The sequence below is a fragment of the Salinimonas profundi genome, from assembly GCF_014750655.1.
GTDB classification, from domain to species: domain Bacteria; phylum Pseudomonadota; class Gammaproteobacteria; order Enterobacterales; family Alteromonadaceae; genus Alteromonas; species Alteromonas profundi_A.
The window spans coordinates 28181-85322 of record NZ_JABBXD010000010.1; the positions used below are offsets into that span (position 1 = coordinate 28181).

57 protein-coding genes and 1 pseudogene (1 of these 58 only partly in view) are annotated in these 57142 nt (G+C 48.9%); 29 read left to right on the forward strand and 29 right to left on the reverse strand.

Features of this window, described 5'->3' with window-relative positions:
* The 3 genes from ftsY to ftsX all read left to right on the forward strand — a co-directional run.
* Positions 1–1087, forward strand: a 1087-nt coding sequence (gene ftsY / locus HHX48_RS14960) for a signal recognition particle-docking protein FtsY (RefSeq protein WP_191026246.1), incomplete at its 5' end; no start/stop codon positions are given.
* Between the two features lie 26 nt (positions 1088–1113).
* Positions 1114–1803 carry a cell division ATP-binding protein FtsE gene (ftsE, locus tag HHX48_RS14965; protein WP_191026247.1) on the forward strand — a complete coding sequence of 230 codons (690 nt, stop codon included), beginning with the start codon at positions 1114–1116 and terminating at the stop codon, positions 1801–1803.
* On the forward strand, positions 1800–2780 hold the full coding sequence (gene ftsX, locus HHX48_RS14970; protein ID WP_191026248.1) for a permease-like cell division protein FtsX: 981 nt from the start codon (positions 1800–1802) through the stop codon (positions 2778–2780). The genes ftsE and ftsX overlap by 4 nt, the downstream gene beginning before the upstream one ends.
* A gap of 22 nt (positions 2781–2802) precedes the next feature.
* Here the strand turns inward: ftsX and HHX48_RS14975 are convergent, their stop codons facing one another.
* Positions 2803–4041 (reverse strand): EAL and HDOD domain-containing protein, encoded by a 1239-nt coding sequence (locus HHX48_RS14975; RefSeq protein WP_191026249.1) that lies wholly within the window; start codon positions 4039–4041, stop codon positions 2803–2805.
* A 107-nt stretch (positions 4042–4148) separates the two neighbouring features.
* Entirely contained in the window at positions 4149–5366 is a 1218-nt protein-coding gene (locus tag HHX48_RS14980; protein WP_191026250.1) for an EAL and HDOD domain-containing protein, read from the reverse strand.
* Between the two features lie 368 nt (positions 5367–5734).
* On the opposite strand from HHX48_RS14980, the gene rpoH reads away from it, so the two are divergent.
* The gene (rpoH, locus tag HHX48_RS14985; RefSeq protein ID WP_191026251.1) at positions 5735–6589 is read left to right on the forward strand and encodes an RNA polymerase sigma factor RpoH; all 855 of its coding nucleotides are present in this window, start codon (positions 5735–5737) and stop codon (positions 6587–6589) included.
* 52 nt (positions 6590–6641) lie between these two features.
* On the opposite strand, the gene purT is transcribed toward rpoH, so the two are convergent.
* The 4 genes from purT to pip form a co-directional block, all read right to left on the reverse strand.
* Positions 6642–7826 carry a formate-dependent phosphoribosylglycinamide formyltransferase gene (gene purT, locus HHX48_RS14990; protein ID WP_191026252.1) on the reverse strand — a complete coding sequence of 395 codons (1185 nt, stop codon included), beginning with the start codon at positions 7824–7826 and terminating at the stop codon, positions 6642–6644.
* Positions 7823–8737: a bifunctional GNAT family N-acetyltransferase/hotdog fold thioesterase gene (locus HHX48_RS14995; RefSeq protein WP_191026253.1), complete on the reverse strand. Its 915-nt coding sequence runs from the start codon at positions 8735–8737 to the stop codon at positions 7823–7825. Before HHX48_RS14995 ends, purT begins: the two co-directional genes overlap by 4 nt.
* A 121-nt stretch (positions 8738–8858) precedes the next feature.
* Complete coding sequence (gene dtd, locus HHX48_RS15000) at positions 8859–9296, reverse strand: D-aminoacyl-tRNA deacylase (protein ID WP_191026254.1); 438 nt, start codon at positions 9294–9296, stop codon at positions 8859–8861.
* On the reverse strand, positions 9293–10267 hold the full coding sequence (pip, locus tag HHX48_RS15005; protein ID WP_191026255.1) for a prolyl aminopeptidase: 975 nt from the start codon (positions 10265–10267) through the stop codon (positions 9293–9295). Before pip ends, dtd begins: the two co-directional genes overlap by 4 nt.
* A gap of 147 nt (positions 10268–10414) precedes the next feature.
* On the opposite strand from pip, the gene HHX48_RS18785 reads away from it, so the two are divergent.
* Both HHX48_RS18785 and HHX48_RS15010 read left to right on the forward strand, forming a co-directional pair.
* Positions 10415–10657 carry a DUF6677 family protein gene (locus HHX48_RS18785; RefSeq protein ID WP_223858436.1) on the forward strand — a complete coding sequence of 81 codons (243 nt, stop codon included), beginning with the start codon at positions 10415–10417 and terminating at the stop codon, positions 10655–10657.
* Entirely contained in the window at positions 10657–11301 is a 645-nt protein-coding gene (locus tag HHX48_RS15010; RefSeq protein ID WP_191026256.1) for a DUF2959 domain-containing protein, read from the forward strand. The genes HHX48_RS18785 and HHX48_RS15010 overlap by 1 nt, the downstream gene beginning before the upstream one ends.
* A gap of 19 nt (positions 11302–11320) precedes the next feature.
* Here HHX48_RS15010 and HHX48_RS15015 read toward each other — a convergent pair whose 3' ends face one another.
* Entirely contained in the window at positions 11321–12157 is an 837-nt protein-coding gene (locus HHX48_RS15015) for a virulence factor BrkB family protein (RefSeq protein WP_397541096.1), read from the reverse strand.
* 134 nt (positions 12158–12291) lie between these two features.
* Entirely contained in the window at positions 12292–13173 is an 882-nt protein-coding gene (metF, locus tag HHX48_RS15020) for a methylenetetrahydrofolate reductase (protein ID WP_191026258.1), read from the reverse strand.
* Positions 13174–13320: 147 nt separating this feature from the next.
* Between metF and metJ the strand changes: the two genes are divergently transcribed.
* Positions 13321–13641, forward strand: a complete 321-nt coding sequence (metJ, locus tag HHX48_RS15025; protein WP_139755106.1) for a met regulon transcriptional regulator MetJ — start codon at positions 13321–13323, stop codon at positions 13639–13641.
* 36 nt (positions 13642–13677) lie between these two features.
* Here the strand turns inward: metJ and HHX48_RS15030 are convergent, their stop codons facing one another.
* A complete protein-coding gene (locus HHX48_RS15030) occupies positions 13678–14919 on the reverse strand; it encodes a malic enzyme-like NAD(P)-binding protein (RefSeq protein WP_191026259.1) in 1242 nt (413 codons plus the stop codon).
* A 366-nt stretch (positions 14920–15285) separates the two neighbouring features.
* On the reverse strand, positions 15286–15498 hold the full coding sequence (gene rpmE, locus HHX48_RS15035; protein WP_139755108.1) for a 50S ribosomal protein L31: 213 nt from the start codon (positions 15496–15498) through the stop codon (positions 15286–15288).
* A 207-nt stretch (positions 15499–15705) separates the two neighbouring features.
* On the opposite strand from rpmE, the gene priA reads away from it, so the two are divergent.
* The 4 genes from priA to hslU all read left to right on the forward strand — a co-directional run bounded on the left by priA (position 15706) and on the right by hslU (position 20725).
* Positions 15706–17874: a primosomal protein N' gene (gene priA, locus HHX48_RS15040; RefSeq protein WP_191026260.1), complete on the forward strand. Its 2169-nt coding sequence runs from the start codon at positions 15706–15708 to the stop codon at positions 17872–17874.
* A 117-nt stretch (positions 17875–17991) separates the two neighbouring features.
* Positions 17992–18570, forward strand: a complete 579-nt coding sequence (locus HHX48_RS15045) for an SPOR domain-containing protein (RefSeq protein ID WP_191026261.1) — start codon at positions 17992–17994, stop codon at positions 18568–18570.
* Between the two features lie 241 nt (positions 18571–18811).
* Positions 18812–19336, forward strand: coding sequence for an ATP-dependent protease subunit HslV (hslV, locus tag HHX48_RS15050; RefSeq protein WP_191026262.1), 525 nt, complete (start codon positions 18812–18814; stop codon positions 19334–19336).
* A 60-nt stretch (positions 19337–19396) separates the two neighbouring features.
* A complete protein-coding gene (hslU, locus tag HHX48_RS15055) occupies positions 19397–20725 on the forward strand; it encodes an HslU--HslV peptidase ATPase subunit (protein ID WP_191026263.1) in 1329 nt (442 codons plus the stop codon).
* A 68-nt stretch (positions 20726–20793) separates the two neighbouring features.
* Here the strand turns inward: hslU and HHX48_RS15060 are convergent, their stop codons facing one another.
* The 8 genes from HHX48_RS15060 to HHX48_RS15095 form a co-directional block, all read right to left on the reverse strand.
* Entirely contained in the window at positions 20794–21696 is a 903-nt protein-coding gene (locus tag HHX48_RS15060) for an ATP-grasp domain-containing protein (protein WP_191026264.1), read from the reverse strand.
* A 50-nt stretch (positions 21697–21746) separates the two neighbouring features.
* Positions 21747–21929, reverse strand: a complete 183-nt coding sequence (locus tag HHX48_RS15065; protein WP_191026265.1) for a hypothetical protein — start codon at positions 21927–21929, stop codon at positions 21747–21749.
* Between the two features lie 83 nt (positions 21930–22012).
* A complete protein-coding gene (locus HHX48_RS15070) occupies positions 22013–22276 on the reverse strand; it encodes a helix-turn-helix domain-containing protein (protein ID WP_191026266.1) in 264 nt (87 codons plus the stop codon).
* Positions 22269–24425, reverse strand: a complete 2157-nt coding sequence (locus tag HHX48_RS15075; protein WP_191026267.1) for a peptidase domain-containing ABC transporter — start codon at positions 24423–24425, stop codon at positions 22269–22271. The genes HHX48_RS15070 and HHX48_RS15075 overlap by 8 nt, the downstream gene beginning before the upstream one ends.
* The gene (locus HHX48_RS15080; RefSeq protein WP_191026268.1) at positions 24425–25678 is read right to left on the reverse strand and encodes an HlyD family secretion protein; all 1254 of its coding nucleotides are present in this window, start codon (positions 25676–25678) and stop codon (positions 24425–24427) included. The genes HHX48_RS15075 and HHX48_RS15080 overlap by 1 nt, the downstream gene beginning before the upstream one ends.
* 474 nt (positions 25679–26152) lie before the next feature.
* Positions 26153–29461 (reverse strand): amidohydrolase family protein, encoded by a 3309-nt coding sequence (locus HHX48_RS15085; protein WP_191026269.1) that lies wholly within the window; start codon positions 29459–29461, stop codon positions 26153–26155.
* Positions 29462–29619: 158 nt separating this feature from the next.
* Positions 29620–30969 (reverse strand): glutathione-disulfide reductase, encoded by a 1350-nt coding sequence (gene gorA / locus HHX48_RS15090; protein WP_191026270.1) that lies wholly within the window; start codon positions 30967–30969, stop codon positions 29620–29622.
* Between the two features lie 101 nt (positions 30970–31070).
* Complete coding sequence (locus HHX48_RS15095) at positions 31071–31343, reverse strand: hypothetical protein (protein WP_191026271.1); 273 nt, start codon at positions 31341–31343, stop codon at positions 31071–31073.
* A 295-nt stretch (positions 31344–31638) separates the two neighbouring features.
* Between HHX48_RS15095 and prlC the strand changes: the two genes are divergently transcribed.
* The 6 genes from prlC to cspE all read left to right on the forward strand — a co-directional run bounded on the left by prlC (position 31639) and on the right by cspE (position 38076).
* Positions 31639–33672: an oligopeptidase A gene (prlC, locus tag HHX48_RS15100; protein WP_191026272.1), complete on the forward strand. Its 2034-nt coding sequence runs from the start codon at positions 31639–31641 to the stop codon at positions 33670–33672.
* Positions 33672–34364, forward strand: coding sequence for a DNA-3-methyladenine glycosylase I (locus tag HHX48_RS15105; protein WP_191026273.1), 693 nt, complete (start codon positions 33672–33674; stop codon positions 34362–34364). Before prlC ends, HHX48_RS15105 begins: the two co-directional genes overlap by 1 nt.
* 143 nt (positions 34365–34507) lie before the next feature.
* Positions 34508–35302, forward strand: a complete 795-nt coding sequence (gene ubiE / locus HHX48_RS15110; RefSeq protein ID WP_191026274.1) for a bifunctional demethylmenaquinone methyltransferase/2-methoxy-6-polyprenyl-1,4-benzoquinol methylase UbiE — start codon at positions 34508–34510, stop codon at positions 35300–35302.
* Positions 35302–35934: a ubiquinone biosynthesis accessory factor UbiJ gene (locus HHX48_RS15115; protein ID WP_191026275.1), complete on the forward strand. Its 633-nt coding sequence runs from the start codon at positions 35302–35304 to the stop codon at positions 35932–35934. The genes ubiE and HHX48_RS15115 overlap by 1 nt, the downstream gene beginning before the upstream one ends.
* A gap of 11 nt (positions 35935–35945) precedes the next feature.
* Positions 35946–37586, forward strand: a complete 1641-nt coding sequence (gene ubiB, locus HHX48_RS15120; protein WP_191026276.1) for a ubiquinone biosynthesis regulatory protein kinase UbiB — start codon at positions 35946–35948, stop codon at positions 37584–37586.
* Between the two features lie 280 nt (positions 37587–37866).
* Positions 37867–38076 carry a transcription antiterminator/RNA stability regulator CspE gene (cspE, locus tag HHX48_RS15125; protein WP_018984697.1) on the forward strand — a complete coding sequence of 70 codons (210 nt, stop codon included), beginning with the start codon at positions 37867–37869 and terminating at the stop codon, positions 38074–38076.
* 18 nt (positions 38077–38094) lie between these two features.
* Here cspE and HHX48_RS15130 read toward each other — a convergent pair whose 3' ends face one another.
* Positions 38095–38604 carry an AAA family ATPase gene (locus HHX48_RS15130; RefSeq protein ID WP_191026277.1) on the reverse strand — a complete coding sequence of 170 codons (510 nt, stop codon included), beginning with the start codon at positions 38602–38604 and terminating at the stop codon, positions 38095–38097.
* A 106-nt stretch (positions 38605–38710) separates the two neighbouring features.
* Here HHX48_RS15130 and HHX48_RS15135 point away from each other — a divergent pair, with 106 nt between their 5' ends.
* On the forward strand, positions 38711–39391 hold the full coding sequence (locus HHX48_RS15135; RefSeq protein ID WP_191026278.1) for a hypothetical protein: 681 nt from the start codon (positions 38711–38713) through the stop codon (positions 39389–39391).
* Here the strand turns inward: HHX48_RS15135 and HHX48_RS15140 are convergent.
* Complete coding sequence (locus HHX48_RS15140; RefSeq protein ID WP_317983513.1) at positions 39337–40425, reverse strand: PLP-dependent cysteine synthase family protein; 1089 nt, start codon at positions 40423–40425, stop codon at positions 39337–39339. The two genes, HHX48_RS15135 and HHX48_RS15140, sit on opposite strands and share 55 nt — an antisense overlap.
* A gap of 39 nt (positions 40426–40464) precedes the next feature.
* Here HHX48_RS15140 and HHX48_RS15145 point away from each other — a divergent pair, with 39 nt between their 5' ends.
* The gene (locus HHX48_RS15145; protein WP_191026318.1) at positions 40465–40923 is read left to right on the forward strand and encodes an Lrp/AsnC family transcriptional regulator; all 459 of its coding nucleotides are present in this window, start codon (positions 40465–40467) and stop codon (positions 40921–40923) included.
* A gap of 105 nt (positions 40924–41028) precedes the next feature.
* Positions 41029–42210, forward strand: coding sequence for an acyl-CoA dehydrogenase (locus tag HHX48_RS15150; RefSeq protein ID WP_191026279.1), 1182 nt, complete (start codon positions 41029–41031; stop codon positions 42208–42210).
* Positions 42211–42263: 53 nt separating this feature from the next.
* On the opposite strand, the gene HHX48_RS15155 is transcribed toward HHX48_RS15150, so the two are convergent.
* Genes HHX48_RS15155 through HHX48_RS15165 form a run of 3 tightly spaced genes read right to left on the reverse strand, consistent with a single transcriptional unit; the run spans position 42264 to position 45209 of the window.
* Positions 42264–43274: a cytochrome d ubiquinol oxidase subunit II gene (locus HHX48_RS15155; protein ID WP_191026280.1), complete on the reverse strand. Its 1011-nt coding sequence runs from the start codon at positions 43272–43274 to the stop codon at positions 42264–42266.
* Positions 43275–43283: 9 nt separating this feature from the next.
* Positions 43284–44645 (reverse strand): cytochrome ubiquinol oxidase subunit I, encoded by a 1362-nt coding sequence (locus HHX48_RS15160; RefSeq protein WP_191026281.1) that lies wholly within the window; start codon positions 44643–44645, stop codon positions 43284–43286.
* Between the two features lie 15 nt (positions 44646–44660).
* Positions 44661–45209, reverse strand: a complete 549-nt coding sequence (locus HHX48_RS15165; RefSeq protein ID WP_191026282.1) for a GbsR/MarR family transcriptional regulator — start codon at positions 45207–45209, stop codon at positions 44661–44663.
* A gap of 255 nt (positions 45210–45464) precedes the next feature.
* Between HHX48_RS15165 and HHX48_RS18790 the strand changes: the two genes are divergently transcribed.
* The 5 genes and pseudogenes from HHX48_RS18790 to HHX48_RS15175 all read left to right on the forward strand — a co-directional run bounded on the left by HHX48_RS18790 (position 45465) and on the right by HHX48_RS15175 (position 47589).
* A complete protein-coding gene (locus HHX48_RS18790; RefSeq protein WP_223858439.1) occupies positions 45465–45695 on the forward strand; it encodes a hypothetical protein in 231 nt (76 codons plus the stop codon).
* Entirely contained in the window at positions 45677–46033 is a 357-nt protein-coding gene (locus HHX48_RS18795) for a hypothetical protein (RefSeq protein WP_223858441.1), read from the forward strand. The genes HHX48_RS18790 and HHX48_RS18795 overlap by 19 nt, the downstream gene beginning before the upstream one ends.
* Positions 45997–46098: pseudogene (locus HHX48_RS18985) on the forward strand (hypothetical protein); the annotation flags it as partial. The gene HHX48_RS18795 and the pseudogene HHX48_RS18985, both read left to right, overlap by 37 nt.
* A 192-nt stretch (positions 46099–46290) precedes the next feature.
* Positions 46291–47001: an LruC domain-containing protein gene (locus tag HHX48_RS18805; RefSeq protein WP_263406969.1), complete on the forward strand. Its 711-nt coding sequence runs from the start codon at positions 46291–46293 to the stop codon at positions 46999–47001.
* Between the two features lie 12 nt (positions 47002–47013).
* Positions 47014–47589 carry a hypothetical protein gene (locus HHX48_RS15175; protein ID WP_191026283.1) on the forward strand — a complete coding sequence of 192 codons (576 nt, stop codon included), beginning with the start codon at positions 47014–47016 and terminating at the stop codon, positions 47587–47589.
* A 165-nt stretch (positions 47590–47754) separates the two neighbouring features.
* Here HHX48_RS15175 and HHX48_RS15180 read toward each other — a convergent pair whose 3' ends face one another.
* Together HHX48_RS15180 and HHX48_RS15185 are read right to left on the reverse strand one after the other, a co-directional pair.
* The gene (locus tag HHX48_RS15180; protein WP_223858452.1) at positions 47755–48246 is read right to left on the reverse strand and encodes a DUF421 domain-containing protein; all 492 of its coding nucleotides are present in this window, start codon (positions 48244–48246) and stop codon (positions 47755–47757) included.
* A gap of 93 nt (positions 48247–48339) precedes the next feature.
* Entirely contained in the window at positions 48340–49242 is a 903-nt protein-coding gene (locus HHX48_RS15185; protein WP_191026285.1) for an SDR family oxidoreductase, read from the reverse strand.
* Between the two features lie 313 nt (positions 49243–49555).
* Between HHX48_RS15185 and HHX48_RS15190 the strand changes: the two genes are divergently transcribed.
* Positions 49556–49819 (forward strand): DUF7218 family protein, encoded by a 264-nt coding sequence (locus HHX48_RS15190; protein ID WP_191026286.1) that lies wholly within the window; start codon positions 49556–49558, stop codon positions 49817–49819.
* Between the two features lie 10 nt (positions 49820–49829).
* Here the strand turns inward: HHX48_RS15190 and HHX48_RS15195 are convergent, their stop codons facing one another.
* From HHX48_RS15195 to ubiD, 4 genes are all read right to left on the reverse strand, one after another.
* Positions 49830–50855, reverse strand: coding sequence for a substrate-binding periplasmic protein (locus HHX48_RS15195; protein ID WP_191026287.1), 1026 nt, complete (start codon positions 50853–50855; stop codon positions 49830–49832).
* A 90-nt stretch (positions 50856–50945) separates the two neighbouring features.
* Positions 50946–52313 carry a M28 family metallopeptidase gene (locus HHX48_RS15200; RefSeq protein ID WP_191026288.1) on the reverse strand — a complete coding sequence of 456 codons (1368 nt, stop codon included), beginning with the start codon at positions 52311–52313 and terminating at the stop codon, positions 50946–50948.
* 60 nt (positions 52314–52373) lie between these two features.
* On the reverse strand, positions 52374–53069 hold the full coding sequence (fre, locus tag HHX48_RS15205; RefSeq protein ID WP_191026289.1) for an NAD(P)H-flavin reductase: 696 nt from the start codon (positions 53067–53069) through the stop codon (positions 52374–52376).
* A 39-nt stretch (positions 53070–53108) separates the two neighbouring features.
* The gene (gene ubiD, locus HHX48_RS15210; RefSeq protein WP_191026319.1) at positions 53109–54578 is read right to left on the reverse strand and encodes a 4-hydroxy-3-polyprenylbenzoate decarboxylase; all 1470 of its coding nucleotides are present in this window, start codon (positions 54576–54578) and stop codon (positions 53109–53111) included.
* 202 nt (positions 54579–54780) lie between these two features.
* Here ubiD and HHX48_RS15215 point away from each other — a divergent pair, with 202 nt between their 5' ends.
* From HHX48_RS15215 to rnr, 3 genes are all read left to right on the forward strand, one after another.
* The gene (locus tag HHX48_RS15215) at positions 54781–55026 is read left to right on the forward strand and encodes a TIGR02647 family protein (protein ID WP_191026290.1); all 246 of its coding nucleotides are present in this window, start codon (positions 54781–54783) and stop codon (positions 55024–55026) included.
* 76 nt (positions 55027–55102) lie between these two features.
* A complete protein-coding gene (locus HHX48_RS15220; RefSeq protein ID WP_191026291.1) occupies positions 55103–55720 on the forward strand; it encodes a tetratricopeptide repeat protein in 618 nt (205 codons plus the stop codon).
* Positions 55721–55898: 178 nt separating this feature from the next.
* On the forward strand, positions 55899–57142 hold the 5' portion of the coding sequence (rnr, locus tag HHX48_RS15225; protein ID WP_191026292.1) for a ribonuclease R. The gene runs 1072 nt beyond the window's last position; 1244 of the gene's 2316 nt are visible here — the first part of the coding sequence; the start codon lies at positions 55899–55901; the stop codon falls past the right edge of the window.

The following is a 57142-nucleotide window of genomic DNA, read 5'->3' on the forward strand; positions in this document are numbered from 1 at the left end:
GCCAGAGCCAGAGCCAGAGCCAGAGCCAGAGCCAGAGCCAGAGCCAGAGCCAGAGCCAGAGCCAGAGCCAGAGCCAGAGCCAGTCAAAGAGCCAGAGCCAGTCAAAGAGCCTGCCCCTAAAGAGAAGCCGAAGAAAGTGTCGCTGTTTGCGCGCCTTAAAGAAAGCTTATCGCGCACACGGGTAAACCTGGGCAGCGGTTTTGTCAGCCTGTTCAAAGGCAAGGCCATTGATGATGACCTTTACGAAGAGTTGGAAACCCAGCTGCTGGTAGCCGATGTGGGGATGAACACCACCCAAACCATTATCGATAAGCTCACCGACAGTGCCAAACGTTCTCAGCTTAAAGATGCCGAAGCGTTGCTGGATATTTTAAAAGAGCAAATGCGCGGTATGCTTCATGAAGTACAGGCTCCACTTAGCGAAAAAATGGCAGCGCATGACTCTGCGCAGGGACCTTTTGTAATTTTAATGGTTGGTGTAAACGGTGTGGGGAAAACCACCACAATCGGCAAGCTGGCCAAACAATTTCAACAGGATGGCAAGCGTGTCATGCTGGCTGCCGGTGATACGTTCCGCGCTGCGGCCGTGGAGCAGCTTCAGGTGTGGGGAGAGCGAAACTCAATACCGGTCATTGCTCAGCCTACCGGCTCCGACAGTGCTTCTGTTCTGTATGACGCGCTGGAGGCTGCTAAATCACGTAAGATGGACGTTCTTATTGCTGACACCGCCGGCCGTCTTCAGAATAAAAACAACCTGATGGAAGAGCTCAAAAAGGTCGTCAGGGTAATGAAAAAACTAAACCCGGAAGCGCCCCATGAGGTGATGCTGACACTGGATGCCGGTACGGGCCAAAACGCAGTCAGTCAGGCGAAATTATTCAACGAAGCGGTGGGTCTGACAGGGATAACGCTGACGAAGCTTGACGGCACGGCGAAAGGTGGTGTCATATTCTCTATTGCCGACCAGTTTAAAATTCCAATTCGTTATATTGGTGTCGGCGAAGGTATTGATGATTTGCGTACATTCAACGGCGATGAGTTTATCGACGCGTTATTCAGTGAGGCAGAAGGCCGCGAGCAACCCTGATTTATGCTGTAGGGTGAGGACAATACATGATTAAATTTGAACAGGTGAGTAAAACCTACCCGGGCGGGCAGCGTGCATTAAGTAAAGTAAACTTTCATATCGCGCCTGGCGAAATGGCGTTTCTGACCGGCCACTCCGGGGCAGGTAAAAGCACCCTGTTAAAGTTAATCAGTATTATGGAGCGCCCTACGGTCGGCAGAGTGCTTATCAACGGGCACGATCTCAACGTCATAAAGCGGCGTCAGATTGCCTATATCCGGCGCGATATCGGCATGATCTTTCAAAGCCATCAGTTATTAATGGATAAGTCCGTTTTTGACAATGTCGCGTTGCCGCTGATTATTGAAGGTTACACCCATAAAGAGACAACCCGACGCGTTCACGCTGCGCTAGATATGGTGGGCTTGCGCAACAAAGCCAAAGATTTGCCAATTATGCTTTCCGGCGGTGAACAGCAACGGGTAGGTATTGCCCGCGCCGTCGTCAACAAGCCGCCGCTGTTGCTGGCTGACGAACCTACCGGTAATCTGGATCCGAAACTGTCGATGGAAATTGTCAGGTTGTTTGAAGATTTTAATCAGGCAGGCGTGTCCGTGCTAATTGCAACCCACGACTTGGGTTTGATCGCCAGAATGCGTTATCGCACACTGACCCTCAAAGATGGGCGTATGATTACCGATGGGTTAAATGATGACCCGGAGGAGCTTTATTCATGAGCTTGTTATTTAAAGGCCGTCCGCAGGGCGCCAGTGATTCCCGGGTAGGCATCGTGCAGACGCTGGTGATGATATGCGTAGCGCATCTTCGCCAGGGGTTGTCATCGCTGGGCGAGTTATGGCGCCAGCCTGCCGCTTCCATTATGACGGTGGCTGTTTTAGGGCTTAGCATTACCCTGCCCAGTACCCTATATATACTGGTAAAAAATACCGAGAAAATCAGTGCAGGGTGGGAGCAGGCCTCAGAGATATCTTTGTTTTTGAAACAGGGCACCAATGCTGCCAGTTCCCAGCAACTGCTCACCCGGCTCAAAACCTGGCCGGAGATAGAAAGTGTGACCTATATTCCTGCTGACGAAGCGCTTAAGGAGTTTCAGCAGTTATCCGGTCTTGGCGATGCCATGGCCTACCTTGAAGCCAACCCGTTACCCGATGTTGTACTGGTCACACCGGCCGAAAAATTTGTTGCGCCTGCTGCTGCACAGCGCTTGCTGGAGAAGCTAAAACAGCAGCGTGAAGTGGATGTGGGTAAACTGGATATCGAGTGGCTGGAGCGTCTTTATGGCTTACTGGACATAGCCCGGGAACTGGTCACATTAATCGGAGGTTTGCTGTTTATCTCGGTGGTATTGATCATCGGCAACACGATCAGGCTGAACATTCTCAATAAAAAAGACGAAATCCTGGTAATGAAGCTGGTGGGGGCGACAGATGCATTCATTCATCGCCCCTTCTTATATACCGGCTTTTGGTACGGACTGCTGGGTGGTTTGATAGCATGGATGGCTGTGATTATTATTTTATGGTGGATGGACAGCAGCATTCAGGCCTTTGCCTCGTTGTATCAAAAAGAGTTCAACATTACCGGTCTGACGGGTACGGCCTTATTTACCATGCTTGGGCTGTCAATCGGCCTCGGCTTAGTCGGCTCTTTGATTTCTGTGCAGCGACATGTCAGGGAAATAGAGCCTAAGTAGTAGGCTCTACAATCGCCTCCTCCTAATTAAGCTGGGGGCGAGGGTAATGTGAGGAAATAGTTGCCCGAACACTGTTGCCCCAGACAATCGCCTGATTGTAGAGACTGTGAAGCAACTTTTGATCGATATCCAGCGCTTTAGATTGCTTTATAACATTCATCCACAATGCGCTTTCAAATGCTCTGACTAACGTCAGATAATGATTAAACTCACTGGATTTTCCCAACAGGGCATCATTCACTGTATCGGTGAGCGGTAGTTGTTTGACAATATCGAGCATGTCCCGATCTAACAGCGCGTCCAGTAATGAGAACAGTCCGACTAAAAAGCCGATAGGCGGGTTTGTTTGTCGTTTACGATGCTGCGACAGCAGATCAAAGAATTTTGCTCTGACCAGCGACATATGAATCAGCTCGAGAGGTTTATCACTGCCAAGATGCGTGAGGGAAAGCAGCGCGATAAATTTTTTAATCTCAACCTCACCCATGTACGTCAGTGCATGTTTCAGTGACGTAATTTTGTAGCGCTTATTCACGGTCGGATTATTGATAAACTTAAGCAGCAGATAACTCAGTGCTGCGTCACGCTCGATGATGCCGTTAATACGGTTTAGATCGAACTTCTCACTGCTACTTTCACCCATCAGCTCTACCAGACTCATTTTTGAGGCGGGTATCTGGCGTGCGATTCTCGCGGTAGGGGATGCGAAGAAATAGCCCTGGAAAAAGTCAAAGCCTAGATCTCTGCAGTCCTTAAAAACCTCATAATCGTTGACGTTATTTGCCACGAGCTGAACGTTTGCATCAGTAAATTGGCTGATACGCTTATGCGCCTGCTCTAAACGGATCTTGCTAATATCCACTTTGACAATATCCACCAGGGGTAATGCTTCATGATTACCGCTTAACATCATCGGATCGTCGAGGGCCAGTTTGAAACCAAGTTGTTTGATGTGTTCGCAGGCTTCACGCAAACCCGTTTCCTTGTATGGATTTTCGCCCAGCTCAACAACGACCTGCTCGGGATTAAGATTGGTGGGAAAGCGCGAGACCAGGGTTTCAGCACTGAAACTGATGAATGACTTTTTCTCGGCGCTCAAATCATCCAGTCCAAGTGGATTAAACTGTTCTATCAGATCTCTGGCTTTTTCAGAGGGCGGCTCTGGAAATGTACCGCCTTTGCCATCGCGGAACAGCAGTTCATAGGCAAACACATCCTTGTCCCGATCCAGAATGGGCTGTCGAGCTATAAACGCAAACATTTTTTTCCCCAACAATGAGCACGCGTTGCACGTCTCAGTTTTTTCAACATGATTTTTTCAACGGTTTACTCTACCTCACAGACTGTGCCGAATCCAGCACAAGCGTCTCAGGCGATGACCGGTGTATGAACGTGGTTCACCCAATTTAGCGCATCACTATAATAGCGGTGTAACTCAGACTGGCTCAGCTTGTAATGCGCAGCAAATTGCTTAACGCCGGCCCACTGCGCCTGCTCAAAGTAACTTATCAGTTGTACGCAATGACGCAGCCAGCCCGGCTTTTTGCAAAGCGCCTGCTGAACGTCCTCATCCAGCGGGATCTTTTCAACTAATTCTTCCATTGGCTGACTGATTAATGCATCAAGCAGAGAGAGTAGTCCCACCAGGAAGCCCGCATTCACATCAGCGTTGCTGGTACTGGCACATAATTGCTCGCAGAACTTAGCCCGTACTAATGACATCGTGAGCAGCTCATTCGGCTCATCTTTACACATGTTGGAAAGCGCCAGCAAAGCGATAAACTTTCTAAGTTCCTGTTCTCCCATGTATGTCAGAGCATGCTGAAGAGAGGAAATTTTATTTCGTTTATTGACCAGCGGGTTGTTGATATACCGCAATAGCTGAAAAGTCAGGGCCGGGTCGCGCTCAATAATGGTCTTTATTTTCTGCATACTCAGCGCGGCAGACGCAGACTCACTCATAAGCTCCATCATCGTCAGTTGTCCGGCGGTAAACTGCTTGTGGCGAACAATTTCCGGCTTGGCCAGGTAATACCCCTGAAAATAGTCAAATCCCAGCGCCTGGTATTGATTAAATTCAGCGCGGGTCTCGACTTTCTCTGCCAATAGTTTAATACCGTTTTCCTTCAGGCCGGGCACCAATGCTGCAATTTTTTCATAGGGCGTTTCACGAATATCAAACTTTATAATACTGACGAAGGGCAGGAAGGGGGCCCACTTTTCGTCCAAATCGTAATCGTCCAGTGCGATTTGATAGCCCAGTTTTTTTAATTGGCGGCAGGCTTCAATTAACTCTACATTTATGTCCACGGATTCGAGGATTTCAACCACTGTATGAGCAGGATCAAGCGAACGGGGAAAGTGGTTAATCAACGTATCCTGATGAAAGTTGATAAATGCCAGGTGTTTTCCGATAACTGCTTCAAGTCCAAGACTTAAATGCGTGGATGAGATAACCCGGGAGGTGGCCTCATCAGGGGATATATCCGGATAACTGTTTGACCTGCCGTCCCGAAAAAGTAGCTCGTAGGCGTACAGTTCATGATGAGCATTGAAGATTGGCTGACGTGCTACATAAGCAAACATCTTATAGCTCCTTGTTGAGTCAGCATGCTTTTATTTACCGTGACTGTCATTGTTCAGTCATGGTGTAGTGGTACAGGCTTTGCTGTTTGATTACTATCATAAGGTAGAACCTGAAGCGGGGTATACCTTTTTGGCAGAGTTTTGTATTAAAATCTTCAGCGTGTGGTGTAACGGAAGATTTTGAAGGCTGCCCCATGGCAAAATAGCGTTGGGTACTTCAATACAGCAAAGGAACTTTTCTTTATTTTTTCTGTCTTGATTATTGTCGTTTAGACACTATAACTATACATTGCGTTAAATACAGGTGCGGGATTCGCAATACAACGCTTATTTTGGTACGATAAAGTGCTTAAATAACTGAGGTGATTATGAGCAACACAATGCAATCAATGGCCCTTTCGGTTCCTCAAAACGGTAGCATCGAAGGCTACATTCAGGCCGTCAGTTCTATCAATATGCTGACAGCGGAAGAGGAGCGGTCTCTGGCGTTGAAACTTCGCGAAGAGGACGATCTTGAGTCCGCGCGCAAGCTGGTTATGTCGCACCTGCGTTTCGTTGTGCATATTGCAAAATCCTATTCAGGCTATGGTTTGCCGCAGGCTGATTTAATTCAGGAAGGTAATATTGGTCTGATGAAAGCGGTTAAGCGTTTCGACCCGTCGGTGGGTGTGCGTCTGGTTTCTTTCGCAGTTCACTGGATTAAAGCTGAGATTCACGAGTTTGTACTGAAGAACTGGCGAATCGTTAAAGTTGCGACCACAAAAGCGCAGCGTAAATTGTTCTTCAATCTGCGTAAAGCGAAAAAGCGTCTGGGTTGGTTCACGCACGACGAAGTACAGACGGTTGCCAGCGAGCTGGGTGTCAGTACAAAAGAAGTGCTTCAGATGGAAGCGCGAATGAGTAGTCAGGATCAGGCATTCGATTTGAGCGCCGATGATGATGAAAGCGGTAGCTTTGCGCCGGTTCAGTTTTTGGAAGACAAAAGCGCTGATGTAGAAACTGATGTCATTAATCAGGACTGGGACATGAACGCGAGTAAGCGTTTATACAGTGCAATTAAAATGCTGGATGACCGCAGTCAGGACATTATTGAAACGCGCTGGTTGGCTGATAATAAGATTACATTGCAGGATCTGGCTGATAAGTATCAGGTGTCTGCAGAGCGTGTTCGTCAGATTGAGAAGAACGCGATGAAAAAACTGCAGGCAGCAATGGTTGCTTAGTTTTTTCAACAGATAAAAAAAGCGCCGTAGGCGCTTTTTTTGTGTCTGAAATTTAATTCAGTTTTACTGAGATAGCATCAACAATATGGAGCGCCTTTGCTTTAGCATCGTCAACGCTCATGGCTTTGGCCAACGCAACGCCCATTCTGCGCTTACCTGCCACGGCTGGTTTACCAAATAATCTGAGATCGCTGTGGGGCTGAGTCAGTGCAGAAGCTAAATTCGAATAGCTAACATTCTGACTATTGCCCTCTACTACTAATGCGGCAGACGCAGCGGGCCCATCACAGGTGATCATAGGAATGGGGAGTCCCAAAAAGGCTCTGGCATGCAGCGCGAACTCCGACAGATTCTGGGAAATTAACGTCACCAGACCGGTATCGTGAGGTCGGGGTGAGACTTCACTAAATATGACATCATTCCCTCTAACAAAAAGCTCTACTCCGAATAAACCATTGCCGCCCAAAGCTTCGGTGATAGTCGCTGCTATAAAATGTGCCTTTTCCAGCGCATCAGCGGACATCATCTGAGGCTGCCAGGAAACCTGATAATCACCGTCTTTCTGGGTATGGCCTATAGGCACACAAAACTGTGTTGAACCCTGGGATCGAACGGTCAGTAATGTGACTTCATAATCAAATGCTATCGCACCTTCGACAATCACTTTGCCGTTTCCTGCCCGACCACCTTCCTGAGCGTAATGCCAGGCCGCCTCTAACTGGCTTTGGTCAGTGATATAGGACTGGCCTTTGCCTGATGAGCTCATGATTGGTTTTACAAAACATGGGTAGCCAATACTGTTAACGGCATGCCTGAAGTTTTCCCAGTTTTCAGCAAATTCAAACGGGGAGGTTGGCAAACCCAGAGTTTCCGCAGCGAGTCGGCGAATTCCTTCACGATTCATCGTCAAATGTGCGGCGTTTGCACTGGGAACAACGTTAAATCCCTTGGCTTCAAGTTCAAGCAGGGTGGCGGTGGCAATGGCTTCTACTTCAGGAACAATAAAGTCAGGCTGGTGTTGTTCAACGGCTTGCTTTAATGCGTCGGCATCCAGCATGGAGAAGATTTCACATTGCTGAGCAACCTGCATCGCCGGTGCATCAGCATAGCTGTCACACGCAATGACCTGACAACCAAGGCGAATGCATTCAATAGCAACCTCTTTGCCCAGCTCACCACTGCCCAATAGCATGACTTTTGTCGCTGATGTGGTAAACGGTGTGCCGATGGCAGTCATGGTTTTTCTCCAGCTGGTGGTGGTATTACGTAATATACCCCTTTAAATTCAGCAACTGGATTATCACCATCAAGAATATCGACATGCAGAATAAAGCGCGTTTTTTTGTTTTTTTCCAGATTGACATATTTGCCGGCTAACGATTCGACGTTGCATATTCCTCTTGGCTTCATCGTCACGGGCTTGTGGTAGTGAATATCCCCGTCACCCAGTACAATATCTCCGTCTAGCTGTCTTTCCTTCAATTGCAGATAAAGCAAACCCCAGCCGGTCAGGGTCGCCAGTGAAAAAATGCTGCCAGCGAACATGGTGCCATGCACGTTAATATTTTTGTTGAGTGAAGCGCGGGTTTCCAGGGTATTACCGCTGTACATGTGCAGTTTTATGCCCATATGCTCGGTAATAGGAATCGTGTCTGTCCAGGTTTTCTGTAATTCTTTACACCATTTGGGGTGCAGAATTAATGAACTGGGATCAGACAGCTTTTTAACCATCTGTTGACGTTTCAGCATGCCCAACTCGTTAGGCGCTTCCCGCTCGATTACGAACCCGCAGGACGAGAAAAATTCGATAGAGGTTTCCCGGCTGTTGGTCACCGCACGCACCGCGCCCATCTCCCGCGCCACGTTTTCAAGAGCACCAAGCATCATCTGACCTAAGCCGCGACGATGATAATCTGAATGAACCGCGATATGCCGGATTTGCGCTTCCTCTGCGGTGTTTAAGTGAACGCGTCCACAGGCGACGATGTCGCCCCGACCGTTCACCAGCATCCGGTGTTCAGCAACCTGCTCATATTCGTCTTTCTCTGAACCGGGAGGGAAATTCCACGGCTGACGAAGATACGTCCAGCGAAAAGTAAAGTACCTCTCAAGCTGCTCTTCGGTTTCTGGTGTCACAACTCTGAACACATATACCCCGACATTTGTTGAAGTGCGTCAGCCATTTAACCTTATGGTTGGGCTGGTAACAAGCTTTTATGAATAATGGGTGCCTGGCGTCTGACATGAATCTGGCGCAAAAGTGGCAGGGCTAGAACGTAAACTGAAAAGTAACCGGGCCGTCATTGATCAACGCAACCTGCATATCGGCCCCGAATTGACCGGTTTCAACCTGCAGGCCTGCTTGCGTTAAGGCAGTAACCGTTTCATTATAAATTGCTTCACCATGCGCAGGAGAAGCACCGCGGGAAAAGCCCGGGCGATTACCTTTTTGCGTATCAGCCACCAGGGTAAATTGGGAAACCAGCAGAATTTTTCCCTGTGCCTGCTGAATATCAAGGTTCATTTTGCCTTCTTCATCACTGAAAAGGCGGTAGTTAGCCAGCTTTCTGACCAGTTTCTGAATCTGCGTATGGTCGTCGTCTTTTTCAACGCCCAGTAGCACCAGCATACCGCGGTCGATTTCACCAATTGTCTTGTCTTCAACCGTCACGCTGGCTTGCGAGACCCTTTGTATCAGTGCAATCATAATGTCCCCTGTAATGCTCTGGACATATCCCGGGTGGCGCTGCACAGTTTGAGCGCTATGCCACCTTCACTGGTACTGTGACCGGCGCCAGAAACGATATGCAAATCACTTTGTGACCAGGCTTTATGTAATTGCCAGGCGGCTTCGGTTTTACAAATAACATCGTACCGGCCATGCACAATAGCACCGGGGATATGCGCTATTTTGTGAATATTATCAAGAATGTAGTTTTCTTCAATGAAGCACCGGTTGAGCAAATAGTGGCACTCCAGTTTAGCCAGGCACGTTACCAGCGACAGCGGATAATGTGTAGTAAAGTCACCGGTTCCCGGTGGCAGGTAGAGCCGCGATAAGCGCTCCTCCCAGATATACCAGCGTTTCAGTGCAGCAAGGCGTATCGCCTCATTTTCATCATCAAATTGCTGCTGATAACGCTGACAGATTGTCTCTACGGTAAGCGGTTCATCAATGCCCTCAACAAATACCTCGTAGTGTTCAGGGTAAAGCTGTGCACCACCGCCACAAGGCTCCAGATACCACTTACGGTCCGCTTCACGGCCCAGAAACACGCCTCGCACTATAATCCCAAGTATGCTCTGCGGGTTTTTAATGGCCGCAAGCAGGGCAAGCGTAGCACCCCAGGACCCCCCAAACAGAACCCAGCGCTCAATGTTAAGTTTCTTGCGTAATATTTCGATGTCGTTGAGGGTATTTTGTGTGGTATTTCCTTTAAGACTGCCAAACGGACGAGAGCGGCCGCACCCACGTTGCTCAAAGGCGATAATATGATAGCGATTCGCATCGAAAAAGCGTCGGTAATTCGGCGATAACCCAGCACCAGGGCCGCCGTGCAGATAAAGCACCGGAATACCATCCGGATTCCCACTCTGTTCGTAGTAAAGCTCACAGTCATCGGCAGTTTTGACGTAACCACTGGTGTAACTTCCGATGTCGGGATAAAGTCGTTTCATTTTGTTACAGCGTATTGTTCTACTGTCGAATTTGGTTTAGTTTTTCAGTTAACCATACGTATTAGGTAGTGAAAAGCTAACATCATGCTATTTCTCTACTATACGCATCTTTAATTTTTGTATGCAAACTATTTCATGAGGGTCGTTATGTCAGGACAAGGTTCGGGCGGGAATGTAATTGCTGCGTTGTGCAATTTTTTTATACCGGGACTAGGCCATTTATTACAGGGCAGAGTATTAAAAGCACTCATGTTTTTTCTGGTAACCGGCGCGTGTTACGCACTGGCTGCCACAGTAATTTTTATCTTCCTATGGCCGGTCGGCGCAATCTTCCACCTGTGGGCTATCATTGACGCCGCTGTCTATAAGGGACCAGATGCGAGGTTATAATGCTTAAGAATTTACTCGTTGCCAGCTCACTGGCATTGACGGTTAGTCTGGCAGGGTGCCAGTCTGCTTACTATTCTGCCTGGGAGCAGGTCGGTGTTGAAAAGCGGGATATCATGGTAGATCGCGTTGAAGATGCCAAAGAATCCCAGGAAGAAGCGCAGGAACAATTCAGTTCAGCGCTGGAAGAGTTCAGCGCGTTGGTAAACTTCGACGGTGGTGACTTGGAAGATGTCTACAACTCATTGAACGATGAGTATGAAGACAGCAAATCCGCGGCTGAAGATGTCAGCAATCGCATTAATAAAGTGCAGAGCGTGGCAGAAGCGCTGTTTGATGAATGGGAAGAAGAACTGGACGAGTACGAAAACACCACGCTGCGCCGTGAGAGCGAAAGCAAGCTGCGCCAGACCCGCCAGCGCTACGAAGATATGCTACGCGCGATGCGCAACGCCGAAGGCAAAATGGATCCCGTATTGCAGCGTTTGCAGGATAACGTGTTGTACCTGAAGCATAATCTGAATGCTAATGCGATTGGCGCGTTGCAGGGTGAGCTAACAACCATCCGCGGTGATGTGGATACACTTCTTGCCGAAATGAGTAAAGCCATCTCTGAATCAGATGCGTTTATCGCCTCTATGCGATAGCACACTATACTCCCCGCTGTTACTCAGTGGGGAGTTCTCTGGGCTCCTTCGTGGCCCGGGTTCTTTCAAAGGTATCATTCAAACTACAAGTGAATTCTGCGCCCAGCAAAATCACCATCCACGATAAGTAAACCCACAGCAACAGCACCGGCAAGGTGGCCAGTGCGCCGTAAATAACCTGATAAGCCGCAAAGTCTGTCACGTAAAACGCAAAACCTTTCTTCGTTACCTCAAAACACAGCGTAGCGACCAGTGCTCCGGGGATTGCATAGCGCGCCTTGACCTGACGATTAGGCACTAACATATAAAGAATAATGAAGGTCAGTAGCGTGGCCAGGCTGGGCACAAGTTCCAGTAAAAAGGTTCCGAGCCCGGGCGTATAGGTTTCGGCAAATGCAGCGATACCTGCCAGATAAGAGCTGACAACCACACTGGTGCCAATAAGCATCGGCCCCAACGTGATCACCATCCAGTAAATCGCAAAGGTGTACACCATCGGCCGTTCACTGGGTGTTTTCCAGATACGGTTAAGGGTTTTATCAACGTTTGAAATAAGCAGAAGAGCGACCACCAGCAGCGAGATAATACCAATCGCGCCCATTTGTGATGCATTGCTGACAAAATCCGTCATATGCTGATGGACTACATCGCTGGCAGTCGGCACAAAATTAGTAAAAACAAACTGTTCTATTTTACTGCGCACTGACTTGAACGCGGGAAATGCGCTCATTACGGTAAAGGTTACCATCACAAATGGCACCAGCGATAAAAGTGTCACATATGCCAGGTGACCAGCAGATATGGTGATACTGTCACGTTTGCAGCGGGCGATGAAAACCAGCACAAAACGTTTCAGGTGTGGATAGCCTTTTTCCCATACGGCCGATAAATTTTGCAGACGCAAAAGTCACTCCTGACCCAAAAGATGAAAGTATCAGTTTAACGCGGTATGCCAACACCTTACAGCAAAAGTTGCAGCAAAACTGACCGCTAGCCCCGCGCCCCAAGCATATGGCAGATTGCGTAGCTTAATTCACTGCGGTTTAGGGTGTAAAAGTGAAAGTGCTTTATACCTTCCTGCGCTAACACCTTCACCTGCTCCATAGCGATGTTTGCGCCAAGCAGATTACGGGTTGTATGATCATCTTCGTGCAGTCCCTCAAATTGCTTGTGCAGCCAGCCAGGCACGTGCACATTGGTGAATCCGGCAAATTTGACCAGGGTCTGATAATTGGTCACCGGCAAAATGCCCGGTACAATGTCCAGGTCAATACCCGCGGCGGCAGCACGGTCTCTGAAACGCAGAAATAAACTGGTGTCGAAGAAAAATTGCGTAATTGCCTCGCTGGCACCGGCTTCCGCTTTTCGCTTCAGGTTAAGTAAATCGAACTGCGCATTGGGTGCTTCCGGATGCTTTTCCGGATAGGCGGCCACTGAAACATCAAAATCTGCGACATCTTTTAACAATGCAACCAGATCGGATGCATACATTTCTGTTTTATCCACGCCCTTAGGTAAATCACCACGCAGTGCCACAATACGACGAATGCCGGTATCCCAGTAATCCTGCGCTATCTGACGAAGCTCTTCTTTAGACGCATCAACGCAGGTCAAATGCGGTACCGCGGCAACGCCGGTTTGCTGGTGGATACGTTTTACCACGTCATGGGTTCTGTCGCGCTCGCCACTGTTCGCGCCGTAGGTTACCGACATATAGGCCGGTTTAAGCGGCGCAAGACGTTCCACAGACTTCCACAGGGTTTCTTCCATCTGCTGGGACTTTGGGGGAAAAAACTCAAAAGAGACATCAATATCCCGTAATTCAGACAGTGACTGATTAAGGGCGTCTATCCCTTGTGCAAAAGAAACCATAAAACACTCTCGTTGTGGACGTTTAGACGTCTAAACTAAGTAATATATGTCTAGACGTCAAGCGGTTTACACTGCTCAATTGACCTTTTCTGCACATTGTTTAGAATTTCTGCTCATAATAAATAACAGCTAACCTGAGAGCGACTAATGGCAGAATGGAATGGTAAGTATATACACCCTTACGCAGAACACGGAAAAAAGAGTGAGCAGGTAAAAAAGGTCACAGTATCTATTCCCATCAACGTGCTCAAAGAGCTCACTGATGAACGCACCCGCCGGCAGATTAATAATCTTCGCCATGCCACCAACTCGGAATTACTGTGCGAGGCGTTTTTACATGCGTTTACCGGTCAGCCGCTTCCTGATGACGACGATCTCAGAAAAGATAATCCAAACCGTGTACCGGCAGAAGCGCGCAGAATAATGGAAGAAATGGGGATCGATCCGTCCTACGAGAACGAGGCATAAAAAAGGCCGCATTTAGCGACCTTATCAAAACGCCCATTATTTGTAGTGTGAGGGTAGCGTATCCAGTCGCGCAACACCCGATGAAATGGCCGCTTTTGCCACCGCCGTAGCGATGCGGGAACAGAGCCGCGGGTCCATGGGTTTCGGAATGATGTAATCCCGGCCAAAGGTCAGCGATTTTGAATTGCTGGCCTTCAGGACTTCTTCCGGTACCGCTTCCTTAGAAATTTGACGAATAGCCTCCACCGCGGCAACTTTCATCTCATCGTTAATGGCGCTGGCTCTGACATCAAGCGCGCCACGGAAAATAAAAGGAAAGCAAAGCACATTGTTAACCTGGTTGGGATAATCTGAACGTCCTGTGGCCATGATAAGGTCAGAACGTACATCATGCGCCAGATCGGGCTTAATTTCCGGATCCGGATTGGAGCAGGCAAACACAATGGGATCAGCGGCCATCAGGGCAAGAGCTTCAGGTGGCAGTAAGTCCGGGCCCGATACACCGACAAAGATGTCCGCGCCATCCATCACATCTTCTAAGGTGCGCTTATCGGTGTTATTGGCAAACAGTTTTTTATGCTCGGTAAGGTCATCCCTGCGAGTATGGATTACCCCTTTCCGATCCAGCATATAAATTTTTTCGCGTTGGGCACCACAGGTAATTAATAGCTCCATACAGGCTACTGCAGCAGCACCTGCACCCATACAAACGATAGTCGCGTCTTCGATATTTTTCTGCTGAATTTCCAGCGCATTTAACATGCCCGCAGCGGTGACGATGGCGGTGCCATGTTGATCATCATGAAAGACCGGTATTTTGCATCGCTTGATCAGCTCCTGTTCTATTTCAAAACACTCAGGGGCCTTGATATCTTCTAAATTGATACCGCCGAAAGAATCAGCGATATTGGCAACGGTATTGATAAACTCTTCAGTCGTGCGGTGTTTCACTTCAATATCAATGGCATCTAGCCCGGCAAAGCGTTTGAAAAGCAACGCTTTGCCCTCCATTACCGGCTTTGAGGCCAGCGGTCCCAGGTTGCCTAAACCCAGTATCGCTGTACCGTTACTGATAACGGCCACAGTATTGCCTTTGCCGGTATATAAATAGGCATCATCAGGGTTGTTCGCAATTTCACGCACAGGCTCGGCCACGCCGGGACTGTAAGCCAGCGATAAGTCATCCACGGTTTCCGCGGGCTTGGAAAGTTCGACGCGGATCTTTCCAGGGGTAGGTTTAGCGTGATAATCAAGCGCACGTTGTCTGAAATCTGACATTATAAGTGATGTCCTCTAAGTGTAGGGTTAGGTTACCGGTACAGAAACTGTCGTTGTCCGGTTTTATAACGTTTCAGGTCTTTGCCTGATTTCCGGCGCCACTTTAGCATAGCAGCGATTACTTACATATCTGATGACGTGACATGTCTGGGTCTACTTTAGGGGATTTATTAACCAGCGACCACCTGTCTGCGTAAATAATCCTCATTCATATAATTTATGCCAAGTGAATAATTCATAAAAATTATGACTGGTAGGAGTTGGGCGAGGTTGTCAATTGCAGAAGATGGTCAGGGTAGGTGTCGGACTACCAGACAGGCATAAAAAAAGCGCCGGAAGGCGCTTTTTTTGAAGACAAATACTGTCTTATTTTCTGCCCAGGGCACCGAAACGCTTTTTGAAGCGATCAACACGGCCGCCGGTATCAACGTTACGCTGCTTACCAGTGTAGAAAGGATGGCAGTTTGAACAAACATCAAGGTTCAAATCTTTGCCTACAGTAGAGCGTACTTTGATTTCGTTACCACAAGAACAAGTTGCAGTAATTTCAGAGTATTCTGGATGGATATCGTTTTTCATGGGTTACCTCAAAAAAAGGCCGTATCGCAATCCAGCCCGAAGCTGAACACCATACGCTACTTAAAATATTTACAAAGTCAAAACGACCTTGCCGTAAAGAGGCGCGCATATTAATGTAAGTGGCGTCGCTTATCAAGTATGTGATGTAAAAATACACAAGTGCTGCGCGTTAGCAGTTTACGTTAAAAAAACTAAAATAAGTTCTTCATGCCATTAATTGATGTCGCTGTCCCTGTTCCGCTCAGACAGACTTTTACCTATTCACACGAACAAAGCCTGTCGCCGGGCGTGCGGGTGACCGTTCCGTTTGGTAATCGAAAGCTGACCGGGGTGGTGGTAAAAAGCGATGTTCAGACTGAACATCCGGATAAGGTAAAAGCGATCGACGCGGTGCTGGATACGTTGCCGGTCCTTGATGAGCATCAGCTGACTTTATGTCGCTGGTTATGGCAGTACTATCATCATGCCCCCGGAGAGGTTATTCACACCGCTTTACCCGTGCTACTTCGCAAGGGTGCCAGCGCAGTGCCAGAACCAGAGTTATGGTATCGGGTGTCATCATCAGCCAGTGAAGCAGACAGCGCTGAGCTGTCGCGAGCTCCAAAACAACGCGACTGTTTTGAGGCGCTGCTTCAGGCGCCGCTTTCAGCTGATGTACTAAAACAAACCTTTTCCGGACCGGTTATTAAGGCGCTGACTGAGCGAAATCTGATTGAAGCATTCAACAGAGTACCTCAAACCGCAGCCAACCAGTGGGCCTCGCAGCTTTCAATCAGCAGCAAGCCGGTGCCGGATCGGGAGCAGGCTGTGGCCATTTCAGCCATTGTGCAAAAACAACAATGCTTCGCCCCGTTTCTGCTGGAGGGCGTCACAGGAAGCGGCAAAACAGAAGTGTATCTGCAGGCGATTGAATCGGTTCTCAAAGCCGGCCGACAGGTATTAATCCTGGTGCCTGAGATAGGCCTGACCCCGCAGACTGTTTCACGTTTCACATCGCGGTTTGGCATTGAGGTTGGCGTGCTACACTCCCAAATCACGGACAAAGCACGTTTACGAGTCTGGCAACAGGCCAGGAATGGCGCGCTGGGTATCATTATAGGGACGCGCTCGGCAATTTTTACGCCGCTTAAATGTCCGGGCATGCTCATCGTTGATGAAGAACATGATGAATCCTTTAAACAGCAGGACGGGCTAAGGTACCACGCCCGAGATCTTGCAGTGATGCGCGCCAATCAGGAAAGCATCCCGCTTGTACTGGGGTCAGCAACCCCGTCGCTGGAATCGCTGAACAACGCGATAACGAAGCGGTATCAGCATCTGCAACTGACCAAACGCGCCGCAGGCGCTCAGGCTACAGTGCAGCACGTGCTGGATGTGACCGATCAGCCAATGCGATTTGGTCTGGCCGAAGGCACTCTGTCACTTATGCGCCAACACCTGGGACAAGGCAATCAGGTGCTGGTATTCGTCAACCGCCGGGGGTATGCGCCGGCGTTATTGTGTCATCACTGCGGCCACACCGAGTCTTGCCAGCGTTGTGAGCGCCCGTTCACCGTACATAAAGCACATCGTCGCTTACATTGTCATCATTGCGGGGCCACCCGACCGTTGCCAGCCAGTTGTACGCAGTGCGGGAAAGCAGACATGGTCACAGAGGGCGTGGGCACCGAACAGCTGGAACAGGGCCTGAGTCAGTTGTTCCCTGATGCGCCACAGGTCAGAATTGACAGCGACTCAGTGCGCGGGAAGGACAAGCTGCAGGGCATACTTGATGCAATCAATCAGCAAAAGTATCAGCTGCTCGTCGGTACACAAATTCTGTCTAAAGGGCATCACTTTCCCCACGTCACGCTGGTGGTGGTGCTCGATTGCGACGGCGCGTTATTCAGCGGTGATTACCGCGCGCCTGAGAAACTTGCTCAGCTTGTTACACAACTGGCCGGGCGGGCAGGGCGAGCCAGCAAACCCGGGCAAATGTGGTTGCAAACCCATAATCCACAGCATCCGCTGTTACAGGATCTGATTAACAATGGTTACGGGCACTTCGCCCGACATGCGCTACTGGAGCGCAAAATGGCTGTGCAGCCGCCGTTCGGTGTGCAAATATTATTGCGCGCTGAAGCACAGGATGGTCAGCTTGCCTTTCAATTTTTGGCCGAAGCGGCGACACGGTTTGAGCACGTGCAACTTATCGGGCCTATGCCGGGGCTGATTGAAAAGCGGCAGGGCAGGTTCAGATTTATTCTGGTACTTCAGTCCGATAAGCGCAAACACCTGCACGAGCAGTTGCGCCTGGCATTACCCGCAATCACCGCGCTGCCGCTGGCCGCTAAAGTCCGGTGGTCGGTGGATGTGGATCCCACGGATTTCAGCTAATCGAATAAAATCAGCAAATGATTAAATAACAGGCAGCAATCGCCCTGCCTTTTGGTTAAACTAGCCGTGATACAGACACTCTGTGTTGAAGTACAATAAGAGGAATGAGTGCCGTTTATGGCTCAACGCGATTATGTTTCTCGCGGTCGTGGATCGCAGAATAAAAAGAAAAACAACAATAAACGTACGACGCGACAACCCAAGCGTCCCGTTCAGGGACAGGCGCAGCTTCCCAAAGTGAAACTGGCTATTGTTGTGCTGCTACTGGCTGGATTTGTGTGGTTTTTATGGTCTATCAGCGGTGCAGCGCCAGAAGATGTTGATGGTCCGGTTTCATCCCCTGTGTCGGTGCAGCCTGAAGAAGCACTGCCTGAAATGCCTGAAGAAGAGTGGGAGTATATTAAATCTCTGCCAGGTTATGAGGTAGAAGTGGAAGTGGCTGAGCAGCAAAAATCTGACAAGCTGTATCTTTTGCAGTGCGGCTCATTCAGAACTCGCGCTCAGGCTGAAGAAATGAAAGCCAATATCGCGTTTCAGGGACTTGAGGCGCAAATCAGAGATACCAATGGCAGCAACGGGCAATGGTTTCGGGTCATCTTAGGTCCTTTGCAAACCAAACGTGACGCCGAACGGGCCAAGCACACCCTGCGCAAGATCAATATCACAACCTGCATGATTCTGACCTGGTCATTATAAATACAACGCAGCCTGGCACTGTCGCCAGGCTGTCCTGTCAGTATTTTTCAGCGCAACTAATTACGGTATAGCTGACACTCCCGATGATTTGTCAGCGTTGCGTTATCGCCGAATCACTGCCTTCCCGGATTCGCTTTGCGCCAAGCCTTGAAAATCATATGACGTCCCCCACTTATCTATCATCATTCTTAATCACAATGTCATCGACGATGACATGTAACCCAACGAACGGGGAAGACAAGTGACAACAATCGTATCGGTAAGACGAGATAATCAGGTCGTAATGGCCGGAGATGGGCAGGTATCGCTGGGCAATACCGTCATGAAAGGTAATGCACGCAAAGTGCGTCGTTTATATCACGATAAAGTGCTGGCAGGCTTTGCCGGTGGTACCGCAGATGCTTTCACTCTGTTCGAGCGTTTTGAAGCCAAGTTGGAGGCCCACCAGGGACACCTGACCCGTGCGGCTGTGGAGCTTGCCAAAGACTGGCGTACCGATCGCGCCTTACGCCGACTCGAAGCACTGTTAGCCGTGGCTGATGAAACCGCTTCTTTTATCATTACCGGAAATGGTGATGTCGTGCAGCCGGAAAATGATTTGATTGCTATTGGTTCAGGCGGAAATTATGCGCAGGCCGCTGCCATCGCGATGCTGGAAAATACTGAGCTCACCGCAAAAGAAATTGCAGAAAAGAGTCTGACCATAGCGGGCGACATCTGCGTATTTACCAATCATAGCCAGTCTGTCGAAGTGCTCGACTATTAACAAACGTATTTATCGGGTGTGTGCTGATGACAGACCCGTTTTGAAAAGAAGGTTTTATATATGTCTGAAATGACACCCAGAGAAATTGTTCACGAGCTGGACCGTCACATTATTGGTCAGCAAGATGCCAAACGTGCTGTTTCTATCGCGTTGAGAAATCGCTGGCGTCGGATGCAGTTGCCCGATGAGCTGCGTCAGGAAGTGACACCTAAGAATATTCTGATGATTGGCCCTACCGGGGTAGGTAAAACAGAAATTGCCCGTCGACTGGCCAAGCTGGCAAACGCGCCGTTTATCAAAGTGGAAGCCACCAAGTTTACCGAGGTAGGTTATGTCGGTAAGGAAGTGGAGACAATCATCCGCGACCTGGCTGATATTGCCGTGAAGATGACAAAAGAGCGCGAGATGACCAAGGTTCGCTATCGCGCTGAAGAAGCGGCTGAAGACCGTATCCTGGACGTGCTGTTGCCGGCCCCAGAAAATGCGTGGGGCAAAAAAGAAGAGGTTGAAGATCGCGGCACCCGCCAGAATTTCCGCAAAAAATTGCGCGAAGGCGAGCTTGACGACAAAGAAATAGAAATTGACGTCGCGCAGCAGCAAATGGGTGTTGAAATAATGGCGCCGCCTGGCATGGAAGAAATGACCAACCAGTTGCAGGGTATGTTTCAAAACCTTAGCGGTGACCAGAAAAAGAAGAAAAAGCTTAAAATAAAAGAAGCGTTTAAGCTGCTGATTGAAGAAGAAGCAGCGCGTCTGGTTAACCAGGAAGATTTAAAAGAAAAGGCGATAGAATCTGTTGAGCAACACGGCATTGTGTTTGTTGATGAGATTGACAAAATTTGTAAGCGTGAAGGCAACCAGTCCGGTGATGTTTCCCGTGAGGGCGTGCAGCGTGACTTGCTGCCGTTGGTGGAAGGTTCTACGGTGTCCACTAAACACGGCATGATTAAGACAGATCATATTCTGTTTATTGCCTCTGGCGCTTTTCAAATGAGCAAGCCGTCGGATCTTATTCCTGAATTGCAGGGCAGATTACCAATTCGTGTGGAACTATCAGCGTTAAAAGTTGAAGACTTCAAGCGCATTCTGACCGAGCCCAGTGCTTCGCTATGTGAGCAATATCGGGCGCTTATGGCTACGGAAGGCGTTACTATTGATTTTGACGAGTCGGGTATTCAGCGAATCGCAGAAGCAGCGTGGCAGGTCAACGAACGTATCGAAAATATCGGTGCGCGCCGCCTGCATACGGTGCTGGAACGCCTGATGGAAGATATTTCCTATGATGCGTCTGAAAAATCTGGTGAATCGTTCACCATTGATGCTTCTTACGTTGACTCACATCTGGAAACGCTGGTGGATAACGAAGACTTGAGCCGCTTTATTCTGTAGTTCAACAGCGATTTAGAAAAGCCGCCTTCTGGCGGCTTTTTTGTTGGCTGTCTTTTATTTCAGCGCCCTTAGCCTTTTGCTCGTAACAGCATCCTGGCTAACAGCTTTGAAACCGGATGACCGCTGTGACGTTCAAACTTTGCAAAACAAGGGGCTGGATTCGCCTCAAGAAAGACGTATCCCTCGTTTGGTGTATAACGCCAGTCTATTGCGGTCCACCGCATATTAAATGCATGACAAAGCGCGATAGATTGTTGCGCGACATCATCGGGCAGGGTGTGCGCAAGCAGCCGGGCATGGCTATCGCTGCGAAAGTCAGTAGCGCTTGACTGTATCTCTGCGCTTATGACGGTATCTTGTATTACATATGTGCGAATGTTGGTGCCTTCAATGAAGCGTTGAAAGGTCATTGGAGACTGCGCTAGTGTTCGCTCTATGTCAGTTTTCGTTGTGTCTGTGCTGCTGATTCGAAATGTGTGCTGTCCACCGTGGACCGGTTTGCAAATGACATGCTGATGCGATTGCATGAACGCCCAGGCCTGCTCAACGTGGTTTCCGATATAAGTGGGAGGGATAGTAAGCCCCAGTTTTGTAGCATGTCCCAGTTGCACCGGCTTTTGTTGATGATAACGAATGGCTTCAACAGAATTGCACCATTCAATCGATTGACAGGCCAGCAATGTGTTTAGGGTACTTTGGTAATCTTTTAGCGAGTTTGGCGAAAGCGCGGTAACGGCCGGCAGCGAAAAGCGAAACCAGAATGCGGCGTCAATGTCGTTGAAAGCGAATTGGCCTTGCGGACAATGTAGCACACCTGCACTATCCGTCGCTGACCAGCTTAGCTGAAACTGCTGACCGAACTGTGTGGTATCGATAATAAGAGGGATGGTGCCTGCATCAAGAAGATGCTGTTGCACAAGCTGGATTTCCGGTTGCGTACTATTACCCAGCAACAGAACTGTTGTTTGCATAACGGTATCTCATAAAAAGCCCTGCCAGCCCGGAGGCTGGCAGGTTGTGCTCACTGCGTTAACAAATCTGGCAGATCGCCACCATCTTCGCCGATCGCCTGTGTGTAGTAGCGAATAGGTTTTTTAGGCAGTGTCAGTCGTTCTTTGTCCGGCGTCGTAAAGATGTTGCCACCCTTGACTTCGGTTGTTTCTGCCTGGGTCATTTGATTTAGTACTTGTTGGTTTTTTTTCATAATCATTCCTTGATCATTAATGCTTAATTGCTTAGTCAGTTTAGCTGAGTCTTACTGCTTTGCAGCTATACCGATGCCCGGTTCTAACTGGCCTTCGGTAATGTATTACTCATAGCGTAAAACTGGTGGAAGTACTGCGCCATCAGCGCGGCCCGATTACGAATTTCAAGCTTGCGATAGATATTGGCGCAATGAAATTTTACCGTACGTTCGCTGATAAACAGCCTGGCGGCGATGGTTTTGTTCGGCAGGCCTTCCAGAATCTTTTGTGCGACCTGAAGTTCACGTTTAGATAGCACACTCAGACAAAGCGTTTGTTGCTGTGAAAATGTGGGGTGATTAAGCATATGTTTCTCCTTGAGGGGTTAGTACGGGTACAGCCTGATGCTGTGGGTTATTTATGCGGTTAAGTCCGCCGTTTTGCAGCAGATAAACCTCATCTGCCATAGCAATCGTTTCGGGCCGGTGGGCCACAATAATCCGGGTTACTGAGAGAGACTTCAGGTTATGATTGATTTTTGCTTCATTGATCACATCCAGGTGACTGCTGGCTTCATCAAGAAACAGAACCTCGGGTTGCCGGTACAGCGCTCTGGCCAATAGCAAGCGCTGTTGCTGGCCACCGCTGAGCGCGCTCCCCATGTCACCGATCAGCGTTTGATACTGCATTGGCATGGCGGCGATTTCATCTTCCAGACAAGCCATCCGCGCCGCCCACTGCATGCGCTGATGGCAGGGGGTATCATCAAAGCCGGTGAGGTTATCAAACACAGTACCACTGAGGCAGGCATCATCTTGTAGTACTGAGGCAGAATGTTCTCTGAACCAGGCCGACTGGTTAATGGCATGCCCCTGGTAGGTGACGCTTCCGGTGTCAGGCGTTAACAAACCCATCAGGCACTTTAACAGTGTGCTTTTGCCTGCGCCGCTTGCCCCGACAATGGCTATCGTCGCGCCTTTAGGTACGGTCAGGTTGATCTTTTCAAATACAGGGGCTGATGTGCTTGAAAAACGGTAACCCAGCTGAGAAACCACCAGGCCCTGACCAGACATATTTTGCGACGGGGCTGGCAATGTTGTGGAAAGTGTTTCACCAGGAGTAAAAACAATGTCGGCCAATCTGGCCAGATGCACTCGTAGCAAGCGCAGTTGAATAAGATGATTAATGAGGTTAGCTGCCGCGCCGGTGAATTTGGTTTTGTAACTGATGAATGCGTAAAGCATACCCACTGTCATTGCTGTATCCATAACGGATTGCGCAGCAAAGTAAATAACCAGAATATTCTCAATACCGAAAATGAGCTGATTAAACACTGAGATACTCATCTGGCGCTTGCCAATGCGAATGGAGGTATTTAATGAGCGCGCCAGGTGGTTGCTCCACTGGTTGTGGCGCTGAGACTGATAGTTGAGCTGCTTTATCGTTTGAATAGAGCGCATCGACTCCATAAAGTGGGATTGCTCTTTTGCCTGATTCTGTAACTCCTCAGTGCTCAACGCTTTCAGCGTGCGGTAAGTCACCACTCTGACCAGTGTGAAAGCCAACACACTTAACAGCACTACAACGGTCAGTGTTGGCGAATATAACCACATGACCAGAATCATCAGTACGGTCATTACGCCATCAAGTAACGCTGTCACAAGCCCTGTGGTCAGCTGCTCTCTGATCTGCGCCAGTGAGCCAAACCGTGAGACAATGTCACCCAGATGCCGCTTAGCAAAAAAATCACTGGGTAATCTCAGTAGATGATGAAACAGGTTGCCGGATATCTGTAACTGCAATGTTGAGGACAGTCCCAGAATGACCCACTCTCTGAGCAAACTGGTGGCACTTTCGATTATCAATAGCAGAAAGAACCCCAGCGCCAGCACCATTAGAAGATCCTCTGCGCCACGCAGTATTACATCGTCTATCACAGTCTGCATGTAATAGGGCGATGCCAGGGCAAACAGCTGTAATAGCACTGACAGCGCTAGAACCAGCGTCAGACTGCGTTTAAGTCCAGTAGCTTTTTCCCAGAAGTGAGACAGGGTCAGGGAAGGGCCCGGTGCTGACTGCTCGAAGCTGGCACCTGGGCTCACTTCAAGCGCGATCCCGGTAACATGGTCACTGGCCTGAGCGAAAGTAAGCGTACGTTCACCGACCGCCGGGTCATTAACGGTGATTGTGCTTTTGGTAACCCGGGTCAAGACAACAAAGTGTTGCATGTCCCAATGTAAGATAGCAGGTAAGCGAAGCTGGTGAAGATCGTCCAGTTCCAGTTTTAGCGCACGGGTAGTGAAGTGACTTTCATCCGCTATTTTCATTAGCGACTGTAACGTCAGGCCGCGAGTAGAAAGCCCGAACTTCTGACGATAGTACGAGAGCTCTTGGCGGTTACCATGATACTGACTGATCATGCACAGACACGCCAGACCGCATTCGGAAAGCTCTGCCTGGTGAATCATCGGTACCTTTTTGCGCCCGAATAATGATAATGAGGATAACTTGAGCATTACGCCATCCTCCCGGTTATCGAATACAGCGGTTCAAGTAACCATTCAAGCAATGTTCGCTCGCTCAGGTTTACGTCGGCAGAAAATGTCATGCCTGATCGCAGCGAAATTTTCTTACCATAGGCAACAAGCGCGTCACTGGTCAGCGTTGCTTTGGCCAGATATACAGGTTCATTGACCGACACCGGTAAATAATCAAACTCAGCGGGTAACAGCGCTGTATCGGAAACTCTGTGGACGGTTGCCTGATGCATACCAAATTTCTGATACGGAAACGCATCGTAACGGATATCCAGTTTCTGACCATTGCGAATGAAGCCCGCCGAGCGCACAGGCACGACAAAGTGCGCTTCAATCTGCGCGTCAGGCGCAAGTAGTGTCAGCAACGGCTCTCTGGTGCTGATGTGCTGACCACGCCGGGCATTCAGGTTGGCAATAATCCCCTCGTCGCGCGCAGTCACAACATATTGAGACTGACTCTCTAACTGCGTAATTTTTTGTTTCACCTCACTGATGCGACTGGTCAGTACTGACAGAGACTCATCACGGTTAATTTGCTGTGCGGTGAATGCCGTTTGTTTTTGCTCCAGGCTAAGCTGCAGACTACTCAATTGACGCTCAAGCTCCTGCTTAGACTGCTTCACCTGCAGCAGCTCTGCATAGACGGTTTCAATCTCTGTAGTCGAAATATGCGTACCAGCCAGTGGTAAAAGCTTGTCATAGCGGCGACTTACAAGCACCAGTCTGTCACCGGCCGTGGCCACCAGTGCTGATAATTGTCTGATATCTTCAGTAATCGCGTACACGGACTGTTGATGGCTTTGCCGCTCGTGCTCATACCGGGTACGGGCATGAGCAACCTGTTGTTCGAGCATTAGCTGCTGGGTCTTATACTCAGCTGCCAGACTTGCCTGCGCCGACACCCCCGAGCTCAGTGATGTTTGTGTATCAATAATAACCAGTGGCTGACCGCGCGCTACGCGCTCTCCGTCACTGACCAAAACCTGACTTACGATACCTGCAGTCTGACCGGCAAAGACCCGGACTACGCCGCTGTCTGGCTCCAGCCAGCCGGTTACTGTAGCCTGGCGGCTGTATGATTGTGACGAAAGGTAGATAAATACCAGCGCTACCCATACCCCCACGACGACACAACACACAAATACCTTTACAGAGGGCGTCATCATGACCTCTCCGTGCAGACGCAATCCTTGCGCGGCTATCGCCTCTTGTCGGAATAATCCTTTTCTCATTGCAGTACTCTCAACGCTAATTGATGGGGCAGGTCAGAGTGAGAGCATCACATCCATGCTGATTTCCGGTCTCCCTGGCAGTGTCCTTACTGCCTCCCTGACCAATCTCTCACTCCGCCTTACCGTAAATCTCCGGGCTGATAAATAAACGTCCATGTTTGTGCCAGTCAGCACTATCAGTCCGGACATTGTCGATATCACCTCGACAGCCAAAACTTTAGCAAAGGCTGCTGTTCAGTGATTATGTCAGGCGGTCCAGTTAGTGCTGCAGACCAGTATCTGCGCATAATGGCCTGAAATTAAAAGGTGGTGTCCGTATAGTGAAAATAGAGTCAAAACTACGTTTCAACGGGGAGGCCTCGATAAGTAGAAATGCGGTAAGCAAAAAAAGAAAACGCGGATTGCAGAAAAGAAAAAAGGCCACCGTGAGGTGACCTTTTCATTATGCACATTCAATTAAAAAGTAAATTGATGCTAGTGATGTTGCCAGTGATATTTATGTGACTTCACATTAATTTCTTCGGCGGTTTGCTCTGGCATAAAGGCTTTATTGTCTTCTTCAAAGAAGAACTTCTGGCGCGTCGTTTTACTGCCAAGTTCATTCATCGTGGCGGCTTCAAACACACGGCCGTTTAGCACGGTATAATCAACGAACTCACTGCGGTGAATATCATTTAATACGTTACCGTCGATAACAACCATATCAGCCAGCTTACCTTTTTCAATGCTACCGATATCCTTGCCCATACCAAGGTGGGTGGCACCATCGATTGTCGCTGCACGAAGTGCTTCAAATGGCGTAAACCCGCCCTGGCTCATCAGCCACATCTCCCAGTGTGCAGCCAGACCTTCACGCTGGCCGTGCGCACCGATGTGGACACTGACCCCATTTTCACGCAGCGTTTTGGCGTACTCCGCCACCTGGACGTGGTTGTACTGGTTATCCGGCGCGGTAGGACGACGAATCGCCCGCCCATCTAACAGGAATGACGGCGTGTAACGAAGCAGGCGAGGGTTTTTCCAGACTTCGGTACGGTCATACATGTATTCCTCGCCCATCATACCGCCGTAAGACACGACAAAGGTGGGCGTATAACCGAATTCAGAGGCCTTCCATAACTGCGTTACATCACTGTAGCCCTTAGGAATAGGCAGGCTATGCTCAAGGCCGGTATGGCCGTCGGTGAGCATGCTCAGATTCTGTTGTAGCTTACCGCCACCTTCGGGAACGACCATCATTTTCTGCTTATTCGCTGCCCAAAGGATTTGCTGGCGCTGAGAACGCGCTGGCTGATTGTAGCTTTTTACTGAAATAGCACCGGCATCTTTTAAGCGCTGAACATGAAAATATGCATCTTCATAATCATTCACAATCGCTTTATAACCCAACGCTTCAGCGCCGTACAGAATCGCCCCGGTAGAGTAAATACGTGGGGCAACAATTTTACCGGCACGCTGCATTTCTGAAGCGGCGAACACTTCCGTGGTGTCATTAGAGGGATCATGAATAGTGGTTACACCAAAGGCGACATTGGAGAATTGCCCCCAGTTTTGCTGAGGGATAATCTCATTGCGCCCCTGGGCACCGTGAGCATGGGCATCTACCAGCCCCGGAATAATGGTCTTGCCAGTGGTATCCACCCGCATGGCATCATCAGGGATGCTGATTTCGCCCTTACGACCGACGGCTTTAATACGGTTGCCTTCAATAAGCACAACGCCGTCTTTGATTACTTCCTGACGATTGTCGGCATCACGCATGGTAACAATATCACCACCCACAAGTGCCTTAATGCCCTTAGGCTTATCCGCTTTCACACTGAATGCCAGGTTGGTACGTTTGGCCTCGGCATCTTCATCGGCTTTCTTACCCGTTACAAAATCAAAGGCATTGGCCATTTCATATTCATAGTAATGCGGGCCGTGGAACCAGCCGACCGCTGTGTTATCTGGTCGCCATGTCAGGTATTCGCCTGCTCGTTTAGAGATTTGTTTCACCGGCAGTGACGTCATGTCCGGCGACAGTGTTACCTTTTTACCGTTGGTCACATAGGGTGCCACATAGGTTCTGAACTGATGAACAAAGGCGACCCATTTTTTGTCGTGTGAGATACGATATTCACTGACCTTATCCGCACCGTACAGATGAACCTGCTTATCATTGCCCTGCAGGTTAACGCTGGCAAGTTGCGTCTCAGGATAGGGCGTGCCGCCCACTGATTCGGTAAAGAATACCCGTTCATTGTCTCCTGCGAAGTGCGGCTGAGTGCCGGACGATGACACTTTCGTGGCGTCACCGCCATCCAATGCTTTTACGTAAAGGCCAGGCTCAAGTGAATACTTGGGATCCAGCAGGTAGCCACCTGAAAACTTACGCCACGCAGCGTAGCTGCCGTCGGCAGAAAAACTGGGCTCTACATAATGGCCGGGCTGCGCGGTGACCACCTTACTTTCACCGCCTGAAGCCGGAATGATACGTACATCACCCAGTTTTTTGTCGTGCCAGGTGGTGTAAATAATACGCTTACCGTCATTAGAATAGCGCGGGTAGTACTCATCGTGCTCATTTTGCTGCGTCAGGCGGCGTGTATCGCCTGATTTGAGATCTTTTACATACAGCTTGCCAAGCGCCTGAAACAGCATGGTTTTTCCGTCAGGTGATTTCTGTGACCAGCGAATCATTTTTACATCGAAATTATCCGGTGCCACATCAACATCAAAACGCAGCGCATCAGCCAGTTGCTTGGTGGCAGATACAGACACACCAATATCGGCAATCTCTTTCGAGTTGATATCAATTTTATGGAAGGTTCCGCCGGTCCAGTAAACGATGGATTCAGAGTCTGGCATCCAGTCGAAATAGGCGTAGTAGCCTTCCGAGCCAAAGCCTTCCTGCATGTCACGCTCAAGCGTCAGTGTCAGTGGTTTTTCTTCACCGGTTTTCAGGTCTTTTAAAAATAAGCCTGTTTTATTTTTTACCCGGCGAATAAACGCCACGTATTTACCATCCGGCGAGGGCGTCGGCACAATGGCACCGCCGGTACCACTGATAAACCGGGTTTCTTCGCCGGTTTCCCGATCGTACCGTGTAATGGCAAAGATGCCTTCCAGGGGATCGCGGTTATATTCAAACTGTGCACCGGCTACCGTGTTCTGGGTGTAATAGATGTACTTGCCGTCGTGCGAGAATGTCGGATCGGCGATGTTTTGCTGGTCGCTTTTACCATTCACCCGACCTTTAATTTTAAGGCCATCACCGCCGTTGATGTGGTACATCCAGATTTCACCGGCAGGAATACTGCGGCTGGACATAATCCCTTTTGTCGCTACCAGATAATTGCCGTCCGGGCTCCATTTGGGAGAGTGGATCAGATTGTTTTTTTCCTGCGAAACCTGTCTTAAATTCTCGCCGTTACTGTCCATTACCCAGATGTTTGAAATACCACCGCGATCAGAAATAAACGCTATCTGGCTGCCATCGGGTGAGATAGCCGGTTCAATATTCCAGCCAAAATCGGCGGTCAGTGCAGTGGCTTTTCCACCGTCCATGCCAACCTTGTATAAGTCGCCCAACATGTCGAATACCATATAGGTGCCGTCCGGTGATATCGACAGACTGGACCAGGTTGTCTGCTCAGTGTTGATGATGACTTCGTTTAAAGAAAATGGCGGGTTGAGCACATCCCATTCTTCTTTCTTTTTATCATCCTGTGCATTGGCCGATAAGCTCAGTGTCGCGCCAAGGGCAAGCGCCAGAACTGAACGACGAGAAGTAGTTATCATTGTTATATCCCAGACTTTTCGAGTGTAAAGTCTTAAGGTATCGGGTATTTTTCGCCATTGCAAAAAATGCCGGTGAGGGGCGGGACAGATGGTATATAAAAGACGGTTAATGTAAAAAGGGCAGTGATGATACTGCCCTTCTTATTGATGCGGGTGCATCACGTCATCGTAACAAATTCTTCTGCGCTGGTGGGGTGGATAGCAACACACGCATCAAAATCCGCTTTAGTGGCTCCCATCTTCATGGCCACGGCGAATCCTTGCAGAATTTCGTCCATGCCGTGACCAATACCATGCAAGCCGATCACTTTCTGCTCATCGCCAACACAAACGAGTTTCATCTTAGTAGGCTGACGGTGGCGTGTAACAGCAGTATACATGGCTGAAAATGATGATGAGTACACGGTTATCTTCTCCTCACCGTGTGCATCTTTTGCCTCATCTTCAGTCATGCCGATAGTGCCGATTGGCGGATGACTGAACACCACGGTAGGGATCAGGGAGTAATCCAGATGAGCATCTTTCTGACCATTAAAGAGGCGCTCGCTGAGTAATCGTCCAGCTTTAATGGCGACAGGGGTCAGTTCAACATGTCCGGTGATATCACCAACAGCGTACACTCCGTCGGCCGAGGTATTCTGGAATTTATCTACAGTAATGTAACCTTTTTCGTCCGTCTTAACGCCAGCCGCATCCAGTCCAAGTTTCGCTGACGACGGCTCGCGCCCGATGGCCCATATCAGACAATCGGTTTTTAAGGTCTCTCCGTTTTTTAAGTGTACGGTCAGTTCGCCATTTTCTGCTTTTTCTACCTTCTCAACACCGGACTGTTTATGCAGGGTGGGGCCTTCGTTTTCGATAACATCAACCAGGGTCTCATGGATAATCGGGTCGAAATGTCTTAAAGGTGCATGATGGCGAACTACCAGGTCGGTCTTGGTTCCCAAACTGTGGAGAACACCGGCTAACTCAACCGCAATGTAGCCGGCACCAACAACGACCGCGCGTTTGGGTTGCTGGTCCAGTGCAAAGAAGCCATCAGAGTCGATACCATGCTCGGCACCGGGTACATCGGGGAGTCTGGGATGGCCGCCGGTGGCAATCATAATGTGTGGCGCAGTGTATTTTTCACCGTTAACTTCAATGGTCTGCTTATCGACAAACGAGGCGTAGCCGTTGATAACGGTAATCTCGTTTTTGGCCATCATCTTGCCGTAAGAAGCATGAATGCGCTCGATGTATGCACGGCGGTTAGCCACCAGCACTGACCAGTCAAAATGATTGACCGATACATCAAAGCCATAATCTTCGCCATAGCGATTAATGGCTTCAGCAACATTGGCACCAAACCACATCGCCTTTTTAGGCACGCACCCTACATTCACGCAGGTACCACCAATTAAATTCGCTTCGACAATTGCCACTTTTTTGCCGTGCTTGGCCGCGCGGTTCGCCGAGGCGATCCCGCCACTGCCGCCGCCAATACAGATATAATCGAATTCTTGCATAATTCCCTACCAGGTCAGTTGAGTGAGGCTATTCTGGCACGATACCAAACCACGCTCAAAATTTACGGATAGAAAATATACCTGATCCTCCGCTTTGAGGATTACTCTGCGACAGCGTCGTCTATCGACTCACCGGCGCTAATTAACAATGCAAAGGGAGTGCGGCGCTCTGTCTCAATCTGGCGCAGTTTACTGATTGTGGTTGTGGTAAATACGTGGCCCCGGGGCAGAATCAGCAGGTGGTTGTCGTTAGATAGATTCGCCTCCAACTGGATGCCCGGCTGCAACTGACTGGCCGCTGTTTGCCAGCAGCACATTGACATCGGTTTTGTGTAATACACGACGAATCGATCTGAGGATATTGGCTTCATCATCAACGAAAAGCACCGTATAACGATTCGTTGGGGAAACAGGGTCCGGCTGCATCAAAACTCCTGAGTGCAATAGGCGGGCAATTTACTGGTAGTTTTACTATAGCCAGTAAAATAAAAAGTGCGAACTCTGTACATCGGTTTAAGCTGTTTGTTTATATGGCCACTATTAATAAAAGAATGCGCACTAATAAGGCGTCGGGTACCGATAGCCTGCCTGCTTGTTCAGGGCAGACCTTGTTTTAGAAAATAGCGTCCCTACATCCAATGCATGAATGATGAAAAAAGTGAGATATCAATGACACAACCAGCCATCAAATTGGTCGACGGCCTTCCTGTTTTTTCTCAGATCACGCCGGAGCAGATAAAACCGGCCATTGAAGAAGCCATTGAAACGTGCAAGACGACTATCGATGAGGTTGTTGCATCAGGTGACTACAGCTACAAAAATGTTGTTGGAAAAATCGAGGAGGTAGACGACAGACTGGGTAAAATGTGGTCGCCGGTATCTCATATGAATTCTGTCGTCAGTAGTGATGCACTGAGGCAGGCGCATGACAGTTGTTTGCCGCTGTTGTCTGACTACGGCACGTGGGTAGGCCAGCATGAAGGGCTGTACAAGGCTTATACCACATTGCGTCAAAGTGATGAATTCAAGACGCTGGATGAGCAGCGCCAGAAGTATATAGAAGATACCATTCGTGATTTTACCTTATCAGGTGTGGCGCTACCCCAGGATAAAAAGACCCGGTATGCGCAGATCAGCGCACGCCTGTCGGAGCTGTCCTCAACATTCAGCAATAATGTGATGGATGCCACCATGGGGTGGACAAAACATGTTACCGACAAAAGTGAACTGGCAGGTCTGCCTGAATCGGCGCTGGATGCTGCCCGACTGGCGGCAAGCGAAAAAGAGTTGGAAGGCTGGCTGTTCACGTTAGACATTCCATCATACTTGCCGGTCATGCTGTATGCTGAGAACCGCGAATTGCGCGAGGAAATGTATCGCGCCTACGCTACGCGCGCGTCTGCAGAAGGTCCCAATGCAGGAAAGTGGGATAATACTGAGATTATTGACGAAATTCTGGCTCTGCGCACAGAAGCATCTAAAATGCTCGGCTTTGATAATTATGCCGAGCGCTCGCTGGCGACCAAAATGGCCAGCTCTACCGACCAGGTTGTCGGATTTATCCGCGATCTGGCCGAAAAGTCTATGCCCCAGGCCCGACAGGACCTGGAGGAAGTCAAAGCATTTGCCAAAGAACATGGCGTAGACACGTTAAATGCCTGGGATATCCCTTATTACAGCGAACAGTTAAAACAGAAAAAGTACACCATTTCTGATGAAATGCTGCGTCCGTATTTTCCTGAGGAGACGGTGCTCAGAGGCCTGTTCGAGGTAGTCCATCGTCTTTACGGACTGAAGATTGTTGAGCAGCCCGGTGTCGATATCTGGCACAAAGATGTTCGCTATTTTACCATCACAGATGAGGCTGATGCGCTGCGTGGCAGCTTCTACTTCGACTTGTACGCGCGCGCCAACAAGCGCGGCGGCGCGTGGATGGATGAGTGTCGCGTGCGCCGTGAATTACCAGACGGTGAAATCCAGTTGCCGGTAGCTTACCTTACCTGCAACTTCAATGGCCCGGTCGGTGGTAAACCTGCCTTATTCACCCATGATGAAGTGCTAACCCTGTTCCATGAATTTGGCCACGGGTTGCATCACATGCTGACAAAAATGTCGGTGGCGGGTGTATCGGGTATTAACGGTGTGCCGTGGGATGCGGTAGAACTGCCCAGTCAGTTTCTGGAAAACTGGTGCTGGGAAGAAGAGGCGCTCAGCTTTATCTCTGGTCATTACGAAACTGAGGAGCCACTACCCAACGACCTGCTGGATAGAATGCTCGCTGCGCGTGACTATCAGTCAGCGATGCAGATGGTAAGACAGCTTGAATTCAGCCTGTTTGATTTTCTGCTGCACCAACAGGATGGCGAGAGTGTCGATGTGCAAGCGCTGCTGGATGAAGTCAGAAAAGAAGTGGCTGTTATTACACCGCCAGCCTTTAATCGTTTTCAGCACAGCTTTGGTCATATCTTTGCTGGTGGTTACGCGGCGGGTTATTACAGTTACAAATGGGCAGAAGTGCTCTCCGCAGATGCATTCAGTAAATTTGAGGAAGACGGCATCTTCAATCGTGAAACCGGCAAATCCTTTTTACACAATATTCTGGAAATGGGCGGTAGTCGTGAACCTATGGATCTGTTTGTCGCATTTCGCGGCCGCGAGCCGAATGTCGACGCCCTGCTGCGCCATAGCGGAATAGGCCAGTAATGGCGGCAGAACGATTCGACGCGATATACCGTCGGGCATGTGAAAGAAAAGGTGGTGAAGCAGGGCTAAATGCCCTGTTGCGCCAACCGTTAAGTCCGCAGCAGGTTGCCGAAATTCCGGATGATCGGTTTTTGGCAGCAATGACCCGTCAGGTTTTTAAATCAGGCTTTGTCTGGCGGGTGATTGAGCAGAAATGGCCGGCATTTGAAGAGGTGTTTTTTAACTTTGATATAGAAAAAATTCTCTTAATGCCTGACGAAATGCTTGAGCGCAAAGCCAGTGATGCGCGTATAGTGCGCAACTACAAGAAAGTCATGACGGTCAGGGACAACGCGATGATGGTGGCAGATATCAGCCGTCAGCACGGAAGCTTCGGACAATATATTGCGCAAACCCAAAAGGCCGACATTACCGGGTTGTGGCAAACACTCAAAAAGCGTGGCGCGCGGTTGGGGGGAAACACCGGCCCTTATATGCTTCGCGCACTGGGTGTCGATACCTTTATCGTTTCAGCAGACAACGAAGATTATCTGAGAAAGCATGACGTAATTGACGGCACACTGCAAAGTCAGAAAAGTCTTAGAGCAATGAATGAGCAGTTCGTGCAATGGCATGAACAAAGTGGTTTGTCGCTGAGTGAGCTCAGCCAGATTCTGTCGTATAGCTGGGGCAGTAATAACCGACAGGGCTGAGTAAATACAATGCCGGCGTTATGCGGCGGGGAGGCTGTGACCGGATAACCCGTTAATTGCGCTATTTTCACCGTAAATGGCTGTTGCTGGTTTGCGATATTGGGTACACTTCCTTTCCAACAGATGACAGGTACAGGAATGGTATGAGCGATACAGATAGCCGGGAGCAAGCCTCACAACGCACCCCTAACGCGTCGACAGAGCAAACCGATTTCGGATTTCAGCAAGTCGAAAAGTCACAGAAAGCGTCGCTGGTTGCTAATGTGTTTGATTCTGTTGCTGCCAAATACGATGTGATGAACGACCTGATGTCGTTTGGCGTGCATCGTTTATGGAAGCGCTATACGATAGACTGCGCGGGTGTGCGTGCCGGTCACAAAGTACTGGATATTGCAGGTGGAACCGGTGATCTGACCGCGAAATTCTCACGGTTGGTCGGTCCGACAGGGTCAGTCACCCTGGCTGATATCAATTTGTCGATGCTCAAAGTAGGCCGCGACAAGCTTCGCGACCAGGGGCTGGTGAACAATATTGATTATGTGCAGGCCGATGCAGAAGCGCTGCCCTTTCCTGATAACTCGTTTGATGTCGTGACCATGGCATTCGGCCTGCGTAATGTGACAGAAAAACAAAATGCGCTGAATTCTATTTACCGGGTATTGAAGCCGGGTGGACGTTTATTGGTGCTGGAGTTTTCCAAGCCCGCCTCAGAGCACCTTTCAAAAATTTACGATATGTATTCATTTCATATCTTGCCCAGAATGGGACAGGTTGTCGCCAATGATGCTGACAGCTATCGCTATCTGGCTGAAAGTATTCGTATGCACCCTGACCAGGAAACGCTGAAAGGCATGTTTGAAAGTGCCGGCTTTGAGCAGTGTGATTATACCAATCTCACTGGTGGTATTGTCGCGCTCCATCGCGGATACAAATTTTAATGCCGGCATCGTCTTTGTTTACCGCCTCAGCGGAAGCGCTCATCAACAAGGTCATCGCGCTGGACGAAGACAGTGAGAAACGACTGGCGTTGCTAAATGGCAAACGACTCACCGTGTTTTTAGACGGCTTCCCCTGGGGGGTAACGCTGGCGTTTTCATCAAAAGTGGATATTCTTCTGGAGCATCATCCTTACGAGGATGTGTCGGTTCACGTAGACGAAAACACCTGTTATATCAAAACACATTTTGATGTGTTGCCCCGACTTACCCAGACCAGTCAGATCACGCAACTTATCCGTGAAGGCAAACTGCATTTGCAGGGCGAGCCGGGTATTGCCCAGCAGGTGGCTGCATTATTTCAACAGCTGGACATCGATTGGGAAGAGCAGCTTTCAACCTATACCGGTGACGTTCCCGCCCACCAGATTTTCAGCAGTGCCTCGGCGGTTAAAGCGCAGGTTTTGGCTTTTTCGGAACGCCTTACCCGCGGTCTGAGTAATGCCATTACAGAGGAAAAGGATATCGCTGTGGGAAAATTAGCAGTGATGCATTTTAATGACGAGGTTGATGCGCTGCGGGATGATGCCCAGCGATTTGAAGCGCGCCTGCGTCTTTTAGAGAACAGTTTGTAGTATTCCTCTCCATGCAAATATTTCGCTTGTATCAAATTAACAAGGTGCTGCTCCAGCACGGCCTGGATGAACTTATTCCGGACCGGTGGATGCCCTGGTATGCGCGTCTCATGCGCAAAACCATTTTCTGGATTCGCAATAAGCATAAAGGGCAGCCTGCTGGTGTGCGTATCACCATGGCACTGCAATCTTTGGGGCCTGTTTTTATTAAGTTCGGGCAGATGCTGTCGACCCGCCGGGATCTGTTGCATCCGGACATTGCCAACGAGCTGGCTCGTTTGCAAGACAAAGTCGCGCCTTTTCCTTCTGACATCGCCCAGCAAATCATTAAAGATGCACTGGAGCTCAATGATTTAAGTGAATTGTTCAAAGAGTTTCATATCGAGCCTCTGGCATCTGCATCTATTGCGCAGGTGCACGCAGCGCGGTTACATGACAACCAGGATGTGGTTGTCAAAGTGTTGCGTCCTGATATTCGCAAGACCATCGATGCGGACATGGAGCTGTTGTTCTCACTGGCGCAGGTGGTGCAGCGCTGGCTGCCGGATGGTAAGCGGTTAAGACCGGTAGAAGTGGTCACCGAGTATCAGAAGACGCTGGTGGACGAACTGGATTTATTGCGTGAATCAGCCAACGGAATTCAGCTCAGGCGAAATTTTGAGGGCTCAGATGCGCTGTATATACCGCGGATCTACAGCGATTATTGCCGCCATAATGTACTGATTATGGAACGTATCTATGGCATCCCTGTGTCTAATGTGGATGCGCTGCTTGCCCAGAATACCAATATGAAAAAGTTGGCTGAGCGAGGTGTGGAGGTGTTTTTTACGCAGGTGTTCCGCGACAGCTTTTTTCACGCAGACATGCATCCGGGGAATATTTTTGTTGGCACGCAAACGCCGTCAGAGCCGCGTTACATCGCTATTGATTTTGGTATTGTCGGCACGCTCAATAAAGAAGATAAGCGGTATCTGGCGGAAAATTTCGTGGCATTTTTCAATCGCGATTACCGCAAAGTAGCACAATTGCATGCTGATTCTGGCTGGGTCCCAAGGGATACCAATATCGACGAATTTGAAATGGCTATCCGCACCGTGTGCGAACCGATTTTTCAAAAGCCGCTGGCTGAAATTTCATTTGGCAACGTTTTGCTGCAGCTTTTTAATACGGCGCGACGTTTCAATATGGTGGTACAGCCTCAACTGGTATTGTTACAAAAAACGCTGCTTTATATTGAAGGGCTTGGCCGGCAGTTATATCCCCAGCTCGACTTGTGGAAAACCGCAAAACCGTTTCTTGAAAACTGGATGGAAGAGCAGGTTGGCCTGCGTGCCATGATGACTAAAGTGAAGGCGAATCTGCCCTTTTGGTCTGAGAAATTGCCGGATATGCCAGACTTACTGCATGACAGTTTACAGCAGATGAAGGCGCTACCGCTGCAACAGCAACAGGAGCATCAGCAGTTGATGGCCCTGCAGGTAAATAACATGCGCGCCACGCACTATGGCATCGTTGGCGCAACGTTAATTATTGTCGCGGCGTTACTTCCTGTTTATGGTTTACACTGGGCGATTCCAGGCGCTACCGGGCTGGCTGGCATAACGTGCTGGTGGCAATCCTGGCGCAAAGGTCACAAGAAAATTAAGTCATAAAATAGAGGCACATGACATTTTTGTGATAAATGTTAATTGCTTCCTATTTTTCTATGAATTTCCTGAATACCTGCTATAGTACTTAAAGCCATTGGGCTAAGTCTTTAAGAGACGTGTTTATTTTGTTTTTTGCGTTGATGTATAAATACTCAAGTTACACCTGTGATTTGCTGTTAGTGGTTTGTTCATTCCAAAGTAAGACCCAAATAACTCGTCCACGGTTAAAGACGAATTGAAGAGATACGCGAAAGCGAAGTTTTAAGAGAGATTTGAGGTCTACATGTCTAAAGTTACAGGTACCGTTAAATGGTTTAACGCTGACAAAGGTTATGGTTTTCTGACACAAGATAGCGGTGATAAGGACGTTTTCGTTCATTTCCGTGCTATCGTTTCAGAAGGTTATAAATCCTTAAACGAAGGTCAGCGCGTAGAATTTGAAGTCGAGCAGGGCCAAAAAGGCTTGCAGGCAGCTAACGTTCAAGCACTGTAAAACGTTAAGACGGCAGCATCAGCTGCCGTTTTTCTTTTCTCCCATATCAATGGGAATATACTCACATCGCGGCTTCTCTGCCGAAAAATACTTCTGATAGTGCTCCCAGTTTTCCAGTTTCTCTCTGTCTCTCGGATTTCCACGCCTTTCCATTTGCTTTTTCAACTGAGCCGCAGGGGCATGCAACCAGTAAACAATGATATCGCATTCAAAGCGGTGCTTTAGTTGTTGTGTCCACTCGGGGTTAGTCAGTTCCCGGGTAAAGGGTGCACACAGCACAACGGGCACATGGGTAAGGTTGGCACGTGCGGCGGCAAACATAGCTTCATAAACAGGCTCTCTGAAAGCCTGCTTATAGGCAGCGCTTTCACGGTCATCCGCGTTCATGCCCGAAAGCGTTAAACCGGCTTTTATGACAGGTTCAAAAACGTCATCGATATCAATCAGACAGGCGCGTAGATTTGCAGCCTGACGTGTTGCCCATGTCGTTTTGCCCACTGCAGGCTGGCCGGTAACGATGTAAAGCATTCGCTCCACCTCTGATGCTGTAAGTTGATTAGCGGTGACAGTATGACGGTTTTTACTTTATGCTGACGATTATCGCCGTGCAAGGTTATTAATGGAGTTTATACCGATGAGCCACTTTCAGGTTTTCATAAAATCTATTGTTTTTATCGCAGGTTGTCTGGTTTTCAGTACGGCGTGGGCGCAGGAAAAAACGCTGGCAGTGATAGATGAGAAGCCGCTGATGTTATCTGACATTTCTCCTACCAAAGCAGAGCTGACAGAAACGGCCGAAGCGATGCAGGTAAGCCGGCAACTTGCCTTATCGCGAATTCGCCATAACCGGTTTGCTGAGCAACTTATTGACAAAGTGATGGACACCTTTGCAAAACAGCGGCAAATACAACCAGACGACACACTAGTTGATGCATTTGCATCGCGTTTTGGGGATCAGTTAAACGCCAATGCAGAAAATAGTCGTTCGGTGAAAGAAATTGCCAATGAACAGGTGCGTATCTGGCAAATAGAAAAAGCGTTGTATGATGAGTTTGGCGGCACAGTGATATTCACCCAACAAAATCCGCAATATCCTATCGAAGCATATAACATGTTGCTGAAGCGGTATGAAGAAACGGGTGTGCTGGTTTTTAAAAGTAAAGAGTACGAATCTGTACTCAAGCGTATTTTCGCGCCACCTTATGAAATGAAAATAGCGCCTGAGCAAATCTCTTTTGTAAAGCCCTGGTGGGCCGAAGGTCAAATCATAGACAGTGCTTCTTCCGGCGAGGCGAAAAGCGAGGTTGAGAAATAACGCTCAGCACCATCGGGCAGAATAGTAACAATATGCTTATCGGCATAATCGGGTGACTGAGCCAGTTGCCCGGTTGCCCACATTGCTGCGCCTGACGAGATCCCTACCGCCAGTCCCTCAACCCGGGCCAGCTTGCGGGCAAAATCTACTGCATCCTCGTCGCTTACGGTAATAATCTGATTGTAACAAGAGGTATCAAGAATCTCCGGGATATGGCCGGAACTGAGCCCCTGAATATTGTGTACGCCGCTTCTGCTTTCGCTCAGCACCGGGCATCGGGCGGGTTCCACCGCAATTATCTCAATATCAGGATTTTTTGCGCGAAGTGCGCCGGATAGTCCGGTGATCGTCCCACCGGTACCAATGCCTGCTACAACGGTATCAACCTTTCCCTGTGTATCGTGCCAGATTTCAGGCGCGGTATGCATCTGATGTGCATATACATTTGCCCGGTTAGAAAACTGATTCAGCGATACAGCATCAGGACGGGCTGCAACCAGTTTGGTCGCATGGTCGATAGCGCCTTTTGTACCCAGTTCCCTGGACGTTGTTATCACATTCGCCCCGTAATGCCTGATAAGATGCTGACGCTCAACAGACATGTGCTCAGGAATGACGATGGTGACCGGAACGTCAAGCATTGCACCTAACCAGGCGCACGCGACACCGTTGTTGCCGGATGAGGCCTCAATAATTTCAAGCTTTTCTATCGCTTTTGTGTGTTGCAGTAGTGCCTCAAACATTGCCAGTGCGCTGCGATCTTTGATTGAGCCGGCTGGGTTGAAAAATTCTACTTTGCCCATTGGCGTCGTGTGCCACTTAAGCTGTCGCGCCAGGCGATGCATTCTGATTAATGGTGTGCGGCCAATCGTCTGGGTAATACTGTCGTATATAACCGCCGGTTGCGTAAGTTGTGTGTGTGGCGTTGCCAGCATACTTCGTCCCATTATTGCGTGTTGTTCTACCAACAGTGTGGCCTGAATGGGGTGGGGAATGTTGCTATTTACCGCACTAAAATTTATTGTGATGAGCAATATATACTTTTAACTGGTGTTTATTTGGAAAATTATTCTGTGGATGCGGTGGATAGGAAGATTCTGGCTCTTCTTCAACAAAATGCCGATATCAGTATTTCAGACTTGGCTGAGGAAATTGGCCTGACCGCTACGCCATGTTGGCGACGCATGCAGCGTCTGCAGCAAGCCGGGCTGATTACGCGTAAAGTTGCATTGCTGGATGCACAGAAGCTGGGCCTGTCGATGACTGTATTTGTGCAGGTGAAAGCTGCACAGCATGATGGAAAGTGGCTGGATAGGTTTGCCCGTCATGCATCCTCATTCGATGAAGTGGTAGAGTTTTATCGTATGAGTGGAGAGTACGACTACCTGTTAAAGGTGATGGTAAAGGACATGCAATGCTTTGATCATTTTTATAAGCGACTGGTCAACGGCATCGACCTTAATGACGTTACCTCCAGCTTTGCCATGGAACAGATAAAGTATTCAACAGCAATGCCATTGCAGCATTTATGATGACGCTTTGCCACTGTCTGATGCAAATCAAACCGGTTTGTCACGTAACGTGATACGCTAACACTTTGCACATGACGTTAATCATCGATCATAAGGAAAACTATTATGGCGTCGCCCTTAACCAACTGGGATGATTTGTTACTTCTGAATGAGCAGCTTAGTGACGAAGAGCGCATGATCAGTGAATCAGCCCGCGCTTTTTGTCAGGAAAATCTGCAACCGGGCATTTTGCAGGCTAACCGTAACGGCACGTTTGATCGTGACATCATGCGCCGCTTTGGTGAAATGGGAATGCTGGGTGCCACAATTGAAGGATATGGCTGCCCCGGGGTTAACTATGTGACCTATGGATTGATTGCCCGCGAAGTCGAGCGGGTTGACAGTGGCTACCGAAGTGCAATGAGTGTGCAATCATCGCTGGTGATGCATCCTATTAACGCGTTTGGCTCGCCGGCTCAAAAGGAAAAATATCTGCCTAAGCTTGCCAGCGGTGAATGGGTAGGGTGTTTTGGTCTGACCGAGCCGGATGCGGGCTCCGACCCGGCGTCTATGAAAACGCGCGCTAACACCGTGGATGGCGGCTATCAGTTATCAGGCAGTAAAATGTGGATTACAAACTCGCCCATTGCCGATGTCTTCGTGGTGTGGGCAAAGTGCAGTGACGAAAATGATGCCATACGCGGATTTATTCTGGAACGAGGCATGGACGGACTTTCTACGCCCGCTATTGAAGGAAAACTGTCTTTAAAAGCATCTGTTACTGGTGAAATTGTGATGGATGAGGTGTTTGTTCCTGCAGAAAGTCGTCTGGAAGGCGTGCATGGTTTAAAAGGCCCGTTTAGCTGCCTGAACATGGCTCGCTACGGCATTTCATGGGGTGCGATGGGCGCTGCAGAGTTTTGCTGGCATGCAGCGCGCCAGTATGGACTCGACCGTCACCAGTTCGGCCGTCCGCTGGCGCAAACACAATTATTCCAGACCAAGCTGGCAGATATGCAAACTGAAATTACGCTTGGCCTGCAGGCATCGCTCAGAGTGGGCAGATTAATTGATAATCGTCAGTTTGACCCTGCCATGATATCGCTGGTCAAAAGGAATAACTGCGCCAAAGCGCTGGATATCGCCAGAAAGTCCAGAGATATGCATGGTGGTAATGGTATTGCTGATGAATATCACATCATGCGACATATGGTTAACTTAGAAACGGTTAATACGTATGAAGGTACCTATGATGTGCACGGCCTGATTTTAGGCCGGGCACAGACCGGATTACAGGCTTTCTTCTGATATTGCGACAGAGGCTTGCGACCAAAGGTCCGCAAGCCTGCTGAAATTGTTTATTAATAATACGTGAGCTTCTCTGATTTGCCGGCAAATATCCGGTAAACCATAAAAGTGTATGCCAGAATACACGGCACCACGATGCTGGCGCCAACCAATAAGAAGCGCAACGAATTTGCATCACTGATTGCATCAGCAATAGTCATTTTTCCCGGTACCACATAGGGATAATAACTCAGTCCGAATGCGGCAAAGCATAAGACATAAACTGTCATCGCAATAATAAAGGGTAGCTTTTCACCCCGGCCGTCAGTTTCCGGCATCTTTTTAAGTATAACGCCGCAAAAGCTTAGCAAGCCAAAGCATGCCACCGGGATCGCCATCAGCAAAAAGCCCCAGTTTGAGCTTAGCCACAGCTGACGCACATCATCATGTAAAGTGAGATTGGCAATACTGACGGCAACAATACCTACCGATAATACAATCAGGCCCCGTCGTGCCCAGTAAATTGCCTTCTCCTGTAGTGCAGATTCTGACTTTAAAATCAGCCAGCAAGCGCCGATGAAGGCGTAAGCAGCAGTCAGACCAAACGCAGAGAGCAGGGCGAACCCCTGCGCCCACAAATCGGTGCGCAAGCCGGTGACCCAAATACCCAGCATATACCCCTGGGACAACGTGGTAAGCAACGAGCCATACTTAAATGAGAGATCCCATCTGCGTTTTTTGACCTGAGCAACCTTAGCTCTGAAGTCAAAGGACACCCCACGCAATATGAGACCCAATAACATCAGCGTGGCAGGGATGTACAGCGTCTGTAAGATTTCACTGTGGGCATCAGGAAAGGCAAAAAGCAGCAGGCCCACCGCCAGCACCAACCAGGTTTCGTTAGCATCCCAGTAAGGTCCGATCGACGCGATCATATCGTCACGAAAACGTTCCTCGCGAGGGGGCAGCAATACGCCGACGCCCAGGTCATAACCGTCGAGGATGGCATACAACAAAATTGCCAACGCGAGCAAGCCGATGTAAATATCACCCAGCACTTCTATAGATAAACCTTCAAATGGCATAGTGTTCTCCTAGGCGCTCAGCGGTGAAATTTTAGAGGCTTTCGCTTTTTCGCGCTCTTCGCTGGTAATTTCTTCAATTTCGACCGAGCGTCGGCACATCAGCGTTAAGGTTCCCATATAGGCGATAAGCAGTACCGCATAAATCGTGGCATAAAGGGTAAATGAAAATGCCACATTGGCCGCAGGCAGACCGGTCACCGCCTCTTTGGTTTGCAGTACGCCATAGACCAGATAGGGCTGACGGCCAACTTCGGTGACATACCATCCGGCTAATGTTGCAATCCAGCCGCTGAAGCTCATGGCCATAAATACTTTATTCAGCCAACCGGGCAATGTGCCCTTGCGATAAAGATAGAAGCTACCCAGCCAGGCACAAACCAGCATTAGCATACCCATACCCACCATGATTCTGAATGAATAGAAGACCGGGGCCACGGGAGGGTGCTCGCCTTCGAACTCATTCAGCCCCTTAATTTCACCATCCAGAGAATGGGTAAGAATGAGACTGGCACCCCGTGGGATACCAATTTCGAAATGGTTGGTTTTATTGTCTTCATCGGGGATAGCGAACAGTAATAACGGGGCTCCCCGCTCAGTTTCCCAGACGCCCTCCATCGCTGCCACTTTTTGTGGCTGATGCTCCAGCGTATTTAAACCGTGCAAATCACCAGCATAGATTTGTAAAGGTATTAAAACCGCTGCGGTATAGGTCGCTGTTTTAAGTGCCAGTTTTGGCGCCATTTTGTCATCGCCACGGAATATACGATAAGCAGACAAGCCGGCGATCAGAAAACTGGCTGTCAGACCGGACGCCAACAACATGTGCGCAAAGCGATAGGGGAACGATGGATTGAATATAATTTCGCTCCAGTCTTTAGCGTATATCACCCCATCGATGATTTCGTGTCCCTGCGGTGTATGCATCCAGCTGTTTAAAGACAGTATCCAGAACGCTGAGACGGTCGTGCCGAATGCCACAATCAGTGTGGATAGTGTATGTAGCCAGTTAGGGACGCGGCGGATACCGAATAGCATGATGCCCAGAAACGTGGCTTCCAGGAAAAACGCGGTGAGCACTTCGTAGCCCAGCAACGGGCCGGCTACGTTACCGGCTTTTTCCATAAACCCGGGCCAGTTTGTGCCAAACTGAAAGGACATCGTCACACCACTTACTACGCCCAGGGCAAAAGTCAGTGCAAATACCCTGACCCAGAAACGATACATGCGCATCCAGACCGGGTGACCGGAGAGGTTGGAGCGCAATTTAAAATAAAAAAGATACCAGCCTAATGCGATGGTAATGGTGGGAAAAAGAATATGAAAACTGATATTCAGCGCAAACTGAAGACGCGATAATATGAAAGCGTCCATTGCGACCTCCTAACGTTATGATTGAGCCTTAGCGGGTAAGATTCTGTCTTTTAACTCCAGGATCCGTCCTACGCCAGAGCCAAGTTTCATTAGCGTTGCTAACTTTTCAGGCCCTAAGTTTTGTAGCTCCTGTGACCAGGCTGTCACCGACTCCAGCAGGTCATGAATTTCATTCAGCTTTTCCTGTACGTTTGCATCTTCCTCGTGAGCAGGGTTGTCCAGCATTAAATCCCGAAGCAGTGACATAGTCGGATCAATTTCCCGCTTGCGTCGTTCTTCAAACACGCGATTGGCCAGAACCCAGATAGAACCGGCCGGAACAAAAAACTCTTTTCGTTCGCCGGGGACTGACTGTTGTTTGATCAGGCGCCAGGACTGAAGCTCTTTAAGCCCCATACTGGTATTGCCCCGTGAGATATTTAGCGCATCGGCTATCTCCTGGGCCGCCAGAGGCTTTTCACTTAATACAATTAGAGCCAGCATTTGGCCGACAGTTCGATTAAATCCCCAGCGACTGCCCATCTCGCCAAAATGCATTACTGCTGATGTCACAATTGGTGTCATAACTTTTATACTGAAGTTTCAGAAATTATTGAAAGTTTAGATCGAATGTTGATGCAGATCAATATTTGTTAGTTATTTGAGGCCAATATTCATCCTCAATCGATACTTTGCTTTGTGAAAATCGCATTGCATTTTGCGAAACGTAAGTCGTGCCGGCCATTGTTTTTTATTTAATCTGTTGATCTAACTGGCAATTAATAAATGGCACGTATGTCGCTCTGCATACATGGATGTATTTCAAAGTAAGGATTAACGATGAAAATGAAGCGTGCCGTTTGCACCGCACTGACACTGGCTGCTTTGACGCCATGGGTAAGCGCGGTAGAAGTCGTCGATGGACAGTATGTCTGGCGTTTTAACTCACAGCAGGCCTGGCCCTCTGGTTATGACAGGCTACCGGTAAGCCTGACGCTCTCTCTTACATTAATAATTATCCGGATGCGTTCTTTCAGCGAATTGCCAATGCGTTGCCTGAAAGTGAGCTGAACGAGGCATTCATTACCGATGATGCAGGCTCTACGGTTTATCTTAAAGAAGAGGGTGAGGTATTTGTGACGTTTCTGCACGAGGGAGCGGATTATCAGAACGCTTTTGGCTATTTTATCTTTGATAAAGACAATCCACCGGCCACCATTTCTGAGGTAAGAGAAACCATCATTTTTCCGAATTTGTCCTATCCACACTTGCGTCATGGAGACAGAGTCAGTATCGGGCGTTTTCCTGCAGGGACCAGTATCGTTTTTTCCTCGCGGCAAATGGGTTTTCAAGCACTACGGGTGTTAAAAGCAATGCAGTTCCTTACTATTACTCGCTTAAACACCTGAATCCCGAGTCCAGTGACGATCTGCGCCAACATATGGCCGCTCTATACGATCCGCATGTGCAGGAGGTTGTTCTGGGATTTGAGGACTTACCGCGTACTTGGGGAGACAACGACTTCAATGATGCCGACGGCATATCGGACACCCTCGATGAATTTCCCAATGATTACGATCGTGCTTTCAGTAGTTTTTTCCCCTCGGACAAAGATTATGTTTTGCTGGCTTATGAAGATAAATGGCCACAGCTGGGCGACTACGACATGAATGATCTGGTCATTCGGGAGCGCCTGCAAACCATTTTCAATGCGCAAGGTGCTATTACCGGTTTCAGGCTGGAAGGTTTTATTGATGCGCGGGGCGCCGGCTTCAAAAATGGCTTTGCACTTCGCTTGATGGACATGCCGACATCGCTGTTCAAGGCTGGCAGTATTTCTATTGATGGCACGACTTTTCCCCTTCGCGCTGAACAGGGTCAAAGTGATGCTGTGATAATTTTGTGGAATAACACGCACGATTTCACCACCACGGGAGATGCTGATGGCTGTCAGTTCTTCAACACGGTGAAAGAATGCCCCGAATACGCGCCCGTTCCATTTACTGTGGATGTGACGTTCACGTCCGGGGTAACGTCGTTGCTGCATTCTGATTTTGATTTTTTTATTTTCCGCACCAATAAGCGGGGGCATGAGATTCATTTTGCAGACTACCCGCCTACCGACAAAATGGATACTTCACTGTTTGGTAGGCATGCTGATACGTCAGATCCGTCATCGGGGCGTTATTACCGCAGCGCTGACAATCTGTCCTGGGGTTTAAAAGTCAGCGGTGCCTGGCATTACCCCAGAGAGTACAAAGATATTGTCTGGTGCTACGCCGACTATGAAACATGGGTGGAAAGTGCTGGCGAACAGGCCAGAGACTGGTTTGAGACCAGTAATCGCAACCACCTGTATTATGTGCCGAACCGGTAAGAGGAATTTATCATGTTTAATTTAGTCAGAGCTTCTTTGTTTCAGGCAATGGTAGTGTGTTTGAGCATAATCTTAGTCAGTGCCTGCGGTGGTGGAGGCGACAGTTCCCCGGCTGACAATTCTTCTGCGACACCGGCTCCGGTATCTGCAACCACAGCGCCAGCGGCACCACCTCCCACATCGCAGGAAAGTACCGATGATGAGAATTACACTCCCGATACCGCTGCGCTGGATAGTGAAGCAAATAAATCCACCCAGCTTTATGTAGAGCCTGACTTTACCTTTGATACCCATAAAGTCATAACTTTGGATATCACTGCAACCGGCGCCAATGGGCAGGCGCTTGCCAATACAATGGTGCTGGTATCTGTAGTAGATAATGATATTGAGGCAATGGATGATGAAAAACTACAAAATAAAGCGTTGCTGACCGTGGCAAAAACAAATAGCAATGGCACTATTTATCGTAAAGTTGAGATTGCCAGCATACAGAAGAAGTTGCTGATAGAACTTAATGCCCTTGGTATTGAAAACGAAGTACTCGTGGCCATCGCAGAAGATAACTATGTCACTCATCAATTCAGATAGCCCTTTATCTGTCAGCGGCTGTTTTAGCGGATAAACCAGGTAACAGGTCACCAAAGTAGCTGGTGGCCTGTTATTACGCAGTTAATGACAGGTTCGCGAAACTAAATTATTCGCTAATGGCCAGGGTACTTCAGAAGTGTGAAATGACCGGCTATCTAAATGGAATCATTCACGGTGACTGACCCCCTGCAATAGTTTTTGAGAGCACGATGCGCCGTGCAATACAGAAATATCTCCGGTTGTTTCCAGTACCACCGCTCGTACCTCAGACATCTCCAGAACATTGGCCTCCCGAAGCTTTGCCATAAGATCACTTTTGGCAACCCGAGTCTGTCGTAGCGCTTGTTCAATAATTTCACCATCACGCATCAACAGCACGGGCTGGTTCTGCATCACAGATTCAAAAGTATCTGATGCTTTACGTGCGCGTGCTGTGGAGTATTGCACAACAAACAATGTCATCATTGCCACCGCAGACTGACCAAAAGACAACCAGCTCTGTGACTGGCTTGCGCCTGCCAGAAGCGACCCGACGGCAACGGTCATAACAAAATCAAAATTGGTCATTTTTGAAAATGAGCGCAAGCCATTTATCCGAACCAATACAACGACCCAGCACATTGCCAGCGAGGTCAGTAGCAATCCTTTCAAAAGCATGTCGAGCACAGAATTATCTGTAAACACTTAGTAGTATCCTTAAACGTGTATTGATGAGGTTAGTGACATGGTAAATTTTTTGTGCGGATAGAATCAGGGGAGGTGCTCACCGCCTGTCACACCCATAATCTCTGCGGTAATATAACTGGATTCCTGTGATGCTAAAAAGACATAAACAGGCGCAAGTTCTGCCGGCTGACCTGGTCGGCCCATTGGCACATGCTCCCCAAATCCTTCGACTTTTTCCGGTGGCTGACCACCGCTTTGCTGGATCGGCGTCCAAACCGGGCCCGGTGCGACGCCGTTCACACGGATACCTTTCTCTATGAGCATTTTCGCGCAAGCTTTAGTGAAAGAGGTGATCGCACCTTTTGTAGACGCGTAGTCAAGCAGCCCCGCTGAAGGCTGATACGATTGAATCGAGGTAGAGTTAATAATGCTGGCTCCCGCAGGCATATGTCTGGCGGCAGCTTTGGTAATCCAAAACATACCAAATACGTTAGTTTCAAAAGTACTGGTGAACTGTTCCGATGATAAATCTTCAAGCGTTTCAGCAAAGATCTGCTTTCCTGCATTATTCACTAATATATCAAGGCCGCCTAAAAATTCGACAGCGTTGTCTACCAGCGACTCGCAAAACGTCTCTTTTCGGATATCTCCAATGATTGCTTCGCCCCTGACGCCGGCGTTTCTAATCATGGCCAGCGTGGTATCGCCGTCTTCCTTTTCACTTTCAAGAAAATTGATAACCACGTCAGCACCTTCTCTGGCAAAAGCGAGCGCCACAGCGCGACCGATACCTGAATCGCCGCCAGTTATGAGGGCTTTACGGCCCTGCAGACGCTTGTTGCCCTGATAGCTGTCTTCGCCGTGATCAGCCTTTGGGTAAAGCTTGCTATCTAAAGCGGGATCGGGTTGATTTTCATTATGTTGTGTTTTACCAGGTGGATACTGATGACGAGGATCCTGCATCGAATACTGATTAGTCTGACTCATTGAATAATCTCTCTAAAAAAGAAATGAAAAGAATTAAGTGCAGATTCCGTTCCTGATAACACACATATGGCAGTAACAAACCAATTGTCCAAAGCATGGGGGCTGGAGGATAAAGCGCGTGTGCAAAGGTAGTGATAGTTAATGACAACAGTATGGTGCTCACAAGAATACAGTAGGAAAACCTTCTAAAGGTGCGACATAAATTTCATACTTAAAGGCGAAATGTAGAACTCCTCTTTTCCCTCGTGCGTACTTTCTACTTAGGTAAGCACAATGCATGACACGTAAACGAAATTTGAATGGGGTTTATAAAATGGCAAAAGATCACGGTAAGCAGATCAAAAATGACGATACTTACGAAGAGCTCAGAGATCAGGGCTATAGCAAGGAAAAATCAGCAAGAATTGCCAATGCGCAGGCTAACTCAGACCAGCATCCTTCAGAAAAAGGCGGCAAAGGCAAAAAATACGAAAAGCGTACGAAACAGGCGCTTTATGACAAAGCGAAAGAAGTCGGTATAGAAGGACGGTCAAAAATGTCTAAAGATGAGCTTATCGACGCCCTGCGAAATCATTAAGGGTGTAGGTTTACCAGCGCGATAAAATTTGTTGATAAACCTCTTCATCCAGCAAACTCGGACGCAGAACAGGTGTGACGTCGCTCATCAGACCGAGAGCCCCCTGCCAGTCTGATGCAGTTTCACCATTGATATAAAAGGTGGACGCATCAGAGACGCTACTCGTATCGAGCGGATAGGCCAGCGTCAGAGCGCTCGCTTCAAGCTTGGGGTGAGTAACAGCGCGACTGGTGATGAACTCAGCAGTTCCATCACCGTCTATATCTTTAGTCAACCAGGCGACGTTAAGCAGTTCATTGAAGGTACCATCATTTTGCATTTCATCAATTGTTGAATTAAATGCTTCAACTACTGCCTGATTACCTTCCCCTGATGACATTGCCAGGCGAAAGCCAGCTGTAATCAAAGGTACTTTTGAAAAGTGCAGAAGTTGCTCGCCTTCGCTTCTTAATAAACGATTAAATTCATCCACTAACAAGCGTGACGACATCAGATAATAAGAGCGATCATCTGCAAGTTGCTTGAAAGCATCAAAGGTAGAGGGATTTCTGGCCCATTTGATATCTTTAATCAGGCGGACTTTATCGGTATTGGCAAACCGGTTTTCTATAGCAACACGACGGTCCATCAGGTGCTCAATTTCAGCAACGGAGATGACCGCTTCATGCTTACTGATTGCGAACAGATAAAGCGGCAGATAGGGCTTTGAATACAGGAATGCAGACTTTTTCTCGTCAAGATCGACAAATGCATAATGACCATCGATTTTCCCACTGAGCAGACCGCTACCCAAAAATGCCGGTCGCATTACCTCAAGTGTCACATCCTGCTCCATGCGAGAAAAAGCTTCGCGCATGATCGCATTAATCCGAGCGGGCTTGTCACCGTCATCAATAAAGGTGGGCAATTGCGCTGCGCCCAGCTTGATCTCAGCACCTGCCACGGAACTGAACAAGCCCAGTATCATACACATACATACCGTTAAACCACGCACAGACTCACCTTTATCGTTATTTGTGTTAATTCTTACACTCATGTTCAGTGTAGCGGTTTTCGATGACCGATAGCAAAAAAGACGAGTTAAAAGAATGAAATAAAAAAGCCGCCTCTAAGGGCGGCTTCGTCGTTATTCGCCGAAACTGCCGGCTGCGCCGGGAAATACCACCGGACTTTCATAGCCGTCTTTACTGACGCTTGCTACGCCGAAGAAGTAGTTGTCGATAACCACATTCTCGAGCGTGAACTCGTTGACGTTACCTACAAACTTACTGTACTGCCATTGCGGAGCATCCGTATAGCGCCAGTATATCTTGTAGCCGGCCAGTTGCGGGTTTTGGTTACTATCAAGGCCGTTCCATCGCAGTGTCGTAGAGGGTTTTACTGCGCCTTCAATCTGTACGTCAGCGGGTGGTGCAGGGGCCCAGGACATGGCGGCCAGGCTCACCGCATTTAATGAAGTCAGTTTCGCGGCATACTCAAAATTGACACCATCAAGCGTATCACCGTACTCAACGCCGTTTTCCGTGCGAAGATCCTGATGCTGGCGCTCGTAATTTTCGTTGGTTTCCATGATACGAATACCCGGATAACCAAGGTCATTGAACGGGCGGTGATGACCGCCACGACCATAGCGGTCCAGGCGATAAACAACCATTGTATCTAAGTTGGGGATGAACTGATCGGCAAGCTTATCGATATAACGAGCCAGATTACGTGACGGTGAGTCAACCTCACCTCCGGTAAATCGGCGAGTCGTGGCTTCCTCGTCAGTTTCGGTCACGCGTGTGCCTTCAGCAAACAGACGGGCGGTTGTATTATTGATGACGCCATTGACCCCTTCAATATTGCCAATCATATCGTTGTTTAAAACCGCTTTAAGACGCCAGTTCTCTTCCTGCGCTTTCTTTGCCAGAATTTTGCCACCAAACAGGCCCTGCTCTTCACCGGAAAGAGCCGCATAAACAATACTGCCATTAAATTTATACTGGCTCAGTACTCTGGCAGCTTCCAGTGTACCAGCCACACCAGAGGCATTATCATTGGCACCAGGCGAATCAGAGGTTGCGTCCATCACGTCAGATACCCGTGAGTCAATATCACCTGACATCAGCACGTAGCGATCAGGATCGGTAGTGCCACGCTGAATCGCCACAACATTGACGACCTCAGTGGCTTCGGGAATGCGCTTTTCACCGCTGATGGTGTCACCTACGAACATGACTTCAAGACAGCCGCCACATTCTTTTGATATGGCTTCAAATTCCTGTTTGATCCAGCGGCGGGCTGCACCGATGCCGCGGGTGTCAGACTCAGTTTCAGATAAGGTATGACGGGTACCAAAGCCCACCAGTTTTTCAATGTCCTGCTCAATCCGATCAGCGGATACATCCGCAACAATGTCATGAAGCTTGTCAGTATCTTTTGCCTGGGCAGAAGATAGAGTGAGAGGCAAGGTAAGTAGTGCTGCAGCGGTTACGCTGAGGCGTGGTTTCATGAGTGCTCCTTCAAAGCTTGTTATGTCACCACGCCTTATAATTATTGAGGTGGCGTGGTGTTAGATAAAGGCGTATGCATCACCGAATAACTGATCATCAGGCAGCTTTCGCTCATAGAAATCATCTCTGGCCGCTTTGGCCATTTCAAATCTGCCGGCGATGTATACCTGCTTGTCCGATAAATCGGTATAGTCTGCTAATACGGCATGATGTACCCAACCGGTTCTTCCCTGCCAGTTTTCATCGGCGTATTCCACGACCGGGATAAACGAAAACTGTTCGTTTTCTTCAGCCATACTGGTCAATTCGTCGAACAAGTACAAATCTTCTTTATTTCTGCCGCCCCAGTAAAGGGTAACCGGCGTGTGCGGATGGTCCTTCAACGATTGCTGCAATATCGAGTAAGCATAGGAAAAACCTGTTCCGCCGGCGATCAGGATCATCGGCTTACCATTTGACTGCAGGTGTGCCTCACCATGACCACCGCTTATCGTAATTTCACCTTCACTTTTCATACGCTCAAGCACTTCACTGGCGTAAGCGTTATTCTCATCAGCCCCGATATGCAATTCTATCTGCTGATTATTGTATGCCGCATTGGCAATTGAGAAGGGGCGCTTGTCGGTTTCTCCCATATGCACCAGTACATACTGACCTGCATAAAAGTCGACCGGGCTGGCGGGCGTTAACACAACTTTGTAAACCGCTTCGGTCAACGGCGTGATGGCGTCAACCTGACATAAAATATCTGACATGTACTCTCTTCTTAACTGAATTCGCTTAACGATGGCGAGCTAGTCCATGATACCAAGCTCATTCCAGATGTCATCCACGCGCTGTTTGACATCATCGTCCATGAGAATGGGTTCGCCCCATTCGCGATTGGTTTCACCGGGCATTTTATTCGTTGCATCCATGCCCATCTTAGAACCTAAGCCTGAAACCGGCGATGCAAAATCAAGATAGTCGATGGGGGTGTTCTCCACCATCACCGTATCACGAGCAGGATCCATACGAGTAGTAATGGCCCAGATCACGTCGTTCCAATCACGGGCATTCACATCGTCATCGCATACAATGACAAACTTGGTGTACATGAACTGACGTAAAAAAGACCACACGCCCATCATGACGCGTTTGGCGTGCCCGGGGTATTGCTTCTTCATCGTGACTACCGCCATACGATAGGAACAGCCTTCTGGCGGCAGATAAAAGTCGACAATTTCCGGAAACTGTTTTTGCAGAATGGGCACAAACACCTCATTCAGGGCAACGCCCAGAATGGCGGGCTCATCCGGCGGACGGCCTGTGTAGGTAGAATGATAAATAGGCTGTTTGCGATGCGTGATATGGGTAACGGTGAATACCGGAAAGGTGTCTACCTCATTATAGTAGCCGGTATGATCGCCGTAGGGTCCTTCGGGCGCTGTCTCGTTCTGGTCGATGTAGCCCTCAAGAACAATCTCGGCACTGGCCGGAACCTGCAGGTCATTACTGACTGATTTTACTACCTCGGTTTTGTCACCCCGCAGTAAACCGGCAAATGCATATTCTGACAAGGTGTCAGGCACCGGTGTCACCGCCCCCAGTATGGTGGCCGGATCGGCGCCAAGAGCAACCGAAACCGGGTAGGGCTCGCCGGGATGTTCCTGACACCACTCGCGAAAATCCAGCGCGCCGCCGCGATGAGAAAGCCAGCGCATGATAAGCTTATTTTTACCCAGCAGCTGTTGGCGGTAAATACCCAGGTTCTGGCGCTTTTTATGCGGCCCCCGGGTGATGGTCAGGCCCCACGTAATAAGCGGTGCTGCATCGCCCGGCCAGCAGCGCTGAATGGGCAAACTGGTTAAATCCACCTCATCACCGCTGACTACAACTTCCTGACAAGGGGCCTTTCGCACTTCCTTGGCAGGCATATTTAACACCTGTTTGAAAACCGGCAGTTTGCTCCACAAATCCTTTATGCCTTTAGGCGGCTCAGGCTCTTTCAGATACGCCAGCAGCTTACCTACCTCGCGCAGTGCATGAACACTGTCCTGCCCCATGCCCAGCGCAACCCGCTCGGGTGTACCAAACAGGTTAGCCAATACCGGTATGTTGCTACCCTTAGGATTTTCAAATAACAGGGCAGGGCCCCCGGCACGTAATGTGCGATCAGCAATTTCGGTCATTTCCAGGTTGGTATCTATTTCCCGGGAGATCCGCTTTAACTGCCCCTGAGCTTCCAGTTTGGCAATAAAGTCACGCAGGTCTTTGTATTTCATGAGTATCAAACGGTCTTTTTGTTCTTTAAGGTTGGCTGCAGTATACATCATACTTTGCATAAGATTCAGTGCGAACCAGCGTGGGCAAAAAAACGAATTGCACAGTATTTTCGCTGGACACCGATACAGAAAGGGTGTGAGATAGGCGATGCGTGGTATTTTGCTGATACCGCTTTAATGACTGTCTTACCGAGGAGACGCTATGAGTACTTTTGATAATGCCATGACCGAAGAACTCAATCTGTTATTAAAATTTCCCAGCGACAGCTTTATGCAAGGGTTGAAAATACATCACGACGCCAGCAATGCTATCGTTAATGCTGCTCAGCGCTTGTATACCAAGGGGCTTATCACCCAGCCTGATGGTGGCTACCTGACAGATCTGGGTATTGATGTGGCAGATCATGCCCGCAAAGTTTTCAGCGCGCTGTTTTCAAAACTTAATTAACGGCTAATTTCCTGCTTCAGATTTACCCGCTATTGCCGATAGCAATAAGGCAAAACGTTCAGATTTCGGGTCAGCTATGATAAAGCAGTTAATCATTCTTACGTTCGCCCTGCTGTGTGCAGGGTCGGTACATGCTCAGCAGTTAAAAGCCGTTCAGCTTTATACGCAAAATGAGCTGATAACACTGATCAATGCTAATGCGCATCTTGATCGTGTTGTTGCTGACCGCTGTCAGTTAGTGCAGGACATAGAAGCGCACGCTGAGGTGTTAAAAGAACCTGCTTATCAGTTCCTGTGGGGAGACATGCTGGCCTGGGGCGTTTGTGTAGACGCTGAGCCCGAGCGTGGCATTAAATTCATGCGCAGTGCCGCGCAGCAGGGCTTGCCCGCCGCACTTGAACAACTGGGCCGTTACTATGCCACCGGTAAGCTGGTGCAGCAGGATAATCAGCGGGCTGTAATTTACCTCAGAGAAGCCGCTGCACTGGGCAATTTAAATGCGCAGTTGCAATTAGTGAAGCTGTTCATTGACGGGCATGGCAGCCCGTATGATTATGAAGATGCCTATCGCTGGCTATTTAATGCAGTGACTGACAATAAAAACACGCACGCCAAAATTGACCGCTATCTCGACCGGCTGGAACAGCTCATGCACCCTAAAGCGGTACGAAACGCCCGCCAGGTTGTCTATTAAGCGTATCGATCTTCCCCGCTTCGCCCTCAGTAAAAGCCAGATAAGTCGGTAAAGACAGAATTTTGTGACGGCGTATCGTTAACGATGCGCCGGATAAGCCGTGTTTTCACGCTGATAACTGTTATACTGGCGCCATACTTTATTTATTGAACTACATCAAGGGCGAAAGACGAACTGCATGAGTGACGACCCCCATTACCAGCGCGAGAAAGAAAAATATGAAAACCCGGTAGCCAGTCGGGAGTTTCTTATGTCGGTTATCAAAGAACATGGCAAGCCGATTTCCTTTCTTGAAATTTGCGCAGCGGTTGGTGCGCAAAGTGAGGAAAGCCACATTGGCGTGCAACGCCGGCTTCGCGCCATGGAACGGGAAGGTCAGGTTCAGTTCACAAAAAGCAAACGCTACATCCTGCAGGATAAAGATGAGCTGATCCGGGGACGAATCATTGGTCACCGCGACGGCTTTGGTTTTCTGCGCCCTGAGGACAACAGCGGCGACCTGTATATTAGCGGTGGTCAGATGCAGCTTTTCCTGCATGATGATGTGGTTGATGCCCGCGTCAGCGGCACGGACAGAAAAGGGCGTAAGGAAGGATATATCGTGGCTGTCTTTGAGCCACGGGAAGAGCCTATTGTTGGCCGCTATTTTACTGAACAGGGTTTTGGTGTAGTGATTCCTGACGATAGCCGCATTAATCACGAAATTGTCATTCCGCCGGAAAGTGTCAATGGCGCCAGAATGGGGCAGGTGGTAGTCGTTGAGCTGACTCAGCGACCTCGCCGGCGCGTAAGCCCGGTAGGTAAAATCACTGAAATCCTCGGTGAACATATGGCGCCGGGTATGGAAATTGAAATGGCGTTACGCACATTTGATATTCCCCACCAGTGGCCACAAGGCGTAGAACGCGCAGTAAGCAGTTTAACTGAACAGGTTCCGGAAGATGCTAAACAGGGCAGAATTGATTTAAGACAATTACCTCTGGTGACCATTGATGGCGAAGATGCCAGAGACTTTGATGATGCGGTGTTCTGTGAACCACTGGATGATGGTGGTTGGCAATTGTGGGTCGCCATAGCTGATGTCAGTCATTATGTGCGACCGGGTACGGCGCTGGATACAGAAGCGGTAAATCGTGGTAATTCAGTGTATTTTCCCGAGCAGGTTATCCCCATGCTCCCCGAAGTGCTGTCCAATGGCTTATGCTCGCTGAACCCCGAAGTAGACCGCTTGTGCATGGTCTGCGAAATGACAATCTCTGCAGAAGGCAAGCTACAGGCTTATCAGTTCTATGAAGCAGTGATGAACTCTCATGCCAGACTTACTTACAATAAGGTCTGGCACATTTTGCAGGGCGATAAAGATCTGCACCAGCGTTATGAGTCGCACGTCGGCCATCTACGTAACCTGCATGATCTTTACCG

Excerpts from the sequence above, each read along its gene's own strand:
- ftsE (WP_191026247.1), top strand. The coding sequence starts at position 1,114 with ATGATTAAATTTGAACAGGTGAGTAAAACCTACCCGGGCGGGCAGCGT.
- cspE (WP_018984697.1), top strand. The coding sequence starts at position 37,867 with ATGTCTAAAGTTACAGGTACCGTTAAATGGTTTAACGCTGACAAAGGT.
- hslU (WP_191026263.1), top strand. The coding sequence starts at position 19,397 with ATGTCTGAAATGACACCCAGAGAAATTGTTCACGAGCTGGACCGTCAC.
- HHX48_RS15095 (WP_191026271.1), bottom strand. The coding sequence starts at position 31,343 with ATGATGAAGCCAATATCCTCAGATCGATTCGTCGTGTATTACACAAAA.
- HHX48_RS15130 (WP_191026277.1), bottom strand. The coding sequence starts at position 38,604 with ATGCTTTACATCGTTACCGGCCAGCCTGCAGTGGGCAAAACGACATGG.
- metJ (WP_139755106.1), top strand. The coding sequence starts at position 13,321 with ATGGCAGAATGGAATGGTAAGTATATACACCCTTACGCAGAACACGGA.
- HHX48_RS15085 (WP_191026269.1), bottom strand. The coding sequence starts at position 29,461 with ATGATAACTACTTCTCGTCGTTCAGTTCTGGCGCTTGCCCTTGGCGCG.
- gorA (WP_191026270.1), bottom strand. The coding sequence starts at position 30,969 with ATGCAAGAATTCGATTATATCTGTATTGGCGGCGGCAGTGGCGGGATC.
- HHX48_RS15200 (WP_191026288.1), bottom strand. The coding sequence starts at position 52,313 with ATGAAACCACGCCTCAGCGTAACCGCTGCAGCACTACTTACCTTGCCT.
- HHX48_RS15160 (WP_191026281.1), bottom strand. The coding sequence starts at position 44,645 with ATGGACGCTTTCATATTATCGCGTCTTCAGTTTGCGCTGAATATCAGT.
- HHX48_RS15060 (WP_191026264.1), bottom strand. The coding sequence starts at position 21,696 with ATGCAAACAACAGTTCTGTTGCTGGGTAATAGTACGCAACCGGAAATC.
- HHX48_RS15030 (WP_191026259.1), bottom strand. The coding sequence starts at position 14,919 with ATGTCAGATTTCAGACAACGTGCGCTTGATTATCACGCTAAACCTACC.
- ubiE (WP_191026274.1), top strand. The coding sequence starts at position 34,508 with ATGAGCGATACAGATAGCCGGGAGCAAGCCTCACAACGCACCCCTAAC.
- pip (WP_191026255.1), bottom strand. The coding sequence starts at position 10,267 with ATGAAACGACTTTATCCCGACATCGGAAGTTACACCAGTGGTTACGTC.
- ftsX (WP_191026248.1), top strand. The coding sequence starts at position 1,800 with ATGAGCTTGTTATTTAAAGGCCGTCCGCAGGGCGCCAGTGATTCCCGG.
- HHX48_RS18790 (WP_223858439.1), top strand. The coding sequence starts at position 45,465 with ATGAAAATGAAGCGTGCCGTTTGCACCGCACTGACACTGGCTGCTTTG.
- HHX48_RS15045 (WP_191026261.1), top strand. The coding sequence starts at position 17,992 with ATGGCTCAACGCGATTATGTTTCTCGCGGTCGTGGATCGCAGAATAAA.
- HHX48_RS15155 (WP_191026280.1), bottom strand. The coding sequence starts at position 43,274 with ATGCCATTTGAAGGTTTATCTATAGAAGTGCTGGGTGATATTTACATC.
- HHX48_RS14980 (WP_191026250.1), bottom strand. The coding sequence starts at position 5,366 with ATGTTTGCTTATGTAGCACGTCAGCCAATCTTCAATGCTCATCATGAA.
- priA (WP_191026260.1), top strand. The coding sequence starts at position 15,706 with ATGCCATTAATTGATGTCGCTGTCCCTGTTCCGCTCAGACAGACTTTT.
- HHX48_RS15165 (WP_191026282.1), bottom strand. The coding sequence starts at position 45,209 with ATGACACCAATTGTGACATCAGCAGTAATGCATTTTGGCGAGATGGGC.
- dtd (WP_191026254.1), bottom strand. The coding sequence starts at position 9,296 with ATGATTGCACTGATACAAAGGGTCTCGCAAGCCAGCGTGACGGTTGAA.
- metF (WP_191026258.1), bottom strand. The coding sequence starts at position 13,173 with ATGGTTTCTTTTGCACAAGGGATAGACGCCCTTAATCAGTCACTGTCT.
- HHX48_RS15220 (WP_191026291.1), top strand. The coding sequence starts at position 55,103 with ATGATAAAGCAGTTAATCATTCTTACGTTCGCCCTGCTGTGTGCAGGG.
- HHX48_RS15195 (WP_191026287.1), bottom strand. The coding sequence starts at position 50,855 with ATGAGTGTAAGAATTAACACAAATAACGATAAAGGTGAGTCTGTGCGT.
- HHX48_RS15135 (WP_191026278.1), top strand. The coding sequence starts at position 38,711 with ATGAGCCACTTTCAGGTTTTCATAAAATCTATTGTTTTTATCGCAGGT.
- HHX48_RS15075 (WP_191026267.1), bottom strand. The coding sequence starts at position 24,425 with ATGCTCAAGTTATCCTCATTATCATTATTCGGGCGCAAAAAGGTACCG.
- HHX48_RS15175 (WP_191026283.1), top strand. The coding sequence starts at position 47,014 with ATGTTTAATTTAGTCAGAGCTTCTTTGTTTCAGGCAATGGTAGTGTGT.
- HHX48_RS15105 (WP_191026273.1), top strand. The coding sequence starts at position 33,672 with ATGGCGGCAGAACGATTCGACGCGATATACCGTCGGGCATGTGAAAGA.
- HHX48_RS15185 (WP_191026285.1), bottom strand. The coding sequence starts at position 49,242 with ATGAGTCAGACTAATCAGTATTCGATGCAGGATCCTCGTCATCAGTAT.
- HHX48_RS15190 (WP_191026286.1), top strand. The coding sequence starts at position 49,556 with ATGGCAAAAGATCACGGTAAGCAGATCAAAAATGACGATACTTACGAA.
- HHX48_RS14975 (WP_191026249.1), bottom strand. The coding sequence starts at position 4,041 with ATGTTTGCGTTTATAGCTCGACAGCCCATTCTGGATCGGGACAAGGAT.
- HHX48_RS15150 (WP_191026279.1), top strand. The coding sequence starts at position 41,029 with ATGGCGTCGCCCTTAACCAACTGGGATGATTTGTTACTTCTGAATGAG.
- HHX48_RS15115 (WP_191026275.1), top strand. The coding sequence starts at position 35,302 with ATGCCGGCATCGTCTTTGTTTACCGCCTCAGCGGAAGCGCTCATCAAC.
- HHX48_RS15080 (WP_191026268.1), bottom strand. The coding sequence starts at position 25,678 with ATGAGAAAAGGATTATTCCGACAAGAGGCGATAGCCGCGCAAGGATTG.
- HHX48_RS15215 (WP_191026290.1), top strand. The coding sequence starts at position 54,781 with ATGAGTACTTTTGATAATGCCATGACCGAAGAACTCAATCTGTTATTA.
- rpoH (WP_191026251.1), top strand. The coding sequence starts at position 5,735 with ATGAGCAACACAATGCAATCAATGGCCCTTTCGGTTCCTCAAAACGGT.
- HHX48_RS15010 (WP_191026256.1), top strand. The coding sequence starts at position 10,657 with ATGCTTAAGAATTTACTCGTTGCCAGCTCACTGGCATTGACGGTTAGT.
- HHX48_RS15180 (WP_223858452.1), bottom strand. The coding sequence starts at position 48,246 with ATGCTTTTGAAAGGATTGCTACTGACCTCGCTGGCAATGTGCTGGGTC.
- HHX48_RS15065 (WP_191026265.1), bottom strand. The coding sequence starts at position 21,929 with ATGAAAAAAAACCAACAAGTACTAAATCAAATGACCCAGGCAGAAACA.
- prlC (WP_191026272.1), top strand. The coding sequence starts at position 31,639 with ATGACACAACCAGCCATCAAATTGGTCGACGGCCTTCCTGTTTTTTCT.
- ubiB (WP_191026276.1), top strand. The coding sequence starts at position 35,946 with ATGCAAATATTTCGCTTGTATCAAATTAACAAGGTGCTGCTCCAGCAC.
- ubiD (WP_191026319.1), bottom strand. The coding sequence starts at position 54,578 with ATGAAATACAAAGACCTGCGTGACTTTATTGCCAAACTGGAAGCTCAG.
- HHX48_RS18805 (WP_263406969.1), top strand. The coding sequence starts at position 46,291 with ATGAATGATCTGGTCATTCGGGAGCGCCTGCAAACCATTTTCAATGCG.
- purT (WP_191026252.1), bottom strand. The coding sequence starts at position 7,826 with ATGACTGCCATCGGCACACCGTTTACCACATCAGCGACAAAAGTCATG.
- rpmE (WP_139755108.1), bottom strand. The coding sequence starts at position 15,498 with ATGAAAAACGATATCCATCCAGAATACTCTGAAATTACTGCAACTTGT.
- HHX48_RS18785 (WP_223858436.1), top strand. The coding sequence starts at position 10,415 with ATGTCAGGACAAGGTTCGGGCGGGAATGTAATTGCTGCGTTGTGCAAT.
- fre (WP_191026289.1), bottom strand. The coding sequence starts at position 53,069 with ATGTCAGATATTTTATGTCAGGTTGACGCCATCACGCCGTTGACCGAA.
- HHX48_RS15070 (WP_191026266.1), bottom strand. The coding sequence starts at position 22,276 with ATGCTTAATCACCCCACATTTTCACAGCAACAAACGCTTTGTCTGAGT.